The following is a 55477-nucleotide window of genomic DNA, read 5'->3' as shown; positions in this document are numbered from 1 at the left end:
GGCGCGGAGCAGTACGGCGTGGATCGGCCTGGGTCGGCTCGGAGCGGGCTGGTCGGCTCGTAGCAGCGCTGGCCAGCCCGGGGCGGGTCGGCGCCGCCTCGTCGGCTCGTAGTAGCGCAGGGCGGCCCGGGGCCGGTCCGCGTGGATCGGGGAGCCCGGGGGTGGTCGGTGTGGGGATCAGACCAGGCGGACCGGCTTTTCGGGGCGTACGCCCAGGCGGGTCAGCCAGGTCCGCAAGGGGCCCGCGTCGCCGTCCTCCACGAGGGTCAGGACGCGCGGCGCGAGGTCCGCCGCGCGCTCGCCGCCGACCAGCAGGGAGGGGCCGTCGAGCCAGTCGAGGCCGGGCGCGGCGCCCGCCGTGTCGACCGCGGCGCAGCACACCATCGCCGTGACGTGGTCGGCCAGCAACTCACGTCCCGTACGCGGTGGTTGCAGGGGGAAGAGCGGGAGCGCGCCGTCGTCCCAGAGCGCCTCGTCGGGGCCGAGGCTCGCGGGCGCGGGGCGGGGCGGCGTCGCGGCTTCCTCGCGGGCGAGCTCGGCGGTGAGGCCCGCGGCCAGCATCCCGCCGAGGCTGTCCGCGTCGGCCTCGTCGTCCGCCTCCTCGGGGAAGAACGATCCGGCGTGCTCCGGAGCCTCGCCGTCCGGGACGACCCGCGCCCGCGGACCCTCCGGATCGGCCGTCGTGAGGTGGTCGAGGACACGGCCCAGGGTCGGCCCCTCGGGGTCGGGTGCCGTCGGGTCGGCGGAGTGGCTGACGCCGAGGGAGTCCAGGACGCGGTGCAGCCGGGCGGCGTCCATGCGCCACTTGCGGTCCACGACCTCGTCCGGATACTCCTGCCAGGCCACCGGCGCCCAGTCGGGGCCGTTCTCCGCGGGGCCGCCGTGGAAGAGCCGGGCGGCGAGCAGCGAGGCCGCCTCGTCCACGGAACCGGGCTCCTCCAGGAGATCGCAGGCGGGACGCTCCCCCAGGCGCGAGGCGAAGCCCTCGGCGAGGCGGTCCCTGCGGGAGAGCTCGGTGAGCGCGGAGACCACGCCCGCGTCGAGCCGCGAGGGCCAGCGGCCCATGCGCCAGGCGGGCAGCGCGACCCGGGTGAGCAGGCGGTCCCACCCGGCGTACGCGAGGCCGACCTGCTCCTGGGCGACGATCCGCACTCCGTAGTCCACGGTCTGGGCGCGCTCGGCGGCCGCCGCGGCGACGCCCCGCTCCATCTCGGCCGCATGCCCACGGCAGCTGCGCAGGAGCAGGCGCGCGACCCAGCCGATGCCGCCGAGCACCACGCGCGCGAGGGGCCCGCGTCCCGGTGCCGAGGTGACCGCGACGGCCGCGTCGAGGCCCCGGACGAAGCGCCGGGCCGCCGCTATGTCGGGGTGCGCGGAGGGACCGGTTCCCGCCACGACGGGTGCGAGCACCGCGCGCAGCTCACCGACCCGCATCCACCACAGGAACGGGGAGCCGATGACGAGCACGGGTGCGGCGGGCGCGGCGGTGACCGCGCGGTGCGGCGCGCGACCGCCCCGTACGCCGTCGGCGGCCTCGTCGGCGCCCGCACGGGGGCCCGCTCCAGGGCCGGTGTCCCGGCTCGCGGGCGGGCCGTGGGCCGGGTGGGTGCGGTCCTCCAGCCAGCTGTCGCAGTCCGGGGTGAGCGCTATGGCCGAGGGGGCGGGCACGTCGAGGCGGTCGGCGAGGTCGCGGACCAGGCGGTACAGATCGGGGGCCGATTCCTCGGCGATCGGGACCGTGGGGCTCAGGGCGGGCCTGGCTCTGGCCACGACCAGGGCGACGGCCGCCGCGCAGAGCAGCACGACGACGGCCACGGCCGACACGACCCAGCGCACGACGTCCCAACTCCCGCCGCCGATATGGCCCGTGACCCCGCCCGCGATGAGCACGACGGCGACGGCCGCGGGCAGCAGGGCGACGGCCAGCGCCCTGCTGCGCAGACGCAGCACGGCGAGAGCCCGCGAGCGCGCGGCCTGCGCACCCACCTCCACACCCATACCTGACACGACCGATGGCACCCCCTGCTGCCTACTCCTCGGCCACCGGCGGGAGCCGGTGGCGCACATCAACGGCGTTGGTCTTGCTCACTCCCCCACTGTGGCACCCGCCACCGACATCGCAATGCCGGTGGTCTGTTTGGCTCTGGGCGCTCTGAACTGCTTTCGCCGCACCCTAGTTGGGGTGCGGGGACCCGTCAGCCGGATGGGCCACCGGTCACTCGATGGAATGGCTTTGGCTAAAGGTGGATGCCGAAAAAGCCCCGGATCCAGTGTCAGATCCGGGGCTTCACCGAGCGTGAGAACGGCTGAAAGTTACTCCTGTGTCGCATTCCCGGCGGTCTGCCCCGCCTCCGGGAATGCCTCGGGCTACGCCTCCGCGGCCGCCTTCGCCGCGATGTCCGTGCGGTGCTGCGCGCCGTCGAGGCGGATGCGGGAGAGCGCCGCGTACGCGCGCTCGCGGGCCTCGCCGAGCCCGGCGCCGACCGCCGTCACGGAGAGCACCCGGCCGCCCGCGCTGACGACCGCGTCGCCGTCCCGCTCCGTCCCCGCGTGCAGGACGTACGCGTGGGGCGCATCCTGTGCCGCGACGTCGCCGAGGCCCTCGATGGGATCGCCCGTGCGGGGCGTACCGGGGTAGTTGTGCGAGGCGACGACCACGGTCACCGCGGCGTCGTCGCTCCAGCGCAGCGGGGGCAGGTCGGCGAGCGTGCCGTCCGCCGCCGCCAGCAGGACACCGGCGAGCGGGGTTTGCAGCCGGGCGAGGACGACCTGGGTCTCGGGGTCGCCGAAGCGGGCGTTGAACTCGATGACCCGGACGCCGCGGCTCGTGATCGCCAGACCGGCATAGAGCAGTCCGGAGAACGGCGTCCCGCGCCGCCGCAGCTCGTCGACCGTGGGCTGCAGGACCGTCCGCAGGACCTCGTCGACCAGCTTCGGATCGGCCCAGGGCAGCGGAGAGTACGCACCCATGCCGCCGGTGTTGGGGCCCTCGTCCCCGTCGAGCGCGCGCTTGAAGTCCTGGGCGGGCTGCAGCGGTACGACGGTCTCGCCGTCGGTGATCGCGAAGAGGGAGACCTCGGGGCCGTCGAGGAACTCCTCGATGACGACGCGGTCGCAGGCCAGCGCGTGCTTCCTGGCGGCCTCGACGTCGTCGGTGACGACGACTCCCTTGCCCGCCGCGAGCCCGTCGTCCTTGACGACGTACGGCGCTCCGAAGGCGTCGAGGGCCGTGTCGATCTCTTCCGGGGTCGTGCAGACGTAGGACCGGGCGGTCGGCACGCTCGCGCCCGCCATCACGTCCTTCGCGAAGGCCTTGGAGCCCTCCAGCTGGGCGGCCTCCTCCGAGGGGCCGAAGCAGGGGATGCCCGCGGCGCGCACGGCGTCGGCGACGCCCGCGACGAGCGGCGCCTCCGGACCCACGACGACGAGCCCGGCATCGAGCTTCTTGGCCAGCGCGGCCACGGCGGCGCCGTCGAGGGCGTCGACCTGGTGCGCCTCGGCGACCTCTGCGGTGCCGGCGTTGCCGGGGGCGCAGTGCAGCTCGGAGACGGCGGGATCGAGGGACAGAGAGCGGCACAGGGCGTGTTCGCGGGCACCACTGCCGATGACGAGGACCTTCACGGTGGTCAGCCTAGCCGGGGTCGGGGCCTCGGTTTGTACGGGCTGCCAGGTCTGGCCCCTGGGCCTGTTGTGTGTTCCTCCGAGGTTCTCGGGGACGGGGTGCCATTGCTGCGGGCCGCTGGGGGCCAAGCCGCCGCTTCGCGGCGATGCGTTCCCACCCGCCCACCCGTGACTCCGCACCGGGCGGTGGGGGTAGGGGCGGGGGGCGGGGTGCTCCGGGCTGGGCGAGGGGGGAAGGCGGGCGGGGCGCGCCGCACCCCCGCGTCGAGCGAGGGAGGAAGCGGGCAGGGCACGCCGCACCCCCGCATTGAACGAGGGAGGAAGCAGGCAGGGCACGCCGCACCCCCGCGTTGAACGAGAGGGGAAGCAGGCAGGGCACGCCGCACCCCCGCATTGAGCGAGGGAGGAAGCAGGCGGGGTGCTCCGCACCGGGCTGGGGCGGGAGCGGCCCTCGCCGAGTGAGCCCGCGCGGATGTGCGAGGCCTCGTCCTGGGTTATTCGTTCGGGTACTCGTCGATCACCGTCGCGCCCAGTTCCCTGACGATCATGTCGTGGCCGGAGAGGGCCGATTCGACCAGGTCCGGGTCGTCGTCCTCGGGGGTGTCGTCCTCCGGGGCCACGTGTTCCGGGGCGGGGGCCGACCGGGGGGCGGAGGCGGGCTCCGGAGCCGGGGCCGCCGACGGGGCCGGGGCCTGGGGGGCGGAGGCGGCCGGGGGCGGCTGCGGCGGGGCCACGGGGCGCGGGGCCGCGGGAGCGCCGCCGCCGAAGTTGACCGCGGCGGGCGGCGGGGCTGAGCCGCCCGACGGGTCGACGATCGCCTCGACCCGCCACTCCACGCCGAACTGCTCGGACAGCGCCTGTCGGAGCACGTCCTCGCTGCCGCTGCTCGCGAAGTTGTCACGCGCGCCCGCGTTCACGAAGCCGATCTGCAGGGTCGTGCCGTCGAACCCCGCCACCTGGGCGTTCTGGCTGAGCAGGATCCAGGTGAAGCGGCGGCGGTTCTTCACCGCCTCGAGGATGTTCGGCCAGAGGGTGCGGGGGTCGGGCCCGCCCGCGGGGGCCGCCGCCATGGGGGCGGGGGCGGCGGGGGCCTGAGGGGTGGGTGCGGCCGAGGGCTGGGTCGGCTGCGGCGCCGGGGCACCGGAACCGGCCGACGCGGCGGTGGGCCAGCCGCCCGGACGCGGTGCCTCCGGAGCCCCGGCGGGCGCGGGCGCGGCGGCGGGGCCGCTGCCCGGCGCGGACGCCGTGGGCCAGCCACCGGGCCGACGCTCGGCGGCGGCAGCCGGAGCCGGGGCCGGGGCCGGGGCCTGGGGTGTTGTGGGTGCTGTGGGTGCCGGGGCAGGCGCCACCGGGGCAGCGGCGGCAGGCGGCGCGGCCGCCTCCGGGGAGGCCGGGCCCGCGCCACGGACCGCGGCCCGCGCGGCCGCGGGGCCCCCACCGGGCGGCACCGGCGGCCCCTGCGGAACCGGCTCGGGCCCACCCGCGGGCATGGCGACACCGGGCTGCCGCACGCCCGCGTGGGCCTCGGGCCCGGGGACGTACCCCATCGCGGGGGCCGCGCCCTGGCCGCCCGGCACGAAGTTCCCCCCGCGCTCCAGGCGCTCGAGGCGGGCCATCACGGAGCGCTCGTCGTCGTACGCCGCGGGGAGCAGCACGCGGGCGCAGATCAGCTCCAGCTGGAGCCTCGGCGACGTGGCGCCGCGCATCTCGGTGAGGCCCTCGTTCACCAGGTCGGCGGCGCGGCTGAGCTCGGCGCCGCCGAAGACACCGGCCTGCGCCTGCATCCGCTCGACGACATCGACGGGGGCATCGATGAGGCCCTTCTCGGCGGCGTCGGGGACGGCCGCGAGGATCACCAGGTCGCGCAGCCGCTCCAGGAGGTCGGCGACGAAGCGCCGCGGGTCGTTGCCCCCCTCGATGACGCGGTCCACGATCTCGAAGGCCGCGGCCCCGTCCCCGGAGGCGAAGGCCTCCACCACGGAGTCGAGCAGCGACCCGTCGGTGTAACCGAGGAGGGAGGTCGCCATGGCATACGTCACACCGGTCTCGGTCGCACCGGCGAGCAGCTGGTCCATGACGGACATCGAGTCACGCACGGAACCGGCACCGGCCCGCACGACCAGCGGGAACACCCCGTCCTCGACGGCCATGTCCTCGCGGCCGCAGACCTCGGCCAGGTACTCGCGGAGCGTGCCGGGGGGCACGAGCCGGAACGGGTAGTGGTGCGTGCGCGAGCGGATCGTGCCGATGACCTTCTCGGGCTCGGTCGTCGCGAAGATGAACTTGAGGTGCTCCGGGGGCTCCTCGACCACCTTCAGGAGGGCGTTGAAGCCCGCCGAGGTGACCATGTGGGCCTCGTCGATGATGTAGATCTTGTAGCGACTGCTCGCCGGGCCGAAGAAGGCCTTTTCGCGCAGGTCACGGGCGTCGTCCACGCCACCGTGCGACGCGGCGTCGATCTCGATGACGTCGATCGAACCCGGTCCGTTGCGCGCGAGGTCGCGGCAGGACTGGCACTCGCCGCAGGGCGTGGGAGTGGGACCTTGCTCACAGTTGAGACAACGGGCCAGGATGCGCGCGCTCGTCGTCTTGCCGCAGCCGCGGGGGCCACTGAACAGGTAGGCGTGATTGACCCGGTTGTTGCGCAGCGCCTGCTGCAGCGGGTCGGTTACATGCTCCTGCCCGATGACCTCGGCGAACGACTCCGGGCGATAGCGGCGGTACAGCGCGAGAGACGACACACATACGAGGTTAATGGGGACCACTGACAACCTGGACCGCCCCGAACGCAAAGCGCCCCCCACGCACCCGCCAGAGCCGACCTACCCTTGCTGCCTTCCGGCCCTGGGGGAGTTCAGTCAGATAGCGCCACGTGAGGGGCTGGCCCCCACAGTAGCGGATCCCCCGGGCCGGAAGCGACGCCGGTCCCGGCGGTGGAGGGCGCGAGGACGATCACGACGGCGACCTCGGGATCGTGTTCGCGAGCACTCCCCAACGTCTTGTATTGTTTGCGGCGGAGGATTCGCCTAGTGGCCTAGGGCGCACGCTTGGAAAGCGTGTTGGGGGCAACCCCTCACGAGTTCGAATCTCGTATCCTCCGCACCCGCCCGTCAGGGCAGACGAAGGGTCCGACCGCTCAGCGGTCGGACCCTTCGTCGTTACGTGGTCTCCGTTGCACCGGATGGGCCGCCGTGGACCTGAGGTCTGCCTCAACTCGCATCGGCCGCGTAGTGACCCGTAAGGGCCTGCCGTCCACCCGTCACGTCCCGAACTCCTACGGCATCGTGCGCTCCTCCCTCTGATCCGGCATGGCAGCGCGTGGGCAGAGCATTCTGGCCTGGCAGCCAGGGCGGCAATCCTGCACGGCGAGGAGAGCGCTCAGGTCTCCTGGTGAGGAACCATGGACTGGTTAGGACACCTCCTACTCGCAGCATCGTCGCGCTTCGGAGTCGTCCAGCTGCGGACCTCGTGAGCCCCAAGAGACGCAATTTCGGGAAGGGTTACCTTGGCGAAGAGCCTGTTGAACCTTGACGAGGCCAGCGAGTGGTCAGGCATCTGGTGGCTGCCCGACGACCCTGACCAGCCGCTGCCCGGTGTCCTCCGATACTCGCCGGACGACGGCCTGGTGCTTTCACTGATCGGTGCGTTCGAGGACCGCATCACGTCTACGCCCTCTCCTGGCCTCACCGTGCTCCACGAGGGGAGCCGAAATTGGGACGTCATCCAGGGCATCGCCGAGCAACAGGAGATTTCCCTCCTCAGCTGTTACCCGAGCAGCGTGCAGCGAACTGTCGGCGCGCGGGTGAAGAGCCCTGACAAGCAGACCGTGGTGGCGATGACCGCCCTCGTCGGGGCGCATGTCAGTGACGAGGACGACGCTGTGTTTTCCGCCGCGGAGATTGCCGTCGAGGACCTCCAGTTCTGGGCCGCTTCGTCGGTATTCGAGGGCTTCCTCGGTGCTCCCGATGGCAAGATCGACGGGACTGGAAGCATCTCAGTGACGCCAGTGCAGACGCGATCGGTCCTAGTTGACGGGACCGAGTTCCGCCTGCAGCACCAGCACACGCTCCCGTTCTTCGACCAGAGCAAAGGCGGCACCGTCGGGCGCATGCGCGACACAGCGTTCGTGCGCGTCGTACCAGCCGCCCCGTTCTCCCTGGACGGCGCACGGGAAGCGGCCAGCCTGGTGCAGGACCTGATCTCGCTTGCGACCCATCGAGCCGCCGGCATGATCTGGCTCCGGCTTGAAGTAGCGGAGAGCGAGTCCGTACTACTGCCCGGCGGCCGCCCCAAGCCAAAGCGGCGTGCCGATGTCCTCTACACGCCTACCGCGCTGGGCAGGAATAACGCCAAGGCAGTCGACCACCACCGTGTCTTCTTCACGTGTGCGTCGCTCCCGTTCGAAGAGGTCGTGCCCCGCTGGTGCGAGGCACGCGACCGGCTGCGGGCGGCGACCAGCATGATCCTGGGCCTCCGCTACGCACCGGCCCGCTATGTGGAGACCAACCTCCTGACGGCAGTGGGAGCCGCCGAGGTGCTGCACCGCGGTCTCCGCATCGACGAGAAGCCGTTCCCCCCTGCGAACTTCAAGGCGATGCGCGACGCCATGCTCGCGCAGGTGCCCGAGATGCACCGGAAGAGGTTCAAGGGAGTCATCCGCAACGACCCGACGCTCCGGGACCGGCTGCATGCCCTCGCCGCGCGCCCCGACCAGGACGCGATCGCGCTTCTCATGCCGGACGTGGACCGGTGGGCCGGAAGGACCACTCGGGCCCGCAACGACCTGGCGCACGAAGGAAAGACGCCGAATCACCGCACAGAGGAGTTGATTGCCATCGTTGACGTGACCGCGGCGGTCATCATCCTGAATGTTCTCCACGAGCTCGGCCTGCCCGCTGAGCGGCAGCGCGAGATCGTGCGAGAGCATCCCCAACTCAGGTCGACTGCCAGCGCTGCCGGCGAATGGCTGGTCGCGCCCGCCGACGCCCCCTGAGTCGCGTCCACCTCCTGACCTGACTGGTTCAACGACGCTGGTATGGGTCTCCACACCAGGAGTATGGTGACTTGTATGGCGACGAAGAAAGTCACGGTGACGATCCCCGAAGATCTCCTCGACGAGATCCGCGCCGAAGCAGCTGAGCGAGGGCTCTCGGCGTATGTGGCCGAAGCGCTGCGGTTCAAGCGCGATCGGGACCGGCTGCTGGAACTGGTCGACTGGCTTCAGGAGGAACACGGGCCGGTCACCAAGAACGAGCGAACGGCAGCCCTCGCAGAACTGGACGATCTCGACGCCGAGCACGAGCGCCGCGCCACCAGTGGACACGATGCCGGAGAAGCGGCGTGAAGAAGCGCACCGGTCAACAGAGCCAGCGGCCACCGCGCGTCTTCGTACTCGACTGCGAGGCACTGTCTCTGGCCGTGCGCGGCGACCGGAGGATGATCGCCTGGCTCGACCTGGCGGCTCAAGGTGAGGCCGAGGTGGTGACGTCCCCGATGACGCTGGTCGAGGCGTACGACGGCAGAACCACCGAGCAGCGCTGGGACTGGGTGCTCTCCCGGCTCCAAGTCGCCGATATCGGGAAGGACGAGGCCCGCCAGGCCCGCCGCCTCCTGGCCGACGCCAAGCTGCACGGACACAAATACGCGATCGACGCCGTGCTCGCCGTCATCGCGCGACAGCAAAAAGGGCGAGTCACGGTCTTCACCTCGGACGTCGACGACCTGGAGAAGCTCGTCCCGGACACGATCGTCGTCAAGAAGGTCTGACCCAACTCTTTCCGGTCTCAGTTCTGGTTTCATTCACCGCTGCCCGCCACCGTTCATGGCCGAGGGCGAGCCCTACTCCGCCACAGGACAGAGCGCCCACGACCGTCAGGGCAACCGAAGGGCCCCACCGTTCGCGGTGGGGCCCTTCGGCGTTCTCCGGACGGAAACCGGAGAAACCTTCACTCCCGCGCCGGCAACCGTTCCCGCAGGGTGTCGGTCAAGGTCGGGGCCGGGTGGAAGCGTTCGGTGAGGCCCAGGACGTGCAGCATCCGCAGGGTGAGGGCCTGCGGGCAGACCAGGAGGAGTGCGCCGCTCCGCTCCCTCAGACGGCGGTCGGCGCGGCAGAGCAGGGCCAGGCCGGAGCAGTCGAAGAAGGTCGTCGGCGTGAGGTCGATGACGAGCAGCGTCTCCATCGGCGCTGTCACCGCGTCCAGGCGCGGCATGATCGTCAGGGCCGCCACGATGTCGATGTCGCCGTGGAACTCCATGACGGTGCGGCCTTGTACCCGGTGGATGTACAGGTGCCCAGCGTGGGGCGGAACGCCGTGGCTCATGGCGGCATCCTCACTGCCGACGGCCTCTCCCCTGGGGAGGCCGAATGGTCGGACGGGACGGAGGGCCACCGGGGACCGGGGTGACGTCGGGGAGAGCCCGTGGAAGCAGGACCACTGGTGAGGGACCGGAGACACGGTTCTCACAGGGGGTGATGCCCCCACTCGTGTCCGTCAACCTATCGCCCCGAAAGGCCACTTGAGGCAGAACTGCGTGCGTACGACCGAGTTGGGGCCGCGGAGCCCGCCCGGCCCCCGGTGCCGCTCCGCCAACCACCCCTGCGGGGTGATCCCGGTCCGCGCCCCACCGGCCGAACCTGGGCGGAATCCGGCGGAGAGGACACCCATGACGGCGACCGAGCAGGGCGGTGGCGGACGCGTCGCGTCGTTGCTGCGGGCCGTGCCCGGAGGCCGCGCGGCCCTGACGTACCGACGCGAGTGGCTGGCCAAGGACGTCGTGGCGGGGATCGTGCTCACCACGCTGCTCGTGCCGCAGGGCATGGCGTACGCCGAACTCGCCGGGCTGCCCGCGATCACCGGCCTCTACACGTCCATCCTGTGCCTGCTGGCCTACGCGGTGTGCGGGCCCTCGCGGATCCTGGTCCTCGGGCCCGACTCCTCGCTCGGGCCGATGATCGCGGCGACGGTGCTCCCGCTGGTCGCCGCCGACGGCGATCCCGAGCGGGCCGTCGCCCTGGCGTCGATGCTGGCGGTCATGGTCGCGGGCATCATGCTCCTCGCGTCCCTGGCCCGCCTCGGTTACGTCGCCGAGCTGGTCTCCAAGCCCACGATGATCGGCTACATGAACGGCCTCGCCGTGACCATCCTGATCGGCCAGCTGCCCAAGCTCCTCGGGTTCAAGGTCGACGCCGACGGCCTGATCGACGAGTGCGCGGCCGTGGTCGAGGGGCTCGCGGACGGCAAGGCGGTCGCCGCGGCGGTCACCGTCGGGTGCGGCGGCATCGTGCTGATCCTGGCGCTGCAGCGCTGGCTGCCGCGGGTGCCCGCCGTGCTCGTCATGGTGGTCCTGGCGATCGGCGCCGTGGTGGTGTTCGACCTCGGGGAGCACGGGGTGGCGCTCGTCGGCGTGCTGCCGGAGGGTTTTCCGCCGCTGACGCTTCCGCACGTCGCGTTCGACGACGTCGGTCCGCTGCTCGCCGGTGCCCTGGGCATCGCCGTCGTGTCCCTGGCCGACACGATCTCCAACGCGTCGGCGTTCGCGTCGCGCGCGGGCCAGGAGGTGCGCGGCAACCAGGAGATGGCGGGCGTGGGCGCGGCCAACCTGGCCGCGGGGCTCTTCCAGGGCTTTCCGGTCAGTACGAGCGGGTCGCGTACGGCGGTGGCGGAGCGGGCCGGGGCGCGCACCCAGCTGACCGGTGTGGTCGGCGCGGCGCTGATCGTGCTCATGCTGGTCCTGGTGCCGGGTCTCTTCCGGCACCTGCCCCAGCCCGCCCTCGCGGCCGTCGTCATCACCGCGTCGCTCTCGCTGGCCGACGTGCCGGGCACGGTACGGCTGTGGCGGCAGCGCAGGATGGAATTCCTGCTGTGCGTCGCGGCGTTCCTCGGGGTCGCGCTGGTCGGCGTCCTCGAAGGGATCGCGGTGGCCGTGGCGCTCTCCGTGCTGAACGTCTTCCGCCGGGCCTGGTGGCCGTACGAGACGGTGCTCGGGCAGGTGGCGGGCCTGCCCGGCTATCACGACGTCCGCTCCCACCCCACCGCCGAACAGCTCCCCGGCCTCGTCATCTACCGGTTCGACGCGCCCTTGATCTTCGCCAACGCCAAGAACTTCCGCGACAACGTGCTGCGCATCGCGCGGTCGGACCCGGCGCCGGACTGGATCGTGATCGCCGCCGAGCCCATGACCGACGTGGACACCACCGCGGCCGACGTCCTCGTGGCCCTCGACGAGAAGCTCAACGCCGGTGGCACGCATCTCGTCTTCGCCGAGCTGAAGGACCCGGTGCGCCGCAAGATCGAGCGGTACGGGCTGACCCGCACCATCGACGAGCGGCACCTGTATCCCACGGTGGAGGCCGCCGTCGCCGCGTTCCGCGGTCGGCGGTGACCGGTCGGCGGTGACGACGGAACCGCGCCGCCACCGCGTCCCGCACGGGCGTCCTACATGGGCAGGACCTGGTGTTTGGCCTGTGCGTACTCCGCGCCGGTGAGCGCCCCGGTCCGGTGCAGCTCCGCGAGCCGTTCCAGTTCGTCGGCGCTGGTCACGGACGGCGCGCCCACGGGACGGCCGCGCAGTCCTGACATCCGGCCCATCGAGCTGCGGCGGCTCATCCCGGAACCCTGGGAGATGACGTAGACGAGTACGCCGAGGAAGGGCAGGACGAGAATGAACAGCAGCCACAGCGCCTTGCGCCAGCCGTTGAGATCGTCGTTGCGGAAGATGTCCACGACGATCTGGATCACGAGGGCGAACCACATCACCCACAAGAAGAAGAACAGCATGGTGAGGAAGACGTCGAACACCGGATAGTCGTCCACGGCAACACTCCCGTCGATCGGATGGGCACCACACTCGGGGGCCGCCCCCGCGGCCGTATCACCCCTGTAGGGCGAAACGCGGGTCCGGCGGCCGCGTCACAGTGTCCGCGAGGGGGCTTGGCGTCACAGCTGCGAGGGGGCACGTCATGCAGACCGCCGCGCGCGCCCGACCGCTGGCGGTCCGTGCCGTCCGCCAGCTCGCGGCCGTGAACATCCTCGATCTGGCGACGCGGCTCGCGGCGCAGGCGTTCCTCGCCGCGCTGCCGATGATCATCGCGGTCGCCTCCTTCTGTCCGGTCGGCTGGCGGACGGAGCTCCGCAGGTCGCTGCGGTCCCTGTTCGGCTCGGGCAGCGTCGAGGCGGCGCGGCTCGACCAGGTGTACTCCGGCGAGCCCCAGGCGCTGCACAGCTGGGGCGCGGTGAGCGTGCTGGTCGCGCTGCTGTCCGCCACCGCCTTCTCCCGGGCCCTGCAGCGGCTGTGCGAACGCTGCTGGGGCCTGCCGCCGTCGGGCGTGCGGATCCTGCTCTGGCGCTGGGCGCTGTGGCTCTTCGTCTGGCTGACCGCCCTGTTCTTCCAGGGCGTGCTGCACGACGGGTTCGGCGTGGGCCCGGTCCTGGGGTTTCCGCTGCAGGCCGTCGCCGCCGTGCTGATGTGGTGGTGGACGCAGCACCTGCTGCTCGCGGGGCGCGTGCCGTGGCGCCCGTTGCTGCCGGGGGCCGTCCTCGCCGGGGTGGGCGCGGTCGCGTACTCCCAACTCGCCGCGCTGTGGCTGCCGGTGGCGCTGCGGCGCAGCGTGGAGCGCTACGGTCCGCTCGGCTCGGTCTTCACGCTGCTGTCCTGGCTGATCCTCTTCTTCACGATCGTGGCGATCGGCATCGCCCTCGGCCAGGTGCTCGGCCAGGAGAAGCCGGTGCGGCGCATGCTGCGGATCGCCGAGCCGTCGGCGGAACCTGTCACTCGGGCGTCGCGGTGACCCGGCCGTCGCGCACCGCGTCGGTCAGCGCCCGGTGATCGCGCTCGTTCTGGTCGGCGTAGCGCTCGGCGAACTCCGCGAGCGCCCGGTCGAACCGGTCGGAGCCGCCCAGGTAGGCCGCTATGGCGATGCGGTCGCCGGATCGCGCGTGGGCGCGCGCCAGGGTCGCCCCGGCCAGCCGCCCGAACAGCCGCATGACCTTCGGTGTCATGGTCTCGGCCTTGGGGATGGCCTTCCAGTCGCGCAACTGCCGTACGTAGAAGTCCCGTTCGCGCCCGTCGAGGCCGGACACCCGTTCCCAGCCCAGGAACATGTCGCTGGTGGCCTGCATCAGGCGCTGCCCGGAGACGACGCGCTCGCCCTGGTTGGCGTGGGCGCTGGGCTCGCAGTAGGGGGCGAGCGCCGACTCCTCGGCCTCCTTGGCCTGGAGGAACAGCGGATCGTCGGCGTCCCTGCCGAGCAGCAGGATCACCCAGCAGCGGGTGCCGACGCTGCCGACGCCGACCACCTTGCGCGCCATGTCGACCACCCGGTACTGCGCGAGGAGCGCGCGGCGGTCGCCCGGGAGCGTCACGGCATAGCGCTCGATGAGCTCCCTCAACTGCCGCTCCAGCTCCGCGCGTTCCACGTCGGGGAGCAGGTCGGCGAGCGGCGTCACGAGCGGCGGGTCGGCGGCGATCCGCAGCTCGTCGCCGCTGCGGTGCGCGAGCCTCGCCAGGGACTGGAGGTGGTCGCGGCCCCTGGCCTTGGCGAGGGTGCGGGACAGCCTGCGCCGGGCCTGGGGGCGCAGCTGCCCGCCGAGCGTCGCGTACAGGTCGTCGGCGTCGATCCGGGAGTACCAGACGTCGATGGTGCGCATCCCGGCGAAGCCGTTCATCGCCTCCCGGTAGGAACGCACGGTACCCCGGACCACGCGGGACCGCTCCGGCACGCTGAATCCGTTGGCGCGGCCCGCGATGACGAGGCTGGCCGACAGGCGCTTGACGTCCCACTCCCACGGCCCGGGCAGCGTCTCGTCGAAGTCGTTGACGTCGAACATCAGATGGCGTTCCGGCGAGGCGAGCAGCCGGAAGTTCAGCATGTGCGCGTCCCCGCACAGCTGGGCCGTGAGCCCGCTCGACGCCGTCGTCGCCAGGTCCGTCGCCATCAGGGCGGCGGCTCCCCGGAAGAAGCGGAACGGCGATTCGAGCATCCGGGCGTACCGGATCGGCACCAACTCCGCTAGCCTGCGCGCCGACTGACGCTCTATCACCTCGATGGGGTCGGTCCTGTCCCGCGCCGGGGCGAAATCGGCGTGGCGGGAGCGCGGCACCTTCGCGCGCGCGGCCCTGCCGCGGGCGACGCTCTCCTGCGGGGTGGGCGGTACGTGCCGGTCCTCGGCCATGACCGGCCCCTCTCTGACGCGGCCGACACTCGGGACGGCACCGATCCTCGACCCTGAGTCCCGCGCGGGCGTCACCCCGTGGGTGTGAACCTGCGGGCGCCGCTCCGGAGCCGAACCACCTTCGGGGGGTGAGGCGGTGCCGCCCGCGCGGTCGCACGGTGACGCCATGAATCCGACGATGTGGCAGCGGCGCTGGCTGGCGCGCGCGTCCTTGGGATCGGTCCTCGTCGCGGGTGTCGTCCTCGGCGTGTTCGCCGGCACCCGGACCATCGGACTGCTGGCCGTCGGCCTCGTCGGCCTGGTGCTCGTGGCCGCCGGACTGTGGTGGAGCCTGGCCAAGGAGGGCGTCCTGCGGGTCCTCGCCGTGGTCCTGGCCCTGGGCGCGCCCGTATGGGTCCTCATCGCGTACACCCGCGCCCATCTGGCGTGGGTCGCCGCCCTCGCCTTCGCCCTGTGGCTCCTTGCGGTCGGCGCGGGCCGGGCCGCGCTCGTACGGGACGAGGGGCCCGCGGCGATGGCCGAGCATCCGGCGCCGCGCGTGCGCCGTCCCGTACTGATCATGAATCCGCGGTCCGGCGGCGGGAAGGTCCGCCGGTTCGAACTGGTCGAACGCGCCCAGGGCCTGGGCGCCGAGGTGATCCTCTTGCAGTGGCGCGACAACGGCGACGGCGACGTGGCCGACATGGCGCGCAAGGCCGCGGCCGGGGGCGCCGACCTGCTCGGCGTCGCGGGCGGTGACGGCACCCAGGCGCAGGTCGCCGAGGTCGCCGCCGCGCTCGACCTGCCCTTCCTGGTGATCCCGGCGGGCACCCGCAATCACTTCGCCCTCGACCTGGGGCTCGACAGGAACGACCCGTCGAAGGCGCTCGACGCGCTGCGGGACGGCGTGGAACTGCACGTCGACCTCGGCAGCGCGGGCGGCCTCCCCTTCGTCAACAACGTCTCGTTCGGGGCCTACGCCGAGGTGGTGGCGAGCCCCGCGTATCGGGACGACAAGACGCGTACGGCGCTGCGGCTGCTGCCCGACATGCTGGCGGGCCACCAGGGGCCGCGGCTCTCCGCGCACGCGGGAGACACCGACTTCGCCGAGCCGCAGGCGCTCCTCGTCAGCAACAACCCCTACGGCACCGGGGACATCGCGGGTCTGGGCCGCCGGGCCCGGATGGACGGCGGGGAGCTGGGCTGCGTCGGGGTCAAGGTGACCAGCGCCGCGCACGCCGCGGGGCTGCTGCGCGGACGGCGCGCCGCCGGGGTCGTACGGACGACGGCGGCGCACGTGGTCGTCGACGCGGACCAGGACCACGTCCCGGTCGGCGTCGACGGCGAGACGGTGTCGCTGCCGGTCCCGGTGCGCTGCGAGGTGCGGCCGCTGGCCCTGCGGGTGCTGGTGCCGCGGAACCGTCCTGGCGTGCGCCGGGCCAGGCCGCTGCTCGACTGGCGGGTCATCGGCAGGCTTGCGCTGGGGCGTTCGCACCGGTTCTGACGGGGGCCGCCCCGGAGTGTCACCGGCGCGCGTCCGTGCCGAGGAGCCTGCGGGACACGGGCCGCGCGTACCGGACCAGGGACCAGATCACCAGGACGTCGAGCGCGATCATGACGACGGACCACACCGGGTAGAACGGGGCGAAGAAGTAGCTCTCCAGCGCGCTGAGACCGGCGACCGTGACGCCGACGACACGCGCCCACAGGCGCCCGGTGAGCAGGGTGAACGCGGCGGCGAGCACGACCATGCCGGAGACCAGGTGGAGCCAGCCCCAGGCCGTGACGTCGAGGGCGTAGGCGTAGTCCTTCGGCTTCCTGAAGAAGTCGTCGCCGATGATCGCCGCGAAGCCCGCGATGACGTGATAGCTGCCGACGATCGTCAGCACGCACACGGAGAACACCACGGTGGCGACCGCGAGCGTCCCGGCGGCGGGCTCTTCCTGCCGGTCCGGTGTCATGCGGTCCGGTGTCATGGCTGCCCCTCCCCTTCCGGCCCCTTCTGGTGGGCTCCTCCGGTGGCTCGGAGCATGGCTCCCGGCGCCCGGCGGCGGTTCACCCATGGCGGGCGAGACGCGGGAGGGACGCGGGACCGGCCGCGGGCACAGTCACCTGGCCGGGGTGAGGCCGCCCGTGGCGGGCCCGGAAGAATGGCCGCACGGGCAGGTAACCGCAGGAGGTGATGCCATGGGCACCGCTCAGCCGGGCGGGGGGCACGGGCGGTTCGAACCCCTCGCCGAGGGCGGCAGGTTCGAGATCCGGGTGCGCGGCACGCTCGGCGAAGGTCTCCGGTCCGCCTTCGACGAACTCACGGTCACGCTGCGGCCCGCGGAGACCGTCATGTACGGAGCCGGCATCGACCAGACCGCGCTGTACGGCATCCTCGACCGCATCCAGGCGTTGGGTCTCGAACTCCTGGAGGTGCGCGGGCTGCCCCCGTCGACACGGGCGGACGAGCCGCCGGGATAGGCCGACCGACCCCTTCCCGAAACGGCGGGGGCCGTCCACGTTGGGTATGTTCCGCCCGCTGACGCGGAGGTGAGGGCATGCCCGAGGCGACGATGTGCACGGCGCGTTCCGCGCACGAAGGTCGGGGGCCGGCGGCACGACCGCCGGCCCTGGTCAGGAAGACCTCGCTGCACGGGGTCCTGCGTGCGCTCGGCCATGATCCGCGCAGCGCGAGGACCACGGTCGACGCCTGTCTCGTCTGGCTGGCCGAGGTGCTCGTGGAGATCGCCGTGCGGGCCGAGGACGCACACACCGCGACGGTGCTCGCGGACGAGGCGTCGGCGACCCTGGCGATGCTGTCGACCAGGGCGCCGCCCGAGGAAGCGGGGGCCCCGGGGCTGACGCCGAGTGAACTCGTCGTCCTGAGCAAGCTGCCGGGAACGGTGCCGCTGCGCGGGATCGCCGACGAGCTGCACGTCTCGCTCAACACGGTCCGCAGCCACACCCGCGCCGTGTACCGCAAGCTCGGCGTGGGATCCCGCACGCAGGCGGTGTACCGGGCCCGCGAGCTGGACCTCCTGTGAGTGTGTGGGGGTCAGCGCTGTGAGTGTGTGAGTGTCAGCGCGTCACAGCAGCTGGAGTTCGCGCGCCCGCCGGACCGCGGCCGACCGCCGGGTCACGGCAAGCTTGCGGTAGACGCTCTTGAGGTGGGTCTTCACCGTGTTGACCGAGAGGTAGAGGTCCTCCGCGATCTCTTCGGTGGTCATCATCTGCGACAACCGGCCCAGCACGTCCCCCTCCCTGGCGGTGAGCCGCTCGACCGAGACGGCGGCCGGGTCCAGGACCGCGCCGGGGTCGCGGTGGTGTGCCGTGGCACCCGACGCCGACGCACCGAGCGAGGCCGCGCACGCCCGCACCACGGGCTGCCGCAGCGCGGGCGGCAGCCACGGCCCTGTGGTGCCCAGAAGCGTCTCGTGCACCTCGGACACGCCCTGCTCGGCGAGGTTGACCAGTCGGCCGACCAGGACGGCGACGCCCGCGGTGAAGGGGTCTGCCAGCGTGTGCAAGGCGGTCCTGGCGCGCGCCAACTCACCACGTGCCAGGTCGGGTTCGGCACGGGCAAGCGCGACCCAGGCGCGCACGACGGCCAGCGTGGCGTGCGAGCCGTCCCGCGCGGTCCAGGCGGGCAGCGGCGGCCGGGTCGCGAGCGCGGCGAACTCACCGGCCGCGCGGAAGCGGCCGCGCACCGCTTCGAGCAGGGCGAGCTCCACCAGGCAGCCCCGGCGCAGCGCCTCGTTCCCGGTGGCCCCCGCGGCCTTGAGGCCGCCGGTGAGCAGGGACTCGGCCGCCTTCAGATCACCGGCCCGCGTCTCCGAGCGGCCCAGCACGAACAGCGTCAGCGCCTTGATCTCCGGCCGCTCGGCCAGCAGGTGCGCGGGCAGCCGCGCGCTCAGGGCCCTGGCCTCGACGGCCGCGGCCCGCGCGGCGGCCGGGTCGCGGGAGCGCTGCCCCGCCATCCTGATCACCGCGTGGGTGAGGCGGCACCTGAGCACCCGGTCGGGCTCCGTCTCCGGCAGCCGGTCGATCAGCCGGGCCGCCTCCGCGAGCTGGCCCGCGCCCGCGTCGGCGTCCGGGTGCCTGATGGCCGCGGCGACGAGCACGGGTTCGGGGTCGTCCGTCCGTGACTCCGCGGGGATCCAGGGGGTCGGCATGTCCGGCAGCCGCGTGGCCGTGAGGCCCAACAGCTGTCCGATCCCGAGCTGTTCGACCACCAGACGGCTGGCGTAGGGCCGGTCGTCCGCCGCGAGGGCATGGCCCACCGCCGTCGCGAGGAAGCCGTGTTCGGCGAGCCAGGCGGCGGCCCTGCGGTGCGCGGCGGCGACGCTGCCGGGGAGCTCGTGCTGGAGCCTCACCTGCAACACGTCGGCGAACATCCGGTGGCAGCGGAACCAGCCCTGCCCCAGGGGCTGCAGGAAGGAGTTCTGCCGTACGAGGAGGGCGAAGTGCCGCCCCGCGTCGGCGCCCGCCACCGCGGTGGCGAGCTCCGCGTTCACCTGCTCCAGGACGCTGGTCGTCAGGAGCAGCCGGCGCATCTCCGCGGACTGCGCGTCGAGCACCTCCTCGACCAGGTACGTCACGATCGCCTCGTCGTCACCGGCGAACCGGGCGATGAACCGGTCCGGATCGCGCTGCCCCTGCATGGACATCGCCGCGAGCCGGATCCCGGCCGCCCAGCCCGCGGTACGCCGCCGCAGCGCCCTGACCACGTTCCTGGCGATGTCCAGGCCGTGCTGGGCGAGCAGGGCGGCCGTCTCCGCGTCGGTGAACGCGAGGTCGGCGGTGCGCAGTTCGGTGAGTTCCCCGGCGAGCCGGTAGCGGTGCAGGTGCAGCGGCGGGTCCCGGCGCGAGAGCACGACGAGGCGCAGCACGGGCGCCGCGTGCTTCAGGAGGCTGGCGACGCCCTCGGCGACGGGGGAGCCCTGCTCCGGCTGGAAGTCGTCGAGCACCAGGACCACCGGGGTTCCGCAGAGCGCCAGTTGGACGGCGAGGCGGGCCACGAGCAGTTCGTTGACGGGCACGTCGGCGCATTCGGTGAGGTCCACCCCGGCGTCGCACAGCGCGGAGAGGACCCGCGGCCAGAAGACGTCGGGCCGCTCCTCGCGCCCCTCGCACCGCACACAGGCCACCGGTCCTGGCGCCCGGCCGGTGTGCAGCCACTCCGTGGCGAGCGCCGACTTGCCCGCGCCCACCGGCCCCACGACCACGGTGAGCGGCCCGAGCACACCTCGTGAGACGCGCTCGGCGAGCCGGGGGCGCGGCACCAGCCAGCCGGGCAGCTCGGGCACGGTCGTCCGGCCCTCGGGCACGCCGGCCACCGAGGTGCGAACGGGTTCCGCCGCCGGTGCCTCCGGGCGTTCGTCCATCGCCGGCACCTTCCTCTCGCCCCTCGGTTCGAGTGGTGCTGATTCGAGTGGTGCTGAGAAGACGAGTCTGGGACCCGGTAGGTGAGACGGCACCCGAGCGGGACGCCATCTCACCCGGGTGAAGTTTCCTGGCGTCCGCCGGGGCGCACGCCCCCGTCAGGGAGCGTGCGCGTCGCTGGACACCGGCTCACTTGGCCTGGAGCGCCTCGATGAGCTCCTCCTCCCGGTCCTTGGTGAGCGACGTACGCAGGACGGTGGGGTTGAAGGGTCGTAGCGCGTCTCGTACCCGGTCCGGCGTGGAATGGCGTACCAGCGCGAAGACCGCGGCCTTGCCGGGCTCCAGGGTGTTCGCGACCTCCTTGATGAAGGCGTCGCTCACACCGATGTCGGAGAGCTTGCCCGCGACCGCGCCGGTGGCGGCGCCGACCGCCGCACCGAACACCGGCATCAGGAACAGCAGGCCGAACAGACTGCCCCACAGGGCTCCGCCTGCCGCACCGGCGCCCGTAAGGCTGTAGCTCTGGCGCACGTGGACCTTTTCGTCCATGGTCCGCCAGGCCAGTGCCGCGTCCTCCAGGTCGAGCAGCTCCTGGCGCGACAGCTCCTTGCTGAGCCTCAGCACCGCTTCGGCCTTGTCCTTGTCCGAGAAGCCGAGCACGACGAGATCGGCCATCATTTCCTCCTCTTCCGGTTCCGGTTCCTGTCCCTCGGGGCTTCCGGGTCGTCCGCTTTCTCCGCGGCCTCCGGTTCTCGCGCGGACGTCTCCGGTGCGTCCGCGTCGCCGTTGCTGGCGGGGACGGGCTCCCCCCACTGGCCCGCCGCCGCGATGAGTTCGGCCGCGATGGGCACGAGCGCCTCCTCGGTGAGGAAACCCTCGGCCACGGGCACTCCACCGGCGTTGCGGATGGCGGCCCGCAGATACTTCGCCCACACGTGCTCGAAGAGGATGAAGGCGGCCGCGGTGCCCGGCTCCAGCTCCTGGGCCGTCGCCTTGATCTCGGCGCGCGACAGACCGAAGGCGTTCCCCTCGGAGACGGACGGGTAGAGCTTCTCCGCCCCTTGCATGCTCTCGCGGGAGAGGCCGAGCAGCGCGGAGACGGTGTCCCCCATGTCCTCGGCCTGGTAGTCGAGGGCCATCAGCCGCCCGTCCACCTCCTTGTGCACGAAGAGCATGTCGAGCAGGCGGATCTGGCCGTTCGCCTCCAGGATGTCCAGCTCCTCGATGACGCGGCCCTCGAACTTGGCGGTGGGGCCGAACGCCACCGTGAGCAGCTGTACGGGTCCGATGGTGCCCATCGGGGGCTCCCTTCCTCGCATCCTCGCATCGGAAATCGAGGGTCGATCTCATGGAGCCGCACCGGGCCCCGTCACACGTCACCCATCGCAGGTGAAGGTCGCCGCACGGTCCTGCCCGACAGTGGGCGCCGGAGGTGCGATGCCATGGCCAACGGAGAAGCGGCCGACGACCGCACGACCAGCGGCACCCCCGGTGCCGAGGAGGAACTGGCACGGCTGCGTGCCGAGGTCACGGCCCTGCGCGCACAGGCCGGGAGCGAGCGGCGCAAGAAGGTCCGCCTCCTGACGGTCCGGCGCGTGGCGGCCGCCGTACTGATCGCGCTCGCGGCCGTCCTCACGGTGACCGCGGTCATCGGCGTGTGGGGGGCGCGCACGACGCTCAACACCGGCCGGTGGGTGGACACCGTGGACGACCTCCCCAGGCACCCGGCGGTGAACAAGGCCGTGTCCGCCTACCTCACCGACCAGATCTTCACCGAACTCGACGTGGAGCAGCGCCTGTCGGAGGCGCTGCCCGAGCGGGCGTCGTTCCTGGCCGCTCCGGTCACCGGGGCGGTGCGCAACTACGTGCGCGACTCGGTCTCCAAGCTGATCGCCACCGACGAGTTCCGGACCCTGTGGCGCGCCACCAACCGCTCCGCCCACGGCCGGATCGTCGCGGTCCTGGAGAACCGCAACAAGAACGTCCGTGCCGAGGGCGACACCGTCACGCTCAACCTGCTCCCCATGGTCAACAACGCGCTCGCCACCCTGGAGGACCGGCTCCCCACGCTCTTCGGCAAGCAGTTCGACCTGCCCCGGATCACCTCGGGTCAGATACCGCCGGGGCTGCACGACCGCGTCGAGAAGGCGCTCGGCGTCACGCTGCCGGACGACTTCGGGCAGGTGCGGCTCTACAACCGGGGCGAGCTGAGCCAGGTGCAGGACGCCGTGCTGCTGTTCAAGCGGGCGGTGTGGGGTCTGGTGATCGCCGTACCCGTGCTGCTCGGCCTCGCCCTGTGGGTCTCGCCGAACCGCCGCCGGACCGTCCTCCAGTTCGGCCTGTGGCTGGTGGTGTCGGTCACCGTGCTCACCAGCGTGCTGCGCGCGGTGCGGGACCAGCTCCTGGCCCAGGTCACCCCCGGCACCTACCGGGACGGGGTGCGCGACGTGCTGTGGACCGTGTTCGAGACGCTGCGCGACCGGGGCGCCCAGCTCCTGTGGCTCGGCGTCGCCATCGCCGTCATCGCCTACCTCGTCGGCCCGGGACGGCTGCCCGTGTGGCTGCGCCGCACCGTCGCCGAGGGGGCCCGGATCGCGGGCGCGTTCGTCGCGCGGACCGCGCGCCGCGGCACGGGCACGGGGGCGCGGCAGTGGGTCGGCCGCCACGCCGACGTCCTGCGGGTCGGCGGACTCGTGGTGGCGGTGCTCGTCACGCTGCTGCTCGCCTCGTGGACGGCCCTGCTCGTGGTGGCCCTGCTGCTCCTCGGATACGAGGCGGCGGTCACGCTCGTCGCCCGCGGCGCGGCAGACCACGGCGAGGCCACCACGGGCAAGGCCGCATCCGGCGAGACCGCATCCGGCGAAAACCCGTCCCACGAACCCGGATCCGGCGATGACGCCTCACCCACCGCAGGTGAAGCCGCGCCGGGACCCGACACAGAGACTGACGCTGCCCCGGTCACCTCGCGGCAGGGAGGAAACCCATGAGCACACGCACGAGCACCGGGAAGATCGGCCCGACCGGCGACGAAGAAGGCCAGTGGCGGCTCTGGGGCCCCTACTTGAGCGAGCGCCAGTGGGGCACGGTCCGCGAGGACTACAGCGAGAACGGCGACGCGTGGGCGTACTTCCCGCACGACCACGCCCGCTCGCGCGCCTACCGCTGGGGCGAGGACGGGCTCGGCGGCATCAGCGACGAGAAGCAGCGCCTGTGCTTCGCCCTCGCGCTGTGGAACGGCCGCGACCCCATCCTCAAGGAACGCGCCTTCGGCCTCACCAACGGCGAGGGCAACCACGGCGAGGACGTCAAGGAGTACTACTTCTACCTCGACAGCACCCCCAGCCACTCCTACCTGCGCTACCTGTACAAGTACCCGCAGGCCGAGTTCCCCTACACGGACCTCGTGGCCACCAACCGGGACCGGGGGCGCGGCGACTTCGAGTACGAGCTGCTCGACACCGGGATCTTCGACGACGACCGCTACTTCGACGTGAGCGTCGAATACGCCAAGGCCGCGCACGACGACGTCCTCATCCGCGTCACCGTCGACAACCGGGGACCCGACGAGGCGACCCTGCAGGTCCTTCCGACGCTGTGGTTCCGCAACACCTGGTCGTGGGCCGACGGCGCCCAGACAGCCGGCAAGCCCCGGATCGGCGTGGGCGGCGGGCCCCGCGGCACGGCGGCCCTCACCGCGGCACACCACGAACTCGGCAGCTACGACCTGCGGTTCGGCGCCCCGGTGCCGCTGCTCTTCACGGAGAACGAGACCAACAACGAGCGGCTCTTCGGCTCGCCCAGCGCGTCGCCGTACACCAAGGACGGCATCGGACGGCACGTCGTCGACGGGGAGATCGAGGCCGTCAACCCGGCGCAGGAAGGCACCAAGGCGGCGGCCCACTGGACGCTCACGCTGCCCCCGCGAGGCTCGGCGACCCTGCGGATGCGGCTCGCCCCCACCGGCTCGCAGCTCTCGCTCGGCCGCGGCTTCGACGCCGTCTTCGACACCCGGATCGCCGAAGCGGACCGGTTCTACGCCGATCTCGTGCCGCGGTCCGCGAACGAGGACGAACGGCGGGTCCTGCGGCAGGCGTTCGCGGGCATGCTGTGGAGCAAGCAGTACTACTACTTCGACCTGGAGACCTGGCTGGCCGAACACGGCCTGGCCCCCTGGAGCCTGCGGTCCGACACCCGCAACCGCGAGTGGTTCCACATGGTCAGCGACGACATCATCTCCATGCCCGACAAGTGGGAGTACCCCTGGTTCGCCGCCTGGGACCTGGCCTTCCACACCATCGCCCTGTCGATGGTGGACGTCCGGTTCGCCAAGGAACAGCTGGAGCTCCTCACCCGGGACGCCTATCTGCACCCCAACGGCCAGCTCCCGGCGTACGAATGGAACTTCAGCGACGTCAACCCGCCGGTGCACGCCTGGGCCGCGTACTTCGTCTACACGATGGAGAAGCAGCTCACCGGCCACGGCGACCGGGAATTCCTGGAGCGCACCTTCCAAAAGCTCCTGACCAACTTCACCTGGTGGGTCAACCGCAAGGACCCCACCGGGCGCAACGTCTTCCAGGGCGGCTTCCTCGGCCTCGACAACATCGGCGTCTTCGACCGCAGCGCGCCCCTGCCGACCGGCGGCCAGCTCGAACAGGCCGACGGCACCGCGTGGATGGCCCTGTACTGCCAGGCCATGCTGGAGATCGCCCTCGAACTCGTCGAGCACAACCCCGCCTACGAGGACCTGGTCCTCAAGTTCGTCGAGCACTATCTGTGGATCTCCGCCGCCATGGACCGCGTCGGCGACCTCGACGAGGGCATGTGGGACGAGGAGGACGGCTTCTTCTACGACGTGCTGCGGCTGCCGGACGGGCGGGCGACCCGGCTCAAGGTCCGCTCCATGGTGGGGCTCCTTCCGCTGTGCGCGTCGACCGTCTTCCGGCCCTCCCAGCTGGCGAAGGTGCCGGGGCTGCGCGAGCGGCTGCACCGCTTCGCGACCCGCCACCCCTCGCTCAGCGCCACGCTCGCCACCGCCCAGGCCGGTGCGGCGGGCGGGCCGCGGCTGCTGTCCGTACTGGACGAGAAGAAGCTCCTGCGGGTGCTCGAACGGCTGCTCTCCGAGGACGAGTTCCTCGGCCCCCACGGCCTGCGCGCGCTCTCCCGGCACCACGCCGGACACCCCTACACCTTCTGGGTGCACGGGGAAGGGCACCAGGTCTCCTACGTGCCCGCCGAATCGGACTCCGGGATGTTCGGCGGCAACTCCAACTGGCGCGGACCCGTGTGGTTCCCGGTGAACGTCCTCGTCGTGCGGGCGCTGCTCAACCTGTACGGCTTCTACGGCGACGACCTCACCGTGGAGTGCCCCACGGGATCCGGCGTGCGGATGACCCTCTTCGAGGTGGCCAAGGAGATCTCCCGCAGGCTCGGCACGACCTTCCTGCGCGGCCCCGACGGGCACCGGCCCGTCTACGGCGGACAGGAGAAGTTCCAGAGCGACCCGCACTGGCGCGACCTGATCTCCTTCTACGAGTACTTCCACGGGGACAACGGGGCGGGGATCGGCGCGTCCCACCAGACCGGCTGGACCGGCCTGGTGGCACCCCTGATGATGATCTTCGGGACCTTCGGGCCCCAGGACTTCCTGGCCGACACCGGGGAGGAGACCCCATGACCGCACTGCCCGCACAACCCGTCGTGCACGAAGTGAACACCCGGGTGTGGCTGCGCGAGATCCAGCAGCGCACCGGCCGGCACACCGGCCTCGCCGACGTCCCCAAGGACGCCTGGGACCAGCTCACCCCGCACGGCGTCGACGCCGTCTGGCTCATGGGGGTGTGGGAGCGCAGCCCGCAGGGCCGCTCCATCGCGCTGCGCGACGCGTCGCTGCGGGACGCCTTCGCCCGCGCGGTGCCCGACATCGGCGAACACGAGATCGCGGGCTCGCCCTACTGCATCCGCCGCTACGAGGCGGACGCGGCCCTCGGCGGCGGCGAGGGGCTCGCCGCGGCACGCGCCGCACTCGACCGCCGCGGCGTCGGACTGCTGCTCGACTACGTGCCCAACCACGTCGCACCGGACAGCCCCTGGGTGACCGAGCATCCCGAGTACTTCGTCCGCGGCTCGGCGGAGGACCTGCGGCGCGAGCCCGCCGCGTTCCTCGACACCGGGACCGAGGTGTACGCCCGCGGCCGCGACCCCTTCTTCCCGCCGTGGCCTGACGTCGTCCAGCTCAACGCCTTCGCGCCCGCGCTGCGCGCCGCGACCACCGAGGTGCTCACCGGCATCGGCCGGGTCTGCGACGGCGTGCGCTGCGACATGGCGATGCTGCTCATGAACGACGTCTTCGCCCGCACCTGGGGGCAGCACGCCGGGGCACCGCCCCAGGAGGAGTTCTGGCCCGCCGTGCTCGCCGGGGTCCGGCGCCACCACCCGGGCATGGTCTTCGCCGCCGAGGCGTACTGGGACCTCGAATGGGCCCTGCAACAACAGGGGTTCGACTTCTGCTACGACAAGCGGCTCTACGACCGCATGCTGCACGAGGGCCCCGAGTCCGTCCGGCAGCACCTGCACGCGGAGGTGGAGTACCAGCGCCACCTCGTGCGGTTCCTGGAGAACCACGACGAGCCCCGGGCCGCGCACACCCTCTCCCCGGCCGAGGAGCGCGCGGCGGCCGTCGTGATCGCGACGCTGCCCGGGGCGACGCTGTGGCACGAGGGCCAGTTCACCGGGCGCCGCACCCAGCTGCCCGTCTTCCTGGACCGCCGCCCCGACGAGCCGCCCGACACCGCGCTGCGCGCCTTCCACGAGCGGCTGCTCTCCGCCGTGCACAAGAGCGGCATGCGCACGGGCAGTTGGCGCCTCCTGGACACCGAGGGATGGCCGGACAACCCCAGCCACCGCGCCCTGCTCGCCTGGGCCTGGACCGGCTCGGGCGGACGGTTCGCCGTGGCGGTGAACTACTCCGGGCAGCCCGCGCAGGCCATGATCCGGCTGCCCTGGCCCGAACTGCGCGGCTCGACGGCCGTGTTGACCGACCTCCTCGACGGCTCGCGCCACGAACGGTTCGGCGACGACCTCGCCGACCCCGGTCTCTACGTCGCCCTCGACCCCTGGGGCACCCACGTGTTCGCCGTCGCCGACAGCGGCGCCTGACGGACCGGCGGCGCACCCATGACGGACAACAACGGGCCGGCGGAAGGGGCCGCGCGCATACCGCGCCACGTCCTGCTCCCGCTGGCCCTCGCCCAGTTCATCTGCAGCTTCGCCGGTTCCAACATGAACGTGATGATCAACGACATCAGCGAGGACCTGGACACCACCGTGCAGGGCGTCCAGACCGCCATCACGGTCTTCCTCCTGGTGATGGCCGCGCTGATGATCCCGTGCGGCAAGCTCACCGAACGCTACGGCCGCAAGCGCTGCTTCCGGGCGGGCCTGGCCGTGTACGGGGTCGGCGCGCTGCTCAGCGCGTTCGCCCCCGGCCTCGGCGTGCTCATCCTCGGCAACTCCCTCCTGGAGGGCATCGGCACGGCCCTGCTCATCCCGCCCGTCTACATCCTCACCACGCTGCTGTTCACCGAGGTGACCTCGCGGGCCAAGGCCTTCGGCGCCGTCATGGCGATGGGCGGCATCGGCGCGGCCGCGGGACCGCTGATCGGCGGGCTCATCACCACCGCGATCAGCTGGCGGGCGGCCTTCGTGTTCCAGGCCCTGATCGTCACGGTCATCCTGGTGATGAGCCGTCGCGTGCCCGACCCGCTGCCCCCGGATCCGGCCGCGTCCTTCGACGTACGCGGCGCGGTGCTCACCGCCGTCGGGCTCATCGTCCTGGTCATGGGCATCCTGGCCGTCGACGACAACGGCTGGCTGGCCGCCGGGCTGCTCGCCGCGGGCGCGCTGGTCCTCCTGTGGTTCTTCCGCTCGGCGCGCGCCATGGAGGCGGCGGGCCGCGAACCGCTCCTGTCGACCAGCCTGTTCCACGACCGCACCTCCAACCTGGGCCTGATCACCCAGCACGTGCAGTGGCTGGTCCTGATGGGGGTGTCATTCGTGACGGCCGCCTACCTCCAGGTGGTCCGCGGCTACAACGCGATCGAGACCGGCCTGATCTTCACGGCGGCCACCGTGGGGCTGCTCGCCTCGTCCCTGGCCGCCGAACGCTTCGCCAAGCGGCGGGCCCAGCGCACCCTCATCATGGCCGGGTTCGTCCTGACCGTGGGCGGCATCGTCGTACTGATCGCCATGGCGGGCGGCACCGCCAGTGCCTGGGCGTCGGCACCCGGGCTCTTCCTCATCGGGGTGGGCCTCGGCGTGATGCTGACCCCCTCGGTCAACATCGTCCAGTCGAGCTTCGCCGACGACGATCAGGGCGAGATCTCGGGGCTTTCCCGCAGCGTCTCGAACCTCGGCTCGTCCCTGGGCACCGCCATCGCGGGCACCATCCTCGTCGCCGACCCGGCCCACGCCTACCGCGCCGCGATGCTCACCCTCGCCGTGCTCGGCCTGGCCGGACTCGTCGCCGCGGTCCTGCTGCCCAGGGGACCCGCCCCGAACATGGCCACGGCGCGGCCCGCCGGGGCGAGTTAGCGGCGGCAGCGGGGCGCTCCTGCGGTACGGGGATCCGGAACCCCCGCAGGGCGCCGCGCCGCCGGGCTCGCGGGGCCGCCAGTCGTAGACCACCGTGCTCCGTACGAGGAGGTCCTGCGCGGACGCGGACCGGCGGCTCAGGGGAATCCACAACAGGCCCACCGGGAAGGCGAGACAGAGCACGGCCCGCGGCACCGCGGTCCACACCCCGAGCAGCCCGCCCGACAGGGCGCGCACCCGCAGCCCCATCACCTGATCCCCCGCCGTGCGCCCGGTCGTGACCCAGCTGCCCGCCGCGTAGCCGAGGGCGAGCGCGGTGGCGCATCCTGCCCTGACCCAGGAGGGCAGGTCGAGGGAGCGGAACGGCGGCCCGGTCACCAGCAGGACGACGGCGGACGCCGCCAGGTGCAGCAGCACGCCGAGCGCCGCCACCACCAGCGCGTCGAGCACGGCGGCGAGGCCGCGCGAGACGAGTCCGGCCGCGCGGCCCCGCGCCTGCCACGGCTCCCGCGGTACGCCCGCCGCGGCCGGGTCCTGGCCCGACATCCCCGCCCCGCCGCGCTCACACCGGCCGCACGGGCCCTGGCCGCGGCGCTGCGGCCCGCGCCCCGCCCGTCCTGCGCAGCAGTCGGTCGGCGAAGTGGTCGACGATCCTGTCGGCCCGGATGCCGCGCTCCCTGACGGCCTCGACGGTCTCGCGCGTCATGCCGCTGCCCGCCTCCCGCGCGATCTGCTGCACGTCGATCTCCGCGAGGACGTCGACGACCAGGGAGACGAGGTCGATCCGGTCGACCACGGCGTCGATGTCGACGCGCCGCACGACGGCGTCGACGTCGACGCGCTCCACCACCCGGTCCACGTCGACACGGGCCACCACGTCGTCGATTTCGAGCCGCCGCACGACAGCGGCGAACACCTCGCGCACCACCGCGTCCAGAGCCGCGTCCGCGGTCCTGAGCGCCAGGCGCGGCACCGCGAGCAGCGCGCCCACCACGAAGCCGGTTCCCCTGTATACGTTCACCACGCCATCGCACCGGACCGGCGGGCTTCGGCCATCCTCCCCCGCGGGTGAGGTTCGCCCCGCCGCCGGTCCCGGGCGGGGCGGCTCACATGGGAGCCCCGTAGACCTTGTGCGCCTCCCGCCGTCCGTACGTGGCGAGGGACCAGATCACCAGGACGTCGAGGAAGATGATCAGGGCCGACCACACCGGGTGGTACGGGGTGAAGAAGAAGTTCTCCATCGCGCTGAGCACCGCGATGACGATGCCGATCCCACGGGCCCACGTACGACCGGAGAAGAGGCTCAGCGCCGCGGCGAGCACCACGATGCCGGTGATCATCTCGATCCAGCCCCTGGTGTTGACGTCGAAGTCGTAGGAGTAGTCGTTCTGTGCCTGGTAGTAGTTCTCGTTCAGGACCGCGGACAGTCCCGCGATCATGTGGTACGCACCGGCCAGGCCCATGACACAGGCCGCGAACACGACTCCGCCGACGGTGAGCACGCCTACGCGGTGCTCCGGTTCGGGCGGGGGCGCACCGGGCCCTGCCCGGCCCGGGGAGTACTGCTGCTCAGCCATGTCGAACCTCCTCCTCGACCCATCGCTCCATCGCGCGATCGCTCGATGGACCGGGAGCATCCGCCCTCCCCCACGGCGGCGGCGTCACCCGCTGAAGGTGATGGCACCGCCCGTGCGGCCGGAAGAATGGCCAGTCGGACACGGGCCGTCGCACCGGAGGTGACGGCCCGTCGTACAGGAGGTGAGCGCCATGGGCGGGGCACTCGCGATCGGACCCGTGCCGGAGGGATGGTTCCCCGGCCGCGGTGACTTCGAGATCCGGGTCAGGGGCCGGGTCGGAGAGGCCTTCCGTTCGGCGTTCGTCGAGCTGACGGTCGTCCTGCGGCCCGCGGAGACGGTGCTGGTGGGCGCCGGACTCGACCAGCGCGCCCTGTACGCGATCCTGGACCGGATCCGGGCCCTCGGCCTCGAACTCCTGGACCTGCGTCAGCTGCCCGACGCCGGGGTGTAGGCCGGGACCGGCGGGGCCGCGCTCCGCGCGTCCGTACGGCGGCGCGCGAGGAGCTTGCCGAGCTCCCACAGGCCGAGCAGCGCGAGCGCGGGCAGCAGGGCCCAGCCGAACTGCCCGACGGTCAGCGGTGTGGTGTCCAGGAGCCGGTTGAAGACGTCCGTCTGGGTCACCACGACGGCCAGCGCGAACTCCCCGAGCAGCGTCCAGTTCAGCTGCTTGCTGTCGAAGGAGTCGGCGGTGAACACCGTGTCCGTCTGGTTGCGGCATTCGAGGGCGGCGACGATCAGGCACAGCGCGAACGCCGTGAAGGCGATGGAGTTGCCCACCGCCAGGCTGTCGAACCGCGACTCGCCCAGCTTGATCAGGCTGAGCAGCCCGATCGTGACGGCGGTCCCGACGAGCCCGACCGTGAGCATCAGGCCGCCGGTCATCACGGGTTCGCCGCGGGGGCGCGGGCGGCGGCTCATCAGGCCCGCGCTGACCCGGTCGAAGCCGAGGGCGAATCCGAAGGCCGCGTTCACGAAGAAGTGGATCCACAGCACCTGTGCGGGCGTGAACGGCTCTCCGCCCGCGATGTCGAACAGCGTCGCGCCGAGGAACGTCAGCACGAACACCACGAGCAGCACGAGCACGAACCGGATGTACTTGGTGAGGTTGTCGTAGATCTTGCGGCCCTGCTCGACCGCGTGGATGATCGTGGCGAAGTTGTCGTCGGCCAGGATCATCCGTCCTGCGTTGCGCGTGACCTCCGTACCCGACCCCATGGCGATGCCGATGTCCGCGGCCTTGACGGCCGGGGCGTCGTTGACCCCGTCACCGGTCATGGCGACGACGTCGCCCTTCTGCTTGAGGGTCTCGGCGAGCAGCACCTTGTGCTCGGGGGCCACCCGCCCGACCACGCCGATGTCGTCGATGCGGGCGAGCCGCTCCTCCTGCGGCATGGCCGCGAACTCGGCGCCGAGGACCGCCTCGCCCGGGATGCCGATCTGCTCGGCGACCGCGGCACCCGTGATGACGTCGTCGCCGGTGACCATGCGGACCCGGATGTGCGCCGCCTGCGCCGCGGCCACCGCGGCACGGGACTCGGCGCGCGGCGGGTCGACCATGCCGACGAGGCTGGTCAGCGTCAACTCCGTGACCAGATCCAGGAGATCGCCGTTCGGGGTGAACTCCGTGGGCTCGAAGTCGCGGGACGCGGCGGCCATCACCCGGTGGCCGAGGCGCTCCATCCGCTCCAGTTCGCCCTGCGCCCGCTCGCGCAGGGCCTTGTCGAAGGGGATGGCCACGCCGTCCGACAGGGCCGTGCCCGCGCGGGCGAGCACGGCAGGGGCCGCGCCCTTGACGAAGCAGCGCACGATCGTCCGCCCCTGCCCGTCCCGCGCCTCGTGGAAGGTCGCCATCAGCTTGTACGCGGGGTCGAACGGCAGCGTGGCGAGGCGGGGGAACCGGGCGCGGGTGGCGTCGGCGTCGAGGCCCGCCTTGTGGCCGAGCACGAGGAGGGCGCCCTCGGTGGGGTCGCCCACCACCTCGCCGTCCACCAGCGAGGCGTCGCTCGCGACGAGGTACGGCAGGATCGCGTCCTCGATGTCCGCGGAGGTCCCCGCGGCGTGCTGGATGCCGCCCTCCAGGCCGTAGCCGCTGCCGGAGACCGTGTACCGGTCGCGGGGGTCCACGACCTCCACGGCGGTCATCTGGTTCAGCGTCAGCGTGCCGGTCTTGTCGGAGTTGACGGCCGAGGTGAAGCCGAGGGTCTCGACCGACGGCAGGTCCTTGACGATCGCGTGCCTGCGGGCGAGTTCGAGGCCGCCCAGGGAGAGGATCGTCTGCGTCACGGTGGGCAGCGCCTCGGGGACGGCGGCGATCGCCAGGGACACCGCGGCGACGAACAGCACGTCCCACGACTCGCCCCGCTCCCGGCCGAGGACGAACATCATGAGCATCGTCAGGCCCGCGGCCCCCACGATCCACAGCGTCAGCCGGTTCAGTTCCTTGGTGAGCGGGGACTCCTCGGGCGCGGTGGCCGACAACATCCCCGCTATGCGGCCCAGTTCGGTGCCGGATCCGGTGGCGGTGACGATCAGGACGGCACTGCCGTGCGTCACCGGGGTGTCCATGAACGCCATGTTCGTCAGGTCGGCGGGTCCCGGCTCGGTGCCCGCCACCAGCTCCAGCGGTGCGGCGTCCTTGGCGACGGGAACGCTCTCCCCGGTGAGGGCGGACTCGTCGATCTGCAGGGCGTTCGCCTCGATGAGCCGCCCGTCGGCGGGGACCTCGTCCCCCGCGGTGAGCAGGACGACGTCCCCGACCACGAGCTCCTCCGCGGGGACCCTCGCCTCGGTGCCGTCGCGCCGCACCCGCGCCGTGGCCTTCGACATCGCCTTGAGGGCGTTCATGGCGCTCTCCGCCTTGCCCTCCTGACGTATCCCGATGACCGCGTTCAGCACGGTCAGGGCCGCGAGGACCACGGCAGTGCCCCACTCCTGCACGGCGAGGGACACCACCGCGGCGCCGACGAGGATGATCTGCATGTACGAGGTGTACTGACGCAGGAACCGCTGCCAGCCGGACGGCGTCCGCTCCTCCGGCAGCGTGTTGGGGCCGTCCTCGGCCAGCCGCTCGGCGGCCCGATGCGCGGGCAGGCCCGCCGCCGGGTCGACGCCGAGCCGGTCGGCCACCGACTCGGCGGAGCCCTCGTGCCAGACGGCGGTCCTGGCGGCAGGCGTGCGGTGTCCTGGTGCGGGTGCTCCGGACGCAGGTGCCGTCATCGCTGCCGCCTCCCGTCGTGCTTCCCGCGCCGGTCGCCCCGGTCGCCCTTGCGGTGGTTGGGGTCGCCCTTGCGGTGCTTGAGGTCCGCGGCGACCGACGCCGCGTACGGGTCGGGGGCCGCACCGGCCGGGGCCTCGCTCTCCAGCAGGACCTTCTCCTTGGCCAGCGCGCCCCGGCTCTTGTCGTCGATCTCCGGATAGCGCGGGTCTATCCCGATCAGGGTGTCGGCCAGTACACAGGCCGCGCAGATGCGCGCGAACCACTTGCGGTCGGCCGGGATGACGTACCAAGGCGCCCAGGGGGTGCTGGTGGCGGAGAGCATCTCTGAGAACGCCCGCTGGTAGGCGTCCCAGAAGGTGCGCTCGCGGGCGTCGGCCGCGGAGAACTTCCAGTTCCGCTCCGGTACGTCGATGCGCCTGAGGAAGCGGATGCGCTGTTCTTCCTTGGACAGGTTCAGGAACAGCTTGACGACGCTGAAGCCGTTGCCGGTCAGATACCGCTCCCAGTCGTTGATCTCCTGGAAGCGCCGCCGCCAGACGTCCTTGTGGCCCTCGTCCGTCCCCGGTACCCGCTGCCTGCTGAGGAGTTCGGGGTGCACCCGCACCACCACGACCTCCTCGTAGTGCGAGCGGTTGAAGATGCCGATCTCGCCGCGCCGCGGCAGGCCGCGGGAGTAGCGCCAGAGGTAGTCGTGACCGATCTCCTCGGCCGAGGGGACCTTGAAGTTGGTCACGTGCACGCCCTGCGGGTTCACCCCGCTCATGACGTGCCGGATGGTGCCGTCCTTGCCCCCGGCGTCCAGTGCCTGGAGGCACAGCAGGACGCCGTGGGTGCCCTGGGCGGCCAGGCGCCGCTGGTAGTCGGCCAGCAACTCGACGCCGACGCCCAGCAGTTCCTGACCGGCCGCCTTGTTCTTGATCCCCGCCCGGTGCCCGGGGTCGAAGTCCTTGCCCAGGTTCACCTTCGCTCCGGGCTTCACCCGGAGCGGGGCGATGAATTCCGCGATCCGGTGGGCTCGCTTGTCCACGCGAACTCCTAGACGTCGTCGCGCCGCACCACGCACAGACCCCAGATGACGAAGCCGTTGAGGGCGATCAGCGTCAGGGACCAGAAGGGGTAGGACGGGATCGACAGGAAGTTGGCGATCACCACCAGTGAGGCGATGGCGATGCCGACCACCCGGGCCCACGTCAGCGCCCGGAACAGAGCGGCGCTCACGCCGATGGCGACGATGCCGAGGATCAGGTGGATCCAGCCCCAGGTCGTCAGGTCGAACTCGAAGACGTAGTTCGGTGTCGTGAGGAACACCTTGTCCTCCAGGACGGCCATGAGGCCTCGGAAGAATCCCAGGATGCCGGTGATCATCAGCATCACCGCCGCGAAGACGGTCAGCCCGACGGCGGCCGCCTGCGCAGTGCTCGACCGGTGGTGCGCAGGGGTCGAGGTGACCATGACAGGACCTCCAAGCTCGAGCAGGTGCCGAATGCACCGCTGTGCCTCGAGTTTTCCCGCAGGGCCGGGCCCGGGTGGTCACCCTCCGGGGGTGAGAGCGGGTCGGTCCCACGCGCGACGACCACACACGAGTGCGAATCTCGTATCCTCCGTATTCGCCGCATTCACTGCATTCGCGCACTCACCGCACTCACCGCACTCACCGCATTCGCCCACAAGAGCCCCGAGGACCCCGCAGAGGATGAACAACTTCTGGATCCGGTCCGGTCGGGCCCTGGTCGCGTGCCTGCTCCGCGAGTGGCGCGGGGTGATCGCCGGGCCCTTCCGCGCCCTTGGGGAGCGCGGTCCGCTGGGCATCTCGCTGGCGCTGTTCGCCACCGTCGCGGTGATCGGGCTGCACGCCTACCAGCAGACGCCCACCGGGGAGTCGGTGCTCCGCGTGGTCAGTGAGGTGCGGGCGGACCAGCCGCTCGCGCTGTCCCTGCTGCGCACGCCCGTCTCGGTGTTCGTGCCCGCGCAGGACCTGGCGGTGTGGGGCGGGCTGCCGCGGCTGTTCCTGGCGTTCGCCCTCGCCGAGCTCGCCTTCGGCCGCATACGCACCCTGGCGGTGGCCTACGCCGCCACCCTCGCGGGCACCCTCGGGGCACGCGTGATGATCGCCATCGGCCCCGGCCCGCTCGGCCTGCCCGCCGACGCCGCGCACGCGGTGGACACGGGGGCCTCCGCGGCCATCGTCGGGCTCTTCGCCTTCTCCGCCGTGACGCTGCGGGCCCCGCTGCTCTTCCTCGCCGCCGTCGTCCCGACGGTCCTGGGTTCCATCGCCGAGCCCAACCTCGCGGGCCGCGAGCACCTCGTCGCGGTGGCCGTCGCGATGCTGCTCGCCGTCCTCCTCAAGGTCTCGCGATGTCAGTGGCCGCTGACAGAATCGGCGGGAGTCGATCAGGAGGTCGGGCATGACTGTTCTCGACGTACGGAACCCGGTGGCCGTGTCGGTCACCGAGGCGATCCGCGGCGGTGACGTACCCGCCCTGCGCGAGCTCCTCGCCGCACATCCCCCTCTCGCCTCCGCCGCGATCCGGCAGGACGGCGCGGCGGCGGGCACGCGCAGCCTGCTGCACATCGCCACGGACTGGCCGGGGCACTTCCCGCACGGCCCCGAGACCATCGCCGTGCTCGTCGCGGCGGGCGCCGACCCCGGCGCCCGGTTCATCGGCGCCCACACCGAGACACCTCTGCACTGGGCCGCGAGCAACGACGACGTGCCCGCGCTGGACGCGCTCGTCGCGGCCGGTGCCGACATCGAGGCGGACGGCGCCGTCATCGCGGGCGGCACGCCCCTGGCCGACGCGTGCGCCTTCGGCCAGTGGCGGGCGGCCCGGCGGCTCCTGGCACACGGCGCACGCACGACCCTGCACGAAGCGGCCGCGCTCGGTCTGCTCGACCGCGTGACGTCCCTCGTCGAAGGCGGCACTCCGGACGGCTCCGACCTCACCAGCGCCTTCTGGGGCGCCTGCCACGGCGGCCAACTGGCCACCGCGCGCTACCTGCTCGACCGGGGCGCCGACCGCGACTGGATCGGGTACGACGACAAGACGCCCCTGGACATCGCCGTGGCGGCGGGCGCGGACGAGGTCGCCACGTGGCTGCGCGGGCTCGGCGCGCTCGGGCGCCCATAGGGCCCATAGGGCCCATGGGACCCATAGGGGGGTTAGCACCACCCCCGAGACACCACGTTGCCGTATGCCGCCCGCCCCGTCGATCCGCGAGGGTTGAGGACGTCCCCCTCCCCGCCGTGCAGATCCGAGGTCCGTCATGAGCACCAGCACCCTCTCGTACGCGGCGTCAGCAGCCGCTCCGCTCCAGGCCCCCGGTACCGGTTCCGTCCGGCGGGAGCACGTCGGGTTCTGGCGGGCGCCGTTCGCCGCCGTGACCTACCGGGAGATCGGTCATGTGCTGGTCTCGCTGCCCGTCGCGATCGCCGGGTTCGGCTTCGCCGTCGCGGCGGTCGCGCTCGGGGCCGGGCTGCTCGTGACCGTCCTCGGGCTGCCCGTCCTCGCCGCCGCGCTGGCCGCGGCGCGGGGGCTAGGGCCCTTCTGACGGATCTCCGCGGGAGAAGGAGCGGCGTTCGGTGCGTGCCCTCGGCGTGCGGTGTGAAGGGTCATGTGGCGGAGCCACCTGTCCCTTTGCGCCGTGCGGCGAGGGTGCGTGCCGGGCGTCGCGACGCCGCGGAGATCCGTCAGAAGGGCCCTAGGCGCCGCCGAACGACGTCGGGCCCGCACGGGGCTCGGGCTCGACGTCGCGGGCCCCGCCCCGCTCAACGTGCCGCATGACAAGGGACGTTGGGCGGGGATGCGGGCCCGCATCGCCGACGGCGCGGGCTGGCGGGCCCTGCTCTTCCAGCTGGTCATGTTCCCCTGGCGCGTCCTGAGCTTCACCCTCTCGGTGACCTTCCTGGTCACCGGCTGGGTGGTCGCGCTCTTCCCGACGTACTCCTGGGTCTTCCACCACTACGTGGGCTGGCCCGGCTACCGCCTCTACGACTTCACGTCCGGCGGCGAGCGGCACCACTACTACATCACCTCGCCCGCTCAGGTCCTGGCGGTCGGCCTCGTCGGCGCCGTGCTCGTCCTCCTCACCCCGAAGCTGATCCGCGCCCTGACCGGCGTCGACCGCGCGGCGGTGCGCTCGCTGCTCGGCTGACTCCCGCCACCGGCCTTGCCTGCGCGCGGCCCCGTCCGGGTCAGCCCGACACCCACGAGCACCACCACCATGCCCGCCACGATCCGCACCCCGATCTCCTCGCCGAGCACGACGGCGCCGAGCACGATCGAGACGACCGGCAGGAGGTAGCCGACGGTGGCGGCCGCGGTGGGGCCCTCGTCGGCGATGAGGCGGGAGTTGAGGTGGAAGGTGATGCCCGTGCCGAGCGTGCCGAGGATGACGAGCGCCAGGATCCCGGTGAGGGTGGGGGACGAGGTGCCCGTGGGGGCGGCGGGCAGCGCGAGCGTGGTCAGGCCCGTCGCGGTGAGCAGCTGCGCGGCGGAGAGCGCGAGCGGCGCGGTCTCGCGGCCGATCAGGTTGCGGGCCATGTAGGCGAAGGCGACGGCGTAGCTGACGGCGGCCGCGAGCAGCGCGAGCGCGCCCCAACTGGCGAGCCCCGTCTGCTGCCAGGGCGCGAAGATCAGCAGCGTGCCCGCGAAGCCGAGCACCAGGCCGGTCAGGCGCAGCGGGCCGATGCGGCGCTCGGTGCGCAGCAGCAGGCCGATGGCCACGGACCACAGGGGCGTCGTGGCGTTGAGTACGCCCGCCACACCCGAGTCGACGGTCTGCTGGCCGAGGCTGAAGAGGAAGAACGGCAGGGCGTTGCAGAAGAAGGCGGCGACCACGAGGTGCCCCCACGTCCTGCGGTCCCGCGGCATCCGGTGCCCGGCCGAGCGGGCGAGGACCAGCAGGACGGCGGAGCCGAGCGCGCACCGCACGATGGTGAGGTGCAGGGGCGCGATGCCGCCGCTCAGGGCGAGCTTGATCCAGAGGAAGCCGGATCCCCAGAGCAGGGCGAGGACGGCCATGCGGACGAGGGTGGCGCGTGAACCGCTGGGCACGGTCGGCCTCCTGTGTTCTCGGGCTGGGTGGAGTCCTCGTACCGTCTCCCGAGAGCTGTTGTAAGACAAGCGAAAAGATGTGCACTCTGGATTAAGCTGTGCTGCATGCTTGATATGCGGCGCATGCAGATCCTGCGGGCGGTGGTCACCAGCGGCTCGGTGACCGCCGCCGCCAGGAACCTCGGCTACACGCCATCGGCCGTCAGCCAGCAGATGACGGCCCTGGAGAAGGAGGCGGGCATCCCGCTCCTGGAGAGGACAGGGCGCGGCGTGCGCCCGACGGACGCGGGCCGACTGCTCAGCGACTGCGCGACGGCCATCGGCAAGCACGTCGCCGAGGCCGAGACCGCGCTCGCCGAGCTGCGGGCCGGGCACCGGGGCCGCGTCTCGATGCGGTACTTCGCCACGGCGGGAGCGTCCCTCGTGGCGCCCGCGCTCGCCGCGCTGCGGAGCGAACACCCGGGCGTACTGGTCGACTTGAAGCTCTTCGACCTCGACGATCCGGTACTCGACGTGAAGGCGCGCAGGGTCGACCTGGCGCTGGTGGTCAGGCCGGGCGACGGCTTCGCCGCGGAGGGCGTCCGCTTCCTGCACCTGCTCGACGACCGCTACCGCGCGGTGCTGCCGATGGGCCACCGCCTCGCCGCCGAGCCGGTCGTCGAACTCGCCGACCTCGCGGGCGAGTCATGGGTCGGCAGCGAGTCACCGGGACCCTGCCAGGACGCGGTGCTCGACGCGTGCGGGGCCGCCGGGTTCACCCCGGACTTCGTGGTGGAGAGCGGCGACTACGCGACGGCGCAGGGCTTCGTCGCCGCCGGACTCGGCGTCACCCTGCTCCCCGAACTCGCCCTGGCGGGCGGCCACCGCCCCGACGTGGTCGTACGGGAGGTCGCGGGACCCGAACCGGTCAGGTCGATCCACGCGGCGGTACGCAACGCGGCCCCGGCTCAGCCGGCGCTGCGCGGGCTGCTCGCGGCGCTGCGGGGGGTGGCGTCGGCGGCCACGGCCCCCACGGACACGGCCGCCGCGGACGCGCCCGCCCCGGATACGGCCCTCCCGGACTCACCCCTCCCAGACGTCCCGGACTCACCCCGCGAAGGCGCCGCGTAACACCGCAGCGCGACCAGCCGCCCCGGCCCCCACTCCCGCTCGACGACGTCCAGGAGCTCCCAGTCCAGGCGTTCGTAGAGCGCGGCGGCCGGGGCGTCGGTCGAGACGACGTCGAGGACCGGGTGCAGGCCGCGCCCCCGCGACTCCCGCTCGACCCGTGTCATCAGGAGCGCGCCGATGCCGTGGCCACGGGCGCTCGGGGCGACGAAGAGGCGGGAGACCACCGCGGTCGCCCCGACGGGCACGCCCGCGCGCTCGCTCCACAGCACGGGCGCCGCGTCGTCCGCGCCGACCCGGGAGAGCCGCACGTGCCCGACGACCCGCCCGTCGAGCTCGGCCACCCAGGCGCCGAGAGGGGCGTTCCCGGCGAGCCAATCGGCGGGCGCGGCGGGCCAGTTGACGGGATAGCCGTCGCTCTCGTGGACCTCGGCGAGGAGGGCGACGCACGCGTCCATGTCGCGGGTCTCGTCCCGCTCCCGTATGCGCAGAACGGGGTGGGCGTCGGCCGAACCTGCGGAGCGATCTCTTCTCATCGGAGCATGGAAGCACAGCGGCACGGCCCAGGAGAGGGGATTTCATCCCCCGGGGGATAAAGTCAGCGACGAGACCGAAGTGGCAAGGGGGCGGCCGCCGATGGGGCCGGACGAAGCGGTGATCGGCTGTACGGGCGAGCTGGTTCTCGGCACGCGCGGCGACGCGGGACCCGGTGAGGTCCTCGTGCGGGTCCGCGGCGGTACGGAGACGTTCCTCGCCTGGTCCGACGCCCCCCTCCCGCGCGGGGCGACCGTGCTCGTGACCGAGTCCCGCGGCTCCCGCCAGGTCGACGTCATCAAGTGGGCCGATCCATTGGAGGCGTTGACCGACCCAGGCGTCGGCGGCGCCCATTGAGGAGAGCAAGATGTTCGGTTACCGCGTTCCCGCTCCCGACGAGGCGATGCTGATCTCGGGCGGCAGGCGCGGACTCGGGGGCGCACCGTTCCGTGTGGTGACAGGGCACGGCAAGTTCGTGCTCCCCGTGTTCCGCAAGACCCGTTTCCTCAAGCTCGCCATGTGCGAGGCCGAGGTCGTCGAGACCTGTGTGACCAAGCAGGGCATCGCCCTGACCGTGCGAGCGGTGATCGCCTTCAAGGTCGGCAACGACACGGAGAGCATCGTCAACGCGGGCCAGCGCTTCCTCTCCGACCAGGACCAGATGTCGATCCTGACGGGCCGGATCTTCGCGGGCCACCTGCGGTCCATCATCGGCTCGATGACCGTCGAGGAGATCGTCACCGAGCGGCAGAAGCTCGCCACGGAGGTCCTGGACACCTCCAAGTCGGAGATGGCGAAGATCGGCCTGCACGTGGACTCGCTGCAGATCCAGTCGATCGACGACGGCGACACCGGCTACATCGAGGCCATGTCGGCCCCGCACAAGGCCGCCATCCAGCGCCAGGCCCAGATCGCCCAGGCGCAGGCCACCCAGGCGTCGGCGGAGGCACAGCAGGAGGCCGCGCGGAACCAGGCCGAGTACGCGCGCCGCACCGCCATCGTGCAGGCCGAGTACTCCGCCGAGGTCGACCGCGCCCAGGCCAAGTCCGCCCAGGCGGGCCCGCTCGCCGAGGCGCACGCGCAGCAGGAGGTGCTCGACGCCAAGACCGAACTGGCGCAGCGCGCCGCCGAGTTGCGCAAGCAGCAGCTGGTGGCCGAGGTCGTGAAGCCCGCGGAGGCGGACGCCGAACGCATCCGCGTCCTCGCCCTCGCCGAGGCCGAGCGGATGAAGATCCAGGCGGAGGCGGCGGCTTCGTACGACCGCGTGGCGCTCGACCGGATGCTGATCGACCAGCTCCCGCTGATCGTCAAGGAGGCCGCGACGGGCCTGTCCGGCGCCAACGTGAACGTGCTCAACGGCGCGGACGGCCTGGGCGAGATCGCGGCGGGCCTGGTCGGCCAGGGCCTGACGATCCTCGACTCGGTCAGGGCCAACCTGAGCCCCGCGCAGCAGCAGGAGCAGCGGCCCGCGGTCGGCAAGCAGCGGGGCATCGAGATCGAGTAGGGCTCATGCCCCGGGCTCGCCCCCGACCTCCCGCAGCAGCAGCGCCGCGAGGGCGAGCGCGGTGCCGTACGACGAGGTGAGGTCGAGCCCGGTCAGCGCGGCGACCCGGGCGAGCCGGTTGTCGACGGTGTTCGGATGCAGGCTGAGCCGACGCGCGGTGGCCCTGCGGTCCTGCCGGAGCTCCAGGTAGGCACGCAGGGTCTCGGTCAACTCGGGTCGCTCCGCGACGGGTTCGAGCAGCGCGGCGATGCGCTCGCTGCCCGCGCTGGGCCGCGACAGGTGGTATTCGAGCAGGACGTCGTCGAGCCGGTGCGGACCGGGCGGGCGCCCACAGGCGCGGGCGACCCGTACGACTTCCTCGGCGGTACGAGCGGCGGCGGGAATCCCGTCCACACCCCCCGAGCCCGCGACACCGACCCGCACCGCGCCCCCGCACACCTCGGCCAGCAACACCCCCAACCCATCGGGTACTTCGACGACGTCGATGTCCCCGGGCACGACGGCATGCCCGCCCGCCCCGTCGAGGAGGGTCAGCACCCCGCCGCCGAAGGTCCGGTCGAGGGCGGCCTGCACGCGCCGCACGAGCCGCCGCGAGGCGACGGGCCGCGCGCCACCCCCTTCCGACGGCAACGACAGGAAGAGCACGACACAGCCCCCACCGAAGGCGGCCCCCTCGTCCCCCACCGGAGCGCCCTCCAGCAGGGCGCGGGCCAACGACCGCCGCTCCTCGCGCCGTTCGGCGAGGACGGCGGCCCGCTCGTCGAGATAGGTCTCGGTGACGGCGGCGACGACGCGTTCCTGCGCGGTGAACAGGAAGTCGCTCAGCTCGGCGAGCGCGGCCTCCTCGCCGCGCCGGGTGGCGTCCCGCAGCGCGCGCCACAGCACCTGGGTCCCCAGCAGATGCGTGCTGAGCAGCAGCCGCAGCGGCATCCCCTCGTCCGCGCGCTGGGCGGCACGCTCCCGGAAGTACTCGTAGTCACCGGGCACCTCGCCCGGCATGCCGTCCGGCGCGGCGACCCGGTCGAGGAAGAGCCGGAGCCCGTGCCGTGCGGTGGCGGCGATCTCGACGTCCTTCACGTCGGACGGCAGCTCGTCGTAGCCGGGCAGCCGGGCGAAGGCGTCCCGCGTCATGTGCCGGGCCAGGACGTTCACGCGCGTCTCGCACCGCGCGGCGATCCCCCGCGCGACCGCACCCGGCACGGGCAGGGCATCACCCGCGTACGCATGAGAACCGATCACCATGCGCAGCCACGTTAGCCGGACCCGCCCCGAACGCCCCACGGCCCTCAGGCGAGACCCACGAGCCCCAGGTAGTCCGGACTCCACAGATCCTCGACCCCGTCCGGCAGGACAAGCACCCGATCGGGCCGCAACGCGTCGATCGCCCCCTCGTCGTGCGTGACCATCACGATCGCCCCGGGATACGTCCCCACGGCGCCGAGCACCTCCCCCCGGGACGCCTGATCGAGGTTGTTCGTGGGCTCGTCGAGCAGCAGGACGTTCGCGCCCGAGTGCACGAGCCCGGCCAGCGCGAGCCGGGTCTTCTCGCCGCCGGAGAGGACGGCGGCGGGCTTGTCCGCGTCGTCCCCGCCGAACAGGAACGACCCGAGCACGCGCCGCACCTCACCGTCGGTGAGGTGCGGAGCCGCGCCCGCGAGGTTCTCGCGGACGCTCTTCGCGCCGTCCAGGGTGTCGTGCTCCTGCGCGAAGTACCCGAGCCGCAGCCCGGTCCCGGCCACCACCCGCCCCGCGTCGGGCCGCTCGCGCCCGGCGAGGATCCGCAGCAGCGTCGTCTTGCCCGCCCCGTTGAGACCGAGGACGACGAGCCGACTGCCCCGGTCGACGGCGAGGTCGACACCGGTGAGCACGCGATGAGGGCCGTACGACTTGGCGAGACTGACCGCGCCGAGCGGCATCCGGCCGCACGGGGCGGGCTCGGGCAGCCGGATCCGCGCGACCTTCTCGCCGCGCCGCACCGGCTCCGTCCCCGCGAGCATCCGCTCGGCACGCCGGTCCATGTTCTTCGCGGCGGTCGCGGTCGCGACGTGGGAGCGCATCTTGTCGGCCTGGGCGCGCAGCGACGCGGCCTTGCGCTCGGCGTTGGCCCGCTCGCGGGTGCGCCGCCGCTCGTCGGCCTCGCGCTGGGCGAGGTAGGTGCGCCAGCCGGTGTTGTGCACGTCGATGACGGCGCGCCGGGGATCGAGGTGGAAGACGCGGTTGACGGTGTCGGCGAGGAGCCCGGTGTCGTGGCTGATGAGCACGAGCCCGCCCTGCCACCCGGCCAGATAACCGCGCAGCCACGCCACCGAGTCGGCGTCGAGGTGGTTGGTCGGCTCGTCGAGGAGCAGCGTGTCGTGCTGCGAGAACAGGATCCTGGCGAGCTCGACGCGGCGCCGCTGGCCGCCGGAGAGGTCACCGACGGGCTGCCGCAGGGACCGCTCGGGCAGCCCGAGCCCCGCGGCTACCCGGGCGGCCTCGGCCTCCGCGGCGTAGCCGCCGCGCGCCTGGAACAGATCGTCGGCGCGGGCGTAGGCGGCCATGGCCCGCTCCTGCGCGGCGGCACCCTCCGCCGCCGCCATGGCGGCCTCCGCGGCACGCAGCGCGGCCACCGCCTCGTCCAGGCCGCGGGCCGACAGGATGCGGTCGGTGACGGTGACTGCGGGGTCGGCGGCGCCGGGGTCCTGGGCGAGGTGGCCGAGGGTGCCGTTGCGGGTGACGGCACCGGCGGCGGGCGGGAGCCGCTCCGCGAGGACCTTCATGAGGGTGGTCTTGCCCGCGCCGTTACGGCCGACCAGGCCGATGCGGTCGCCGGGGGCGATGTGGAAGCTGACGTCGGACAGCAGCAGTCGGGCTCCGACGCGCACGTCGATGCCTCGTACGGTGATCATTGGGTAACGCTCCGCGATAGCGAATGGACACACGGGTGACGTGAAGGCGTGTGTCCTGGCTAGGAGATGCGGGGCGTAGACATGCTCACGAGGCTAATGCGCGGGTTCCCGCCGCCGCACCTTATTTCCTGGCCTCATTTCCTGGCCTCATTTCTTGGCCTCGGCGGCCTTCGCCGCGGCTTTCATCTCCTGCTTGTGCGCGCGGACCTTCTGCAGGGACTCGGGGCCCGTGATGTCCGCGACCGAGCGGTACGACTTGGCCTCGCCGTAATCCCCCGCGGCCTCGCGCCAGCCCTTGGGCCGTACGCCGAGCTGCTTGCCGAGCAGGGCCAGGAAGATCTGCGCCTTCTGCTTGCCGAAGCCGGGCAGGTCGTTGAGGCGCTTCAGCAGCTCCTCACCGGTCGGGACGCCCTCCCACACGGCGGCGGGGTCGCCGTCGTAGTGGTCCACCAGGTACTGGCAGAGCTGCTGGACGCGTTTGGCCATCGAGCCCGGGTAGCGGTGGACCGCCGGTTTCTCGGAGAGCAGCGCGGCGAACCCCTCCGGGTCGTAGGCGGCGATGTCGTGGGCGTCGAGGTCCTCGGCGTTCAGCCTCTGAGCGATCGTGTACGGGCCCGCGAACGCCCACTCCATGGGGACCTGCTGGTCGAGCAGCATGCCCACGAGGGCGGCGAGCGGGCTGCGACCCAGCAGTTCATCCGCCTCGGTTTGCTGCGCCAATCTGAGTGTCCGCTCCATCCCCCGATGGTCCCCTGCGAACGTTCCCCTCACCACTCCAGCGCTACCGTCTTGCCCCTGTAGGAGCCCCAACCCCGCCGCTCCGCGGCGGACTATCCCCACCCGCCCACCCGAATCTCCGCGACGGACCCTTCCTGTAGGAGCCGCCTCGCTTGCTGTGGGGCGGGGCCGCGGCGGTATGTCCGTCCTCGCCGTCCCAGAGCATTGCCACACCACGGGCACCTCGGAACGAGGCAACCAGTGCTCCGGGCGGACATACCGCCACGTCCCCTCAGGAGCGCTCGCGACTGCGGGCGCGCTCAGCTGTGGGCAATCGTGCCGCTGGGCGGCACGGGTGGGCACAGCCCCCGTCGCCGAGGGACGGGAACGGGAGCACAAGCCACGGCGCGGGCGGGGGTGGGGACACCCCCACCGGCCCGCAGCCGCGAGCGCTCCCGAGGGGACGTGGGGGTATGTGCGAACGGAGCACAGTACAGACCGAGGCAAGGAAGCAAGCCCAGTAGCCCCCGCCCCGGGATGGCGAGTACGCACATACCCCCGCGGCCCCGCCCCCAAGACGAACCCAAGGCGCAGACACCCGCCCCGGCGAAGAGCCATCGCCCCGTAGCCCATGAGGGCGGATCTGCGCCCCACCTTGGTCAAGGTGGAGTCCGGGCGGGGACATGGCCCCCATGAGCCGCACGGCCCCGTCCGCCCCCGCCCCGTCCGCCCCCGCCCGCCCCGCCCCGCGGCTCCACGCCCTGCTCATCCTCGTACTCGTCCTCCTCACCCTCACCGCCCCCGCGACCCCAAGCACTCCCACCCCGCCACCCACCACCCTCTCCACCGAGTCCGCCCCCGAGACCCAGCAGGACGCCACCGACCCCGTCCTGCGTCTCCCCGCCCCGGCCCCACGCCGCCGCGACACCCCGGCCCCCGCACGAGCACGAGCACGAGCGCGAGCACAAGCACAAGCAGCCGCAGAAGCCGCACCCCCACCGGCCCCGCGCCTGCGCCCCCACGTCCCGACCCGCCGCTCGGTGGTCCTGCGCTGCTGACAGGAGAGAGGCCAAGCACGCCCTCCCCCATCAGCCATCAGCGCAGATCAGAGGACACCCCCATGCCCATTGACCCGTACGCGGCCCTCCAGGCGCTCCTGCGCGCGGAAGCGACCCGCACGCAGAGCCCTCCCCCGGAGAAGACCGAGCCTCACCGGAACCAGCCCCCGCAGGACCACCACCGCGAGCACCCCAAGGACGACTGACACACACCCCGGCGCAGACGCCGACCAAGGCGCCCCGCCAGACTCAGCGTCTGCGCCGAGCCGTCCCGAACACCGACCGGGAGATCTCCCGGCCGATCTGCGTCCCCATGGACCGCAGCAGCGACTTGAACATCCCGCTCCCCACCACCTGCTCCACCACGGACCCGTCCCCCTGAGGCTTCGCCCGCGCCTCCTTCCGCGCCGCCGCCGCGTCCGCCTCCGCCTGCTTGCGGGCCGACGTCTCCGCCTCCCGGGCGGTCAGCTTCTCGTAGGCGGACTCCCGGTCGACCGCGTCCGCGTAGCGCGAGTAGAGGAGCGAGGACCGCACGGCCTGTTCGAGCGCCGCGGCCTCCACCGGGCCCATCAGGGACTCGGGCGCCCGCAGCCGCGTCGCGGCGACCGGCGTCGGCGCGCCCTTCTCGCTCAGTACGGTGATCACGGCCTCGCCGGTGCCGATTCCGGTGAGGATCTCCTCCAGGTCGTACGGGGAATCGGGAAAGGTCCGCACCGTGGCCTTGAGGGCCTTCTGGTCCTCGGGGGTGAAGGCGCGCAGCGCGTGCTGCACGCGGTTGCCCAGTTGGGCGAGGACATCGGCGGGCACGTCCTTGGGCGTCTGCGTGACGAAGAAGACGCCGACGCCTTTGGACCGGATGAGCCGCACGGTCTGCGTGATGGCCTCCAGGAACGCCTTCGACGCCCCGTTGAAGAGCAGATGCGCCTCGTCGAAGAAGAAGACGAGCTTCGGCTTCTCGATGTCGCCGACCTCGGGCAGGTCGTTGTAGAGGTCGGCGAGGAGCCACATCAGGAACGTGGAGAAGAGCTGGGGCTTGTCCTGTACGGAGGGCAGTTCGAGGACGGACACCATGCCGCGCCCGTCCCGCGCCGTCCGCAGGAACTCGCTCGTGTCGAACTCGGGCTCTCCGAAGAAGTCGGCCATGCCCTGCGCCTCGAAGGCGGTGAGCGCCCGCAGGATCACCCCGGCCGTCACCGTCGAGAGCCCGCCGATGCCCTTGAGCTCCGGCTTGCCCTCGTCGGACGTCAGGAAGGTGACGACCGCCCGCAGGTCCTTCAGGTCGACCAGTTCGAGGCCCTTCTGGTCGGCGTAGTGGAAGATCAGCCCGAGCGACTGCTCCTGGGTCTGGTTGAGCTGGAGGACCTTCGACAGGAGTACGGGGCCGAAGCTGGTGATCGTGGCCCGCACGGGGATCCCGGTGCCGATGCCCCCCAGGGCGTAGAACTCGCTCGGGAACCCGGTGGCCGCCCACCGCTGGCCCACGTCGGCGGCGCGCTCGGCGACCTTGGCGCCCGCCTCGCCGGGGGCGGAGATGCCGGAGACGTCGCCCTTGATGTCGGCGAGGAAGACGGGAACGCCCTGCGCGGCCAGTTGCTCGGCGATGAGCTGCAGGGTCTTGGTCTTGCCCGTACCGGTGGCCCCCGCGACGAGACCGTGCCGGTTGAGCATGGGCAACGGGATGCGGATCTGCGCGTCGGCGAGGCACTGCCCGTCCCAGAGCAGGGCGCCCAGATCGAGGGCGGGCCCGGTGAAGGCGTACCCGGCGGCGATCTCCATGGCTTCCTGAGGCAGGGCGGCACCGCCGGGAACGGTCTCGGGCAGAGCACCGGCACCCGCACCGCCGGGAACGGTCTCGGACGGGGCACCGCCGGGAACCGTCTCGGGCGGGGCACCAGCACCCACACCGGCGCTCGCACCCGCACCCTCACCCCCTCCAGCCACAGGCGGCACGAATCTCCCCCGCCCACCTCCACCCGCTCCAGAGCCCACATCTCCCGCAGAACCCGGGGCCCCCACGGAACCCCCGCTTCCGCCCGTCACCCCCGCACCCACCTCTGACACGTTCGGGCGGTTTCCACTGTCGGACATGGACGGCATCGGCTGGCTGTCGCTCACTTCGGCCCCTGTTCCCGGCTTGAGTGTTCCCGGTTTGCCCCGATATACAGCGTCATTTCCCAGAGTCGCACTCCGTCGCCATGGCTGCGCCCGGAGAGCCTTGCCCGGTAGGCTTTCCGTGTGATCTTCAAGCGCATCGGAAACGGCCGGCCGTACCCCGACCACGGCCGGGAAAGCACCCGGCAGTGGGCGGACGTCGCGCCGCGCCCGGTCCGCCTCGATCAGCTCGTCACCACCAAGGGCCAGCTGGATCTGGAGACCCTCCTCGCCGAGGACTCCACCTTCTACGGCGACCTCTTCGCGCACGTCGTGAAGTGGCAGGGCGACCTCTACCTGGAGGACGGGCTGCACCGCGCGGTCCGCGCCGCGCTCCAGCAGCGCCAGGTGCTGCACGCGCGCGTGCTCGAACTGGGCTGACGTCTCCGCTCCCGCGCGCGAGCCCCGCCACACATCCGCATTGGCCCTTTTGGGTTGGAGTCGGCGCGGGGCAATGATCATTTAGTAGGCATCGTCGCCGCCCGGCACTACGCTGCGCCCATGAGCATGCTCACTCCCCCCGGCATGGGCGGCAAGTACCGCATCACGGGGGACAAATATCCGCGCATGCGCCGACCCAGCGGGCGCCGCAGGATCGTGCTCGCGGTCATCGCGTCCGCCGCGGCCTTGGCTCTGATCGGCTGGGGCACGCTGCAGCTCATCCAGGTCTTCACGGGCGGCGACAAGGCATCGGCGGCAGCACCCGCGGCCTCGGACTGCGACCGCGACGGCGACCGCAAGCAGGCCGCCCCAGCCAGTCCTTCCGAGGCGAAGCCGAAACCGAAGCCGCTGCCCAAGCCGGGTCAGATCACGGTCAACGTCTTCAACGCGACGCCCCGCGGCGGCCTCGCCAAGGACACCGCGGACGAGCTGAAGAAGCGCGGTTTCGCCATCGGCGAGGTCGGCAACGCCACGAAGGCGTTCGACAAGAAGGTGAAGGGCACCGGGATACTGCTCGGCGCCAAGTCGGCCGCCGACACCGCGCTCCCCGTCCTCGGCACGCAGCTCGCGGGCGCCGAGCCGAGGACCGACGGGCGCAAGGGCGGCGAGGTCGATCTGATCCTCGGTACGAAGTTCAAGGACCTGGCGAAGAAAGCGGACGCCGACAAGGCCCTGGCGGAACTCGCCAAGCCCGAGCCGACGCCCGCGAAGTCAGGCGACAAGAACTGCTGACCCCGTAGGGACGGGGACGGGGACGGGAGCAGGAACGGGAACGGGTACTACTCCGCCGTCCCGTACATCCGGTCCCCCGCGTCACCGAGCCCCGGCACGATGTACCCGTGCTCGTTGAGCCGCTCGTCGACCGAGGCCGTCACGACCGTCACCGGCGTGCCCGCGAGCTCGCGCTCCATGACCTCGACGCCCTCGGGGGCGGCGAGCAGCACCACGGCGGTCACGTCGTCGGCGCCGCGCTTGATGAGCTCCTGGATGGCCGCGACGAGCGTGCCGCCCGTGGCGAGCATCGGGTCCAGGACGTACACCTGACGCCCGGAGAGGTCCTCGGGCATGCGCGTCGCGTACGTGGAGGCCTCCAGGGTCTCCTCGTTGCGGATCATGCCCAGGAAGCCGACCTCGGCGGTCGGGAGCAGCCGCACCATGCCGTCGAGCATGCCGAGACCTGCGCGCAGGATCGGCACGACCAGCGGACGGGGGTACGACAGCTTCACGCCGGTCGTCCGCGTCACGGGGGTCTCGATGTCGACCTGCTCGGTGCGCACGTCCCTGGTGGCCTCGTACGCGAGCAGGGTGACCAGCTCGTCGGCGAGGCGCCGGAAGGTCGGGGAGTCGGTGCGCTTGTCGCGCAGCGTGGTGAGTTTGTGCGCCACCAGCGGGTGGTCGACGACGTGGATCCGCATGACGTCAACAGTAACCGGGCCCGGCCCCCTCGCCCCGCGCTGGCATCAACCCGGCCGCCGGGGGGAAGGTGGGGACGTACGGACTGAGGTGGTGTGGCCCATGGCGGAGCGCAAGCCGGAAGACGAGACGGACGCGGAGCGCCGCAGGCGTCGTGCCCAGTTCCTGCGCGAACGCACCGAGGCCATCGAGCTGCGCGAGCGCGTGAAGCCGCGGCGCGCCCGGGCGGCACGCGCGCGTCGGGCGATGCGTATGCGTACGTTCCGCTGGTAGCGGGACCCGTACGCGACACGTCTCGCGAAGCGTCAGCGGGACGTCAGGAAAAACGCGACGCGGACACAGCGGGCGGAAGACCTCTCCTGACGGCGCTGTTTCTGCCACGATTCCGAATGGGCGGGGCTCGGCACAGTGCTCCCCGCTCCCCGACCTCGCCGGGGGGACCCCAAAACCGCCAACCGGCACTGCCTATGACCAGTGGGAGAGTCACGGTGTACTTCGCCGCACTGCTCGCGCGCACCGAAGACGGGTGGGAAGCGAGCGACACGGAGCTCGACGATGTGGAGACCCTGGCGGATCTGGCCGACCTGGCCCGTGAAGCCACGGCTGACTACGACGACGACACAGTGCTCGTCTTCATCGAACAGGAAGACGCGTGGTTCGGCGTCGTCCGCGTGGACGGCGAGGAGGACCCTCGCATCTACGTCTCGGACGCCGCCGCGGCCGCCCGCAGCTCGTACGGGGAGATCCTGCTCACCGACGAGATGCTCGGCCGGGACCCGGGGGCCGACGACCCGGCCGCCGACCTCGACGCCCTCGACCTCGACGGCACGGAGGACGGGGAACCGGCGGACGCCGACCCCGCCGACGATCCGGACGCGGACGCCGACACCGGTGACGCGGTGCCCGCGGGCCCGCTCGGCGACACGGAGATCCTCGCGGACCTCGGTGTGCCGCGGAAGGACCTCATCGGCCTGGAGAGCGGTGACGCGCTCAACGAGATCGCCGAGATCCTCGGAGCTGCGGAGGTGCTCGAAACGGTGCGCTAGCCGCGCGTGCCGTAGGTTCCCGGTGTGACCGACCGACCGGAGACGACCGATCCCCTGCGCGACCCGTGGCGCGCGCCCATGCGGCGTGCGCTGGCCGAGGCCGGACTCGCCGTCCGGGGCGGTGACGTCCCGGTCGGTGCCGTCGTGCTGTCCCCGGACGGCACGACGGTGCTCGCCGTCGGGCACAACGAACGCGAGGCGACCGGCGACCCGACCGCGCACGCGGAAGTCCTCGCGCTGCGCAGGGCCGCCGCCGGGCTCGGGGAGTGGCGCCTCACCGGCTGCACGCTCGTGGTGACCCTGGAGCCCTGCACGATGTGCGCGGGCGCGATCGTGCAGTCCCGTGTCGCCCGGGTCGTCTACGGGGCCAGGGACGACAAGGCGGGCGCTGCGGGCTCGCTCTGGGACGTCGTACGCGACCGGAGGCTCAACCACCGGCCCGAAGTCATTCAGGGCGTCCTCGACGAGGAGGCGTCGGAACTCCTCAGGCGCTTCTTCCGGGAGGGCCGTCGGGGCTCTCCGGAGGCGCTGGGCCAATCGGATTTCTGACCACGGCCCACCTTGGGCTAGAGTTCCTCTCGGTAGCGTGTCCGAGCGGCCGAAGGAGCTCGCCTCGAAAGCGAGTGTGGGGAAACTCACCGTGGGTTCAAATCCCACCGCTACCGCTCTTGATACGAAGGGCCCGTCCACGCGGACGGGCCCTTCGTCGTTCTCGCGCACAGGGGAGTCGTTCTCGCGCGTACGCGAAGAGCCCCGGATACGCGAAGAGCCCCGGCGCCCGCACAAGGCGCCGGGGCTCTCTCCCGTCAGGACGGGGGAAGCGGCATCGGGGGGACAAGCCGCTTCCCCCGACGAGGACTGTCCCTCAAGTCAGCGCCGCCGTCAGGGGGGAAGCAGACGGCGCGAACCCCGCAGTAGGGGCAGTCCCTTCGCCCGCGGATTCCTGCCAGATCCGCTGGGCTCATCACCCATCCTGCTCCGCGCGCCACCGGGAAGGGCCGGGCAAAGGGCCTCTGCTGCCGGGCCGTTGGTCCTTAAAAGCCCCGTGAGGGCGCTCCGGGTTAGACTCACCGCCGTCACAGGGGTCACATGGGGCGCGGGTAAGGGGAGGCCAGATCGTGGCAGTGCAGTGGAAGAAGCTCGGCCTCTTCGTCGTGGTCGTCTTCGTGCTCTATGTGATCATCACCGACCCGGCCAAGGCCGCGGACTACGTGCAGATAGGCTTCGAAGGCGTCTCGAGCGCCGCTCAGAGCATCGGCGACTTCATGACCTGGGTCGCCAACGGAGGCAAGGACTGAGCGGCCGCCAGGGCCGCCGACGCCGTACCGCCCCAGCCTTCTCCAAGGAGTGCCCGTGATCCGCCATCTGGTCCTCTTCAAGCTCAACGACGGCGTCACGCGCGACGAGCCGCGCGTGGTCGAGGGCGTCAAAGCCTTCCGCGCGCTCGGCGGGCAGATCCCGGAGCTCACGTTCTGGGAGTGCGACTGGAACATCACCGACCGCCCCATCGCGTACGACTTCGCCATCAACTCGGCGGTCGAGGACACCGATGCGCTGAAGCGGTACATCGAGCACCCGGCCCACCAGGCGGGCGTCGCGCTGTGGCGCGAGTTCGCCACGTGGGTGATCGCGGACTACGAGTTCTGACCCCTCCGACACGTCGGCCCCTCACCGGAACGGTGAGGGGCTTTTCTGCGTCTTGTGCCCCAACTCCTCCCTCAACACGTAGTTATCGGGTGCTTGCACACAGTGCACATGTCTTGTGATGCTATGACCGCTTTTGACGGATGAGTTGATCAGGGTCGACCGAGCTTGACCGTGCTTGTTTGAGAAGGGGTGGCGTTGACCGTGCCGGCCAGTACTGCGCCCGAAGCTCCACCCGTGAACGCGCCCGAAGCTCCCCCCGCGCAGGCGCCACCCGCAAAGGCGGCACCGAGCACCGGGAGCACCCGCGGTGCCGACACCCGGGCCCTGACGCAGGTCCTCTTCGGCCAGCTCAAGGAGCTGGAACCGGGCGGCCCCGAGCACGGCCGCGTGCGCGGCGCGCTCATCGAGGCCAACCTCCCGCTCGTGCGGTACGCGGCCGCGCGCTTCAGGAGCCGCAACGAGCCGATGGAGGACGTCGTCCAGGTCGGGACCATCGGGCTCATCAACGCCATCGACCGGTTCGACCCGGACCGGGGCGTGCAGTTCCCGACCTTCGCGATGCCGACCGTCGTGGGCGAGATCAAGCGGTACTTCCGCGACAACGTCCGCACCGTCCACGTGCCGCGCAGACTGCACGAGCTGTGGGTGCAGGTGACCGGCGCGACCGAGGACCTCACCACCGCCTTCGGGCGCTCGCCGACCACCGCGGAGATCGCCGAGCGCCTGCGCATCACCGAGGACGAGGTGCTCGCCTGCATCGAGGCCGGACGCTCGTACCACGCGACGTCGCTGGAGGCCGCCCAGGAGGGCGACGGGCTGCCCGGACTGCTCGACCGGCTCGGCTACGAGGACCCCGCGCTCGACGGCGTCGAACACCGCGACCTCGTACGCCATCTCCTCGTCCAACTGCCCGAGCGCGAACAGCGGATCCTGCTCCTGCGCTACTACAGCAATCTGACGCAGTCCCAGATCAGCGCGGAACTCGGCGTTTCCCAGATGCACGTGTCGAGACTGCTCGCCAGGAGCTTCGCTCGGCTTCGATCCGCAAATCGGATCGAGGCGTAACCGTATCGAGTGGAGTGCCGTCGGGACTGTTCCCGACGGCACTCCTTCGTTAAAAGCCCCAGACCCCCTCTTTCCTGCACGGATGTCACCCTTGTTTGTCGACAAGTAACTACAGCGTGTTGCCGACATGTGACATTCTGCTGGAACCGCGTTTGCCGTAGCCCCACCTCCGGTATTCAGGTGGAGGCTGCGTTCCTCCGACGGGAGCGCCCGCCGCGACCGTCCGCGACCTCAAGGGGGTGGCATGTCCGCAGACCAGGGCAGCTCGAAGGTGCTCACACTCACGCTCACCAAGAGCCCGAGTGAATCCGCGCCCGACGCGCTTCGCAGTTCAACGGCCCCGGAAGCCATCGACACCAGGACCCTGTCCCGCTCCCTGTTCCTGCGGCTCGCCGCACTCGACCAGGACAGCCCGGAGCGCGTCTATGTACGCGACACGCTCATCGAGCTCAACCTCCCGCTCGTGCGGTACGCGGCGGCCCGCTTCCGCAGCCGCAACGAACCGATGGAGGACATCGTCCAGGTCGGCACGATCGGCCTGATCAAGGCGATCGACCGTTTCGACTGCGAACGGGGCGTGGAGTTCCCGACGTTCGCGATGCCGACGGTCGTCGGCGAGATCAAGCGCTTCTTCCGGGACACCAGTTGGTCGGTGCGCGTCCCGCGCCGCCTCCAGGAGCTGCGCCTCGCACTGACGAAGACCAGCGACGAGCTCGCCCAGCGGCTCGACCGCTCGCCGACCGTCCCCGAACTCGCCGCGGCGCTCGGCGTCTCGGAGGAGGACGTCGTCGACGGGCTCGCGGTGGGCAACGCCTACACCGCCTCCTCGCTCGACTCACCGGCCCCCGAGGACGACGGCGGCGAGGGCTCCCTCGCGGACCGCCTCGGGTACGAGGACACGGCCCTGGAGGGCGTGGAGTACCGCGAGTCCCTCAAGCCGCTGCTCGCCAAGCTGCCGCCGCGCGAGCGCCGCATCATCATGCTGCGCTTCTTCGCCAACATGACGCAGTCGCAGATCGGCGAGGAGGTCGGCATCTCGCAGATGCACGTCTCCCGCCTCCTCACGCGGACGCTGTCGCAGCTGCGGGAGGGTCTGATCGCGGACTGAGGGCTTCAACAGCCGCCTACGTGACCGGTGTTGCTGACGGGGTTCCTAATTGACGGACCGTCAGCCACACTGGCGCGATGCGACGTGCTGTGCGAAGTGTGCTCGGTGCCGGTGCCGCCGCGCTCTGCCTCGGCGGTCTGCTGTCCGCCTGCGGAGGCGACAGCGGAGACGGCTATGTGGCGACAGGACCGGCCGGGGCCTCCCCCGAGCGGGCGCC

53 protein-coding genes, 2 tRNA genes, 1 other RNA gene and 2 pseudogenes (1 of these 58 cut by a window edge) are annotated in these 55477 nt (G+C 72.0%); 34 read left to right on the top strand and 24 right to left on the bottom strand.

All coding sequences use genetic code 11. From position 1 onward, the window contains the following. Positions 1-177: 177 nt before the first annotated feature. From CP970_RS22370 to ffs, 4 genes are all read right to left on the bottom strand, one after another. Positions 178-1998, bottom strand: a complete 1821-nt coding sequence (locus tag CP970_RS22370) for a hypothetical protein (RefSeq protein ID WP_150494837.1) — start codon at positions 1996-1998, stop codon at positions 178-180. Between the two features lie 369 nt (positions 1999-2367). After that, positions 2368-3621, bottom strand: a complete 1254-nt coding sequence (gene purD, locus CP970_RS22365) for a phosphoribosylamine--glycine ligase (RefSeq protein WP_055557140.1) — start codon at positions 3619-3621, stop codon at positions 2368-2370. A 494-nt stretch (positions 3622-4115) separates the two neighbouring features. Further along, positions 4116-6362, bottom strand: a complete 2247-nt coding sequence (locus CP970_RS22360) for a DNA polymerase III subunit gamma and tau (RefSeq protein WP_150493783.1) — start codon at positions 6360-6362, stop codon at positions 4116-4118. Positions 6363-6407: 45 nt separating this feature from the next. Next, positions 6408-6506: signal recognition particle sRNA small type (gene ffs, locus CP970_RS22355), an RNA gene on the bottom strand. A gap of 130 nt (positions 6507-6636) precedes the next feature. Here ffs and CP970_RS22350 point away from each other — a divergent pair. The 4 genes from CP970_RS22350 to CP970_RS22335 all read left to right on the top strand — a co-directional run bounded on the left by CP970_RS22350 (position 6637) and on the right by CP970_RS22335 (position 9387). Continuing rightward, a tRNA-Ser gene (locus CP970_RS22350) sits at positions 6637-6721 on the top strand. 405 nt (positions 6722-7126) lie between these two features. Next, complete coding sequence (locus tag CP970_RS22345) at positions 7127-8614, top strand: ApeA N-terminal domain 1-containing protein (protein ID WP_055554562.1); 1488 nt, start codon at positions 7127-7129, stop codon at positions 8612-8614. A 75-nt stretch (positions 8615-8689) separates the two neighbouring features. Further along, positions 8690-8965, top strand: a complete 276-nt coding sequence (locus CP970_RS22340) for a ribbon-helix-helix domain-containing protein (RefSeq protein ID WP_055554564.1) — start codon at positions 8690-8692, stop codon at positions 8963-8965. After that, complete coding sequence (locus tag CP970_RS22335; protein ID WP_055554566.1) at positions 8962-9387, top strand: PIN domain-containing protein; 426 nt, start codon at positions 8962-8964, stop codon at positions 9385-9387. Before CP970_RS22340 ends, CP970_RS22335 begins: the two co-directional genes overlap by 4 nt. Before the next feature lie 179 nt (positions 9388-9566). Here the strand turns inward: CP970_RS22335 and CP970_RS22330 are convergent, their stop codons facing one another. Then, positions 9567-9941, bottom strand: coding sequence for an STAS domain-containing protein (locus tag CP970_RS22330; protein ID WP_055554568.1), 375 nt, complete (start codon positions 9939-9941; stop codon positions 9567-9569). A 343-nt stretch (positions 9942-10284) separates the two neighbouring features. Between CP970_RS22330 and CP970_RS22325 the strand changes: the two genes are divergently transcribed. After that, a complete protein-coding gene (locus CP970_RS22325; RefSeq protein ID WP_055554570.1) occupies positions 10285-12003 on the top strand; it encodes a SulP family inorganic anion transporter in 1719 nt (572 codons plus the stop codon). Between the two features lie 53 nt (positions 12004-12056). Here CP970_RS22325 and CP970_RS22320 read toward each other — a convergent pair whose 3' ends face one another. Further along, positions 12057-12434 (bottom strand): SHOCT domain-containing protein, encoded by a 378-nt coding sequence (locus CP970_RS22320; protein ID WP_224058610.1) that lies wholly within the window; start codon positions 12432-12434, stop codon positions 12057-12059. A 146-nt stretch (positions 12435-12580) separates the two neighbouring features. Between CP970_RS22320 and CP970_RS22315 the strand changes: the two genes are divergently transcribed. After that, positions 12581-13408 (top strand): YhjD/YihY/BrkB family envelope integrity protein, encoded by an 828-nt coding sequence (locus CP970_RS22315; RefSeq protein WP_055554573.1) that lies wholly within the window; start codon positions 12581-12583, stop codon positions 13406-13408. Here CP970_RS22315 and CP970_RS22310 read toward each other — a convergent pair. After that, the gene (locus CP970_RS22310; RefSeq protein WP_055554576.1) at positions 13389-14792 is read right to left on the bottom strand and encodes a DUF2252 domain-containing protein; all 1404 of its coding nucleotides are present in this window, start codon (positions 14790-14792) and stop codon (positions 13389-13391) included. The two genes, CP970_RS22315 and CP970_RS22310, sit on opposite strands and share 20 nt — an antisense overlap. Positions 14793-14958: 166 nt before the next feature. On the opposite strand from CP970_RS22310, the gene CP970_RS22305 reads away from it, so the two are divergent. Beyond that, positions 14959-16275: a diacylglycerol/lipid kinase family protein gene (locus CP970_RS22305; RefSeq protein ID WP_055554578.1), complete on the top strand. Its 1317-nt coding sequence runs from the start codon at positions 14959-14961 to the stop codon at positions 16273-16275. A 19-nt stretch (positions 16276-16294) separates the two neighbouring features. Here the strand turns inward: CP970_RS22305 and CP970_RS22300 are convergent, their stop codons facing one another. After that, on the bottom strand, positions 16295-16747 hold the full coding sequence (locus CP970_RS22300; protein ID WP_055554580.1) for a DUF7144 family membrane protein: 453 nt from the start codon (positions 16745-16747) through the stop codon (positions 16295-16297). A gap of 211 nt (positions 16748-16958) precedes the next feature. On the opposite strand from CP970_RS22300, the gene CP970_RS22295 reads away from it, so the two are divergent. Beyond that, positions 16959-17240, top strand: coding sequence for a hypothetical protein (locus tag CP970_RS22295; protein ID WP_055554582.1), 282 nt, complete (start codon positions 16959-16961; stop codon positions 17238-17240). A gap of 77 nt (positions 17241-17317) precedes the next feature. After that, positions 17318-17803: a response regulator transcription factor gene (locus CP970_RS22290; RefSeq protein ID WP_055554585.1), complete on the top strand. Its 486-nt coding sequence runs from the start codon at positions 17318-17320 to the stop codon at positions 17801-17803. 42 nt (positions 17804-17845) lie between these two features. Here the strand turns inward: CP970_RS22290 and CP970_RS22285 are convergent, their stop codons facing one another. The 3 genes from CP970_RS22285 to CP970_RS22275 all read right to left on the bottom strand — a co-directional run bounded on the left by CP970_RS22285 (position 17846) and on the right by CP970_RS22275 (position 21439). Beyond that, entirely contained in the window at positions 17846-20143 is a 2298-nt protein-coding gene (locus CP970_RS22285) for a LuxR family transcriptional regulator (RefSeq protein WP_079043942.1), read from the bottom strand. Positions 20144-20330: 187 nt separating this feature from the next. After that, positions 20331-20816, bottom strand: a complete 486-nt coding sequence (locus CP970_RS22280) for a DUF1269 domain-containing protein (RefSeq protein ID WP_055554587.1) — start codon at positions 20814-20816, stop codon at positions 20331-20333. Further along, a complete protein-coding gene (locus CP970_RS22275; RefSeq protein ID WP_063806223.1) occupies positions 20816-21439 on the bottom strand; it encodes a hypothetical protein in 624 nt (207 codons plus the stop codon). The genes CP970_RS22280 and CP970_RS22275 overlap by 1 nt, the downstream gene beginning before the upstream one ends. Positions 21440-21583: 144 nt before the next feature. On the opposite strand from CP970_RS22275, the gene CP970_RS22270 reads away from it, so the two are divergent. Genes CP970_RS22270 through CP970_RS22255 form a run of 4 tightly spaced genes read left to right on the top strand, consistent with a single transcriptional unit; the run spans position 21584 to position 28733 of the window. Continuing rightward, positions 21584-23128, top strand: coding sequence for a hypothetical protein (locus CP970_RS22270; RefSeq protein ID WP_055554589.1), 1545 nt, complete (start codon positions 21584-21586; stop codon positions 23126-23128). After that, positions 23125-25818: an MGH1-like glycoside hydrolase domain-containing protein gene (locus CP970_RS22265; protein WP_055554591.1), complete on the top strand. Its 2694-nt coding sequence runs from the start codon at positions 23125-23127 to the stop codon at positions 25816-25818. Before CP970_RS22270 ends, CP970_RS22265 begins: the two co-directional genes overlap by 4 nt. Continuing rightward, positions 25815-27299 carry an alpha-amylase family protein gene (locus CP970_RS22260; RefSeq protein WP_055554594.1) on the top strand — a complete coding sequence of 495 codons (1485 nt, stop codon included), beginning with the start codon at positions 25815-25817 and terminating at the stop codon, positions 27297-27299. The genes CP970_RS22265 and CP970_RS22260 overlap by 4 nt, the downstream gene beginning before the upstream one ends. Before the next feature lie 18 nt (positions 27300-27317). Further along, positions 27318-28733 carry an MFS transporter gene (locus CP970_RS22255; RefSeq protein WP_055554596.1) on the top strand — a complete coding sequence of 472 codons (1416 nt, stop codon included), beginning with the start codon at positions 27318-27320 and terminating at the stop codon, positions 28731-28733. 153 nt (positions 28734-28886) lie between these two features. Here CP970_RS22255 and CP970_RS22250 read toward each other — a convergent pair. From CP970_RS22250 to CP970_RS22240, 3 genes and pseudogenes are all read right to left on the bottom strand, one after another. After that, positions 28887-29279 (bottom strand): annotated as a pseudogene (locus CP970_RS22250) (RDD family protein); the annotation flags it as partial. A gap of 16 nt (positions 29280-29295) precedes the next feature. After that, positions 29296-29754: a hypothetical protein gene (locus CP970_RS22245; RefSeq protein WP_224058609.1), complete on the bottom strand. Its 459-nt coding sequence runs from the start codon at positions 29752-29754 to the stop codon at positions 29296-29298. A gap of 85 nt (positions 29755-29839) precedes the next feature. Next, positions 29840-30310, bottom strand: coding sequence for a DUF7144 family membrane protein (locus CP970_RS22240; protein WP_055554600.1), 471 nt, complete (start codon positions 30308-30310; stop codon positions 29840-29842). A 190-nt stretch (positions 30311-30500) separates the two neighbouring features. Between CP970_RS22240 and CP970_RS22235 the strand changes: the two genes are divergently transcribed. Continuing rightward, entirely contained in the window at positions 30501-30761 is a 261-nt protein-coding gene (locus CP970_RS22235) for a hypothetical protein (protein ID WP_055554602.1), read from the top strand. Here the strand turns inward: CP970_RS22235 and CP970_RS22230 are convergent. From CP970_RS22230 to CP970_RS22220, 3 genes are read right to left on the bottom strand one after another with little or no spacing between them, the layout of a single operon-like run. Next, complete coding sequence (locus CP970_RS22230) at positions 30737-33526, bottom strand: cation-translocating P-type ATPase (RefSeq protein WP_055554604.1); 2790 nt, start codon at positions 33524-33526, stop codon at positions 30737-30739. The two genes, CP970_RS22235 and CP970_RS22230, sit on opposite strands and share 25 nt — an antisense overlap. Continuing rightward, a complete protein-coding gene (locus CP970_RS22225) occupies positions 33523-34554 on the bottom strand; it encodes a polyphosphate kinase 2 family protein (RefSeq protein ID WP_055554606.1) in 1032 nt (343 codons plus the stop codon). The genes CP970_RS22230 and CP970_RS22225 overlap by 4 nt, the downstream gene beginning before the upstream one ends. 8 nt (positions 34555-34562) lie before the next feature. Next, a complete protein-coding gene (locus CP970_RS22220) occupies positions 34563-34979 on the bottom strand; it encodes a DUF7144 family membrane protein (protein ID WP_055554608.1) in 417 nt (138 codons plus the stop codon). A 241-nt stretch (positions 34980-35220) separates the two neighbouring features. Between CP970_RS22220 and CP970_RS22215 the strand changes: the two genes are divergently transcribed. The 4 genes from CP970_RS22215 (at position 35221) to CP970_RS22200 (ending at position 37679) form a co-directional block, all read left to right on the top strand. After that, positions 35221-35997: a hypothetical protein gene (locus CP970_RS22215; protein WP_055554610.1), complete on the top strand. Its 777-nt coding sequence runs from the start codon at positions 35221-35223 to the stop codon at positions 35995-35997. Then, positions 35933-36655, top strand: coding sequence for an ankyrin repeat domain-containing protein (locus CP970_RS22210; RefSeq protein WP_055554612.1), 723 nt, complete (start codon positions 35933-35935; stop codon positions 36653-36655). Before CP970_RS22215 ends, CP970_RS22210 begins: the two co-directional genes overlap by 65 nt. A gap of 136 nt (positions 36656-36791) precedes the next feature. Then, complete coding sequence (locus CP970_RS45990) at positions 36792-37076, top strand: sensor domain-containing protein (protein ID WP_055554614.1); 285 nt, start codon at positions 36792-36794, stop codon at positions 37074-37076. Between the two features lie 93 nt (positions 37077-37169). Continuing rightward, positions 37170-37679: a sensor domain-containing protein gene (locus tag CP970_RS22200; RefSeq protein ID WP_224058608.1), complete on the top strand. Its 510-nt coding sequence runs from the start codon at positions 37170-37172 to the stop codon at positions 37677-37679. On the opposite strand, the gene CP970_RS22195 is transcribed toward CP970_RS22200, so the two are convergent. After that, the gene (locus tag CP970_RS22195) at positions 37568-38548 is read right to left on the bottom strand and encodes a DMT family transporter (protein ID WP_150494836.1); all 981 of its coding nucleotides are present in this window, start codon (positions 38546-38548) and stop codon (positions 37568-37570) included. The two genes, CP970_RS22200 and CP970_RS22195, sit on opposite strands and share 112 nt — an antisense overlap. 138 nt (positions 38549-38686) lie before the next feature. On the opposite strand from CP970_RS22195, the gene CP970_RS22190 reads away from it, so the two are divergent. Then, on the top strand, positions 38687-39691 hold the full coding sequence (locus tag CP970_RS22190; protein ID WP_150493779.1) for a LysR family transcriptional regulator: 1005 nt from the start codon (positions 38687-38689) through the stop codon (positions 39689-39691). Between the two features lie 56 nt (positions 39692-39747). Here CP970_RS22190 and CP970_RS45045 read toward each other — a convergent pair. Further along, positions 39748-40146, bottom strand: a pseudogene (locus tag CP970_RS45045) (GNAT family N-acetyltransferase); the annotation flags it as partial. Between the two features lie 178 nt (positions 40147-40324). Here CP970_RS45045 and CP970_RS22180 point away from each other — a divergent pair. Then, complete coding sequence (locus tag CP970_RS22180; protein ID WP_055553423.1) at positions 40325-40579, top strand: hypothetical protein; 255 nt, start codon at positions 40325-40327, stop codon at positions 40577-40579. A 10-nt stretch (positions 40580-40589) separates the two neighbouring features. Continuing rightward, positions 40590-41726, top strand: a complete 1137-nt coding sequence (locus tag CP970_RS22175) for an SPFH domain-containing protein (protein WP_150493777.1) — start codon at positions 40590-40592, stop codon at positions 41724-41726. Between the two features lie 3 nt (positions 41727-41729). Here the strand turns inward: CP970_RS22175 and CP970_RS22170 are convergent, their stop codons facing one another. The 3 genes from CP970_RS22170 to CP970_RS22160 form a co-directional block, all read right to left on the bottom strand. Beyond that, a complete protein-coding gene (locus CP970_RS22170) occupies positions 41730-42968 on the bottom strand; it encodes a PucR family transcriptional regulator (protein ID WP_150493775.1) in 1239 nt (412 codons plus the stop codon). Between the two features lie 44 nt (positions 42969-43012). Further along, positions 43013-44614: an ABC-F family ATP-binding cassette domain-containing protein gene (locus tag CP970_RS22165; RefSeq protein ID WP_055554990.1), complete on the bottom strand. Its 1602-nt coding sequence runs from the start codon at positions 44612-44614 to the stop codon at positions 43013-43015. Between the two features lie 147 nt (positions 44615-44761). Then, positions 44762-45352, bottom strand: a complete 591-nt coding sequence (locus tag CP970_RS22160) for an HhH-GPD-type base excision DNA repair protein (protein WP_055554993.1) — start codon at positions 45350-45352, stop codon at positions 44762-44764. A gap of 671 nt (positions 45353-46023) precedes the next feature. Between CP970_RS22160 and CP970_RS45555 the strand changes: the two genes are divergently transcribed. After that, the gene (locus tag CP970_RS45555; RefSeq protein WP_150493773.1) at positions 46024-46389 is read left to right on the top strand and encodes a hypothetical protein; all 366 of its coding nucleotides are present in this window, start codon (positions 46024-46026) and stop codon (positions 46387-46389) included. Between the two features lie 62 nt (positions 46390-46451). Further along, positions 46452-46595: a hypothetical protein gene (locus CP970_RS44280; protein WP_191094942.1), complete on the top strand. Its 144-nt coding sequence runs from the start codon at positions 46452-46454 to the stop codon at positions 46593-46595. 43 nt (positions 46596-46638) lie between these two features. On the opposite strand, the gene CP970_RS22150 is transcribed toward CP970_RS44280, so the two are convergent. Further along, the gene (locus CP970_RS22150) at positions 46639-48165 is read right to left on the bottom strand and encodes a helicase HerA-like domain-containing protein (RefSeq protein ID WP_150494834.1); all 1527 of its coding nucleotides are present in this window, start codon (positions 48163-48165) and stop codon (positions 46639-46641) included. 459 nt (positions 48166-48624) lie between these two features. Here CP970_RS22150 and CP970_RS22145 point away from each other — a divergent pair, with 459 nt between their 5' ends. Both CP970_RS22145 and CP970_RS22140 read left to right on the top strand, forming a co-directional pair. Then, positions 48625-48921 (top strand): type II toxin-antitoxin system VapB family antitoxin, encoded by a 297-nt coding sequence (locus CP970_RS22145; RefSeq protein WP_003955420.1) that lies wholly within the window; start codon positions 48625-48627, stop codon positions 48919-48921. Between the two features lie 120 nt (positions 48922-49041). After that, positions 49042-49713, top strand: coding sequence for a LytR C-terminal domain-containing protein (locus CP970_RS22140; RefSeq protein ID WP_224058607.1), 672 nt, complete (start codon positions 49042-49044; stop codon positions 49711-49713). Between the two features lie 47 nt (positions 49714-49760). Here CP970_RS22140 and upp read toward each other — a convergent pair whose 3' ends face one another. Next, entirely contained in the window at positions 49761-50396 is a 636-nt protein-coding gene (gene upp, locus CP970_RS22135) for a uracil phosphoribosyltransferase (protein WP_055553705.1), read from the bottom strand. A 100-nt stretch (positions 50397-50496) separates the two neighbouring features. Between upp and CP970_RS44275 the strand changes: the two genes are divergently transcribed. The 9 genes from CP970_RS44275 to CP970_RS22095 all read left to right on the top strand — a co-directional run. Beyond that, positions 50497-50667 (top strand): hypothetical protein, encoded by a 171-nt coding sequence (locus CP970_RS44275; RefSeq protein ID WP_169801280.1) that lies wholly within the window; start codon positions 50497-50499, stop codon positions 50665-50667. A gap of 215 nt (positions 50668-50882) precedes the next feature. Beyond that, positions 50883-51440 (top strand): tRNA adenosine deaminase-associated protein, encoded by a 558-nt coding sequence (locus CP970_RS22130; RefSeq protein WP_055553707.1) that lies wholly within the window; start codon positions 50883-50885, stop codon positions 51438-51440. A gap of 78 nt (positions 51441-51518) precedes the next feature. After that, positions 51519-51989, top strand: coding sequence for a tRNA adenosine(34) deaminase TadA (gene tadA / locus CP970_RS22125; RefSeq protein ID WP_079043892.1), 471 nt, complete (start codon positions 51519-51521; stop codon positions 51987-51989). A 31-nt stretch (positions 51990-52020) separates the two neighbouring features. Further along, positions 52021-52105, top strand: a tRNA-Ser gene (locus tag CP970_RS22120). Positions 52106-52558: 453 nt separating this feature from the next. Continuing rightward, a complete protein-coding gene (locus tag CP970_RS22115) occupies positions 52559-52738 on the top strand; it encodes a hypothetical protein (protein ID WP_055553710.1) in 180 nt (59 codons plus the stop codon). A 55-nt stretch (positions 52739-52793) separates the two neighbouring features. Next, positions 52794-53087, top strand: coding sequence for a Dabb family protein (locus CP970_RS22110; RefSeq protein ID WP_055553712.1), 294 nt, complete (start codon positions 52794-52796; stop codon positions 53085-53087). A gap of 201 nt (positions 53088-53288) precedes the next feature. Beyond that, positions 53289-54152: an RNA polymerase sigma factor SigF gene (locus CP970_RS22105; protein ID WP_079043893.1), complete on the top strand. Its 864-nt coding sequence runs from the start codon at positions 53289-53291 to the stop codon at positions 54150-54152. Between the two features lie 244 nt (positions 54153-54396). Then, positions 54397-55260 (top strand): RNA polymerase sigma factor SigF, encoded by an 864-nt coding sequence (locus tag CP970_RS22100; protein WP_055553717.1) that lies wholly within the window; start codon positions 54397-54399, stop codon positions 55258-55260. A gap of 77 nt (positions 55261-55337) precedes the next feature. Beyond that, positions 55338-55477: the 5' portion of a hypothetical protein gene (locus tag CP970_RS22095; protein ID WP_055553719.1), read on the top strand. Its footprint extends 646 nt past the window's final position; 140 of the gene's 786 nt are visible here — the first part of the coding sequence; the start codon lies at positions 55338-55340; its stop codon lies beyond the right edge, outside the window.

It is taken from the genome of Streptomyces kanamyceticus (assembly GCF_008704495.1).
Classification (GTDB): domain Bacteria; phylum Actinomycetota; class Actinomycetes; order Streptomycetales; family Streptomycetaceae; genus Streptomyces; species Streptomyces kanamyceticus.
Note: the sequence above shows the minus strand (reverse complement) of the source record. Positions and strands in the feature narration are given on the sequence as shown.

Excerpts from the sequence above, each read along its gene's own strand:
- CP970_RS22370 (WP_150494837.1), bottom strand. The coding sequence starts at position 1,998 with ATGGGTGTGGAGGTGGGTGCGCAGGCCGCGCGCTCGCGGGCTCTCGCC.
- CP970_RS22340 (WP_055554564.1), top strand. The coding sequence starts at position 8,690 with ATGGCGACGAAGAAAGTCACGGTGACGATCCCCGAAGATCTCCTCGAC.
- CP970_RS22330 (WP_055554568.1), bottom strand. The coding sequence starts at position 9,941 with ATGAGCCACGGCGTTCCGCCCCACGCTGGGCACCTGTACATCCACCGG.
- CP970_RS22325 (WP_055554570.1), top strand. The coding sequence starts at position 10,285 with ATGACGGCGACCGAGCAGGGCGGTGGCGGACGCGTCGCGTCGTTGCTG.
- CP970_RS22315 (WP_055554573.1), top strand. The coding sequence starts at position 12,581 with ATGCAGACCGCCGCGCGCGCCCGACCGCTGGCGGTCCGTGCCGTCCGC.
- CP970_RS22310 (WP_055554576.1), bottom strand. The coding sequence starts at position 14,792 with ATGGCCGAGGACCGGCACGTACCGCCCACCCCGCAGGAGAGCGTCGCC.
- CP970_RS22305 (WP_055554578.1), top strand. The coding sequence starts at position 14,959 with ATGAATCCGACGATGTGGCAGCGGCGCTGGCTGGCGCGCGCGTCCTTG.
- CP970_RS22300 (WP_055554580.1), bottom strand. The coding sequence starts at position 16,747 with ATGACACCGGACCGCATGACACCGGACCGGCAGGAAGAGCCCGCCGCC.
- CP970_RS22295 (WP_055554582.1), top strand. The coding sequence starts at position 16,959 with ATGGGCACCGCTCAGCCGGGCGGGGGGCACGGGCGGTTCGAACCCCTC.
- CP970_RS22290 (WP_055554585.1), top strand. The coding sequence starts at position 17,318 with ATGCCCGAGGCGACGATGTGCACGGCGCGTTCCGCGCACGAAGGTCGG.
- CP970_RS22285 (WP_079043942.1), bottom strand. The coding sequence starts at position 20,143 with ATGGACGAACGCCCGGAGGCACCGGCGGCGGAACCCGTTCGCACCTCG.
- CP970_RS22280 (WP_055554587.1), bottom strand. The coding sequence starts at position 20,816 with ATGGCCGATCTCGTCGTGCTCGGCTTCTCGGACAAGGACAAGGCCGAA.
- CP970_RS22275 (WP_063806223.1), bottom strand. The coding sequence starts at position 21,439 with ATGGGCACCATCGGACCCGTACAGCTGCTCACGGTGGCGTTCGGCCCC.
- CP970_RS22270 (WP_055554589.1), top strand. The coding sequence starts at position 21,584 with ATGGCCAACGGAGAAGCGGCCGACGACCGCACGACCAGCGGCACCCCC.
- CP970_RS22265 (WP_055554591.1), top strand. The coding sequence starts at position 23,125 with ATGAGCACACGCACGAGCACCGGGAAGATCGGCCCGACCGGCGACGAA.
- CP970_RS22260 (WP_055554594.1), top strand. The coding sequence starts at position 25,815 with ATGACCGCACTGCCCGCACAACCCGTCGTGCACGAAGTGAACACCCGG.
- CP970_RS22255 (WP_055554596.1), top strand. The coding sequence starts at position 27,318 with ATGACGGACAACAACGGGCCGGCGGAAGGGGCCGCGCGCATACCGCGC.
- CP970_RS22240 (WP_055554600.1), bottom strand. The coding sequence starts at position 30,310 with ATGGCTGAGCAGCAGTACTCCCCGGGCCGGGCAGGGCCCGGTGCGCCC.
- CP970_RS22235 (WP_055554602.1), top strand. The coding sequence starts at position 30,501 with ATGGGCGGGGCACTCGCGATCGGACCCGTGCCGGAGGGATGGTTCCCC.
- CP970_RS22230 (WP_055554604.1), bottom strand. The coding sequence starts at position 33,526 with ATGACGGCACCTGCGTCCGGAGCACCCGCACCAGGACACCGCACGCCT.
- CP970_RS22220 (WP_055554608.1), bottom strand. The coding sequence starts at position 34,979 with ATGGTCACCTCGACCCCTGCGCACCACCGGTCGAGCACTGCGCAGGCG.
- CP970_RS22215 (WP_055554610.1), top strand. The coding sequence starts at position 35,221 with ATGAACAACTTCTGGATCCGGTCCGGTCGGGCCCTGGTCGCGTGCCTG.
- CP970_RS22210 (WP_055554612.1), top strand. The coding sequence starts at position 35,933 with ATGACTGTTCTCGACGTACGGAACCCGGTGGCCGTGTCGGTCACCGAG.
- CP970_RS45990 (WP_055554614.1), top strand. The coding sequence starts at position 36,792 with ATGAGCACCAGCACCCTCTCGTACGCGGCGTCAGCAGCCGCTCCGCTC.
- CP970_RS22195 (WP_150494836.1), bottom strand. The coding sequence starts at position 38,548 with ATGGCCGTCCTCGCCCTGCTCTGGGGATCCGGCTTCCTCTGGATCAAG.
- CP970_RS22190 (WP_150493779.1), top strand. The coding sequence starts at position 38,687 with ATGCTTGATATGCGGCGCATGCAGATCCTGCGGGCGGTGGTCACCAGC.
- CP970_RS22180 (WP_055553423.1), top strand. The coding sequence starts at position 40,325 with ATGGGGCCGGACGAAGCGGTGATCGGCTGTACGGGCGAGCTGGTTCTC.
- CP970_RS22175 (WP_150493777.1), top strand. The coding sequence starts at position 40,590 with ATGTTCGGTTACCGCGTTCCCGCTCCCGACGAGGCGATGCTGATCTCG.
- CP970_RS22170 (WP_150493775.1), bottom strand. The coding sequence starts at position 42,968 with ATGGTGATCGGTTCTCATGCGTACGCGGGTGATGCCCTGCCCGTGCCG.
- CP970_RS22165 (WP_055554990.1), bottom strand. The coding sequence starts at position 44,614 with ATGATCACCGTACGAGGCATCGACGTGCGCGTCGGAGCCCGACTGCTG.
- CP970_RS22160 (WP_055554993.1), bottom strand. The coding sequence starts at position 45,352 with ATGGAGCGGACACTCAGATTGGCGCAGCAAACCGAGGCGGATGAACTG.
- CP970_RS45555 (WP_150493773.1), top strand. The coding sequence starts at position 46,024 with ATGAGCCGCACGGCCCCGTCCGCCCCCGCCCCGTCCGCCCCCGCCCGC.
- CP970_RS44280 (WP_191094942.1), top strand. The coding sequence starts at position 46,452 with ATGCCCATTGACCCGTACGCGGCCCTCCAGGCGCTCCTGCGCGCGGAA.
- CP970_RS22150 (WP_150494834.1), bottom strand. The coding sequence starts at position 48,165 with ATGGAGATCGCCGCCGGGTACGCCTTCACCGGGCCCGCCCTCGATCTG.
- CP970_RS22140 (WP_224058607.1), top strand. The coding sequence starts at position 49,042 with ATGAGCATGCTCACTCCCCCCGGCATGGGCGGCAAGTACCGCATCACG.
- upp (WP_055553705.1), bottom strand. The coding sequence starts at position 50,396 with ATGCGGATCCACGTCGTCGACCACCCGCTGGTGGCGCACAAACTCACC.
- CP970_RS44275 (WP_169801280.1), top strand. The coding sequence starts at position 50,497 with ATGGCGGAGCGCAAGCCGGAAGACGAGACGGACGCGGAGCGCCGCAGG.
- tadA (WP_079043892.1), top strand. The coding sequence starts at position 51,519 with ATGCGGCGTGCGCTGGCCGAGGCCGGACTCGCCGTCCGGGGCGGTGAC.
- CP970_RS22100 (WP_055553717.1), top strand. The coding sequence starts at position 54,397 with ATGTCCGCAGACCAGGGCAGCTCGAAGGTGCTCACACTCACGCTCACC.